Raw genomic sequence first — 46699 nt, forward strand, 5'->3', positions numbered from 1 at the left:
TCGAGCGTTTCGATCGCGCTCGTGAGGTCGGCCGACTGCGCGTCGAGGAAAGTCTTGCGCTCCTTCGCCGCCGCGAGTTCGTCCAGCGCGGCCATGTTGACCGGCCCGAGCGCCGCGATGGCGTTGTTGATGCGCGTGACTTCGCCTTGCAGATACGACGGCTTCATGTCGGGCGAAAGCTTTTCCTGCAACGCGGCTTCGTCCACGCCCGCGGCCTGCAACTGCTCGATGAACTGCTCGCCGTTCAGGCGCGCGGCCTGTTCCTTGAGTTGCAGTTCGGTGATGCGGTCGCGCAGCGGCTGAAGCGCGCGCTCGGCGGTGAGGCGCGTTTCGTCGGCGGCACGCAGCTTCGCGCTCAGGTCGTCGAGTTCGGCACGCGCGGCGCGCAGCGTTTCTTCCTTCTGCGCGCGAATTTCGAGTGCGTCCTGCAAACCGGTATGCGCGGTCTGCTCGTTGATCGTTTCGAGTTCGGCGCGAGCGTCTTCGAGCGATACGGCCACGCGCTCGCCCTGGTCGTGCGCGACCTGAATATTGCGGCGCAATTCGTCGATACGATTGGCCATGTTGCGCGCCGCGAAGCGCGCGTCGCCGGCCGCGCGCTCGAGATCGCGCGCGTTGTTGCGCGCCGCGCCCAGTTCCTCGTCGAGCGCTTCGAACGCGAGCTGGTTGTCTTCGAAACGCGCCTGCAATTCGGCGAGTTCCGAGTCGTGGCGCTCGAAGTTCGCTTCCGATTCGCCTCGCAGCGCCCGCTGCTCCTCGATCTGCGCACGAATCTCTTCGCGCTCCTCGCGAATCTGCGTGCTGCGCGCCGTGTAGCGCTCGTGCGCCTGCGTGAGCTTGAGCACGTCCATCTGCAACGCGTGTACGCGCTGCGTTGCGCGTTCGGCTTGCTGGCGCACGTCGGTGAGAACCTGCGCCGCCTGCGTATGCGCGGCTTCCGCGCGCACGACGGCCGAGCGGGCTTCGTCGGCGAGCAGCGCCTGCGCACGCACCTGGCGGCCGAGATTCTCGATTTCCTGCTGACGCGCAAGCATGCCCGCCTGCTCGCTGTCGGCGGCGTAAAGCTGTACGCCCACGCGCGTCACGCTGTGGCCGGCCTTCACGACGAAAGCCGCGCCGCCCGGCAACTGCGCGCGTTGCGCCAGCGCTTCGGAAAGATCGTTGGCGACGAAGACCGAGCCGAGCCATTCGTTGAGCACGGCGCGCAACCCGGCATCGTCGATGCGCACGAGCGAGAGCAGCGGCGTGAGACCGGCCGGCGCTTCGCTTGCCTGACCGGCGGCGGGCGGCGAATAGAATGCGAGCTTGGCAGGCGGCGCGTCGCTCGCGAACGCCTTCACCCAATCGAGATTCGAGACTTCGAGCGCAGCCAGGCGTTCGCGCAGCACGGCTTCGAGCGCCGTTTCCCAGCCCGCCTCGACATGCAGCTTCTTCCACAAACGCGGCAGCGCGCCCAGTTCGTGACGTTCGAGCCACGGCTGGATCTTGCCTTCGGTCTGCACGTTTTCCTGGAGCTGCTTGAGCGCCGCGAGCCGCGCTTCGAACTGATGGATTTGCGCGTTTTCCGCCTGCACGCGCTCGTGCGCGGCACGGCGCTCCGCGTCGAGGCGCGGCACCGTTTCCTGCGCGTCGGCGAGGCGCGCCTGAGCGTCGTGAAGGATCTCTTCCTGTTCGGCAAGCTGCATGCGCAACTCTTCGAGTTGCGCTTCGTCGGGCGCGTCGAGGCCGCCTTCCTCGGACTTCAGCCGCTCCTCGCGCTGCTGAAGCTGCTGGAGCATTTGATCGGCGTTGCGCTGATGCGCGGCTTCGAGCTTGAGCGCCTGCTCCGTGCGCGCGATGCCCGCGCGCTCGTCGTTCAGTTGCGCCTGGGCGTCGCGCCAGCGGTTTTCGAGCGCCGGCAGCGCTTCCTGCTTCGCGGCGGCGTCCTCTTCGGCGAGCGCCGCTTTTTCCTCGGCGATCGCAAGCTGCTCCTCGGCATCCTCGATATCGCCTTGCGCCTTTTGCGCCTGCGCCTGCCATTGCTCGCGCTGCGCCGCGAGCGCGGCGATTTGCGCCTGCACGCGGTTGCGCGATTCGACGATGAACTTGATTTCGGCTTCGAGGCGGCTCACTTCAGCGTTCGCTTCATAGAGCCCGCCTTGCGCGCCCTGCATCGCATCGCTCGCCGCATAGTGCGCGACGCGCAGCGTTTCGAGCTGCGCCTCCACTTCGCGCAATTGCGCCGTGTGGCGTTCGAGGTCGATCTGCGCCTGCTCGATCGCGCGCTGCTGGCGCTGCTGTTCGGCGGCCGCCTCGTTCTTGCGCAACAGCCACAGCAAGCGCTGCTTTTCCTCGCCTTCGCCTTGCAGCTCGCGAAATTTCGTTGCGACCACCGCCTGGCCTTCGAGCTTTTCCAGGTTGGCCGAGAGTTCGCGCACGATGTCTTCGACGCGCGTAAGGTTCTCGCGCGTGTCGTGCAGACGGTTCTCGGTCTCCCGGCGGCGCTCCTTGTACTTCGAAACCCCGGCGGCTTCTTCGAGGAACACGCGCAGTTCTTCGGGCTTCGCTTCGATGATGCGGGCGATCATGCCCTGCCCGATGATCGCGTACGCGCGCGGGCCGAGGCCCGTGCCGAGGAAGATGTCCTGAATGTCCCGGCGGCGCGCGGGCAGATTGTTGATGTAGTAGCTGGACGTGCCGTCGCGCGTCAGCACGCGCTTCACGGCGATTTCCGCATACTGGCCCCACTGGCCCGCGGCGCGCCCGTCGGCGTTGTCGAACACGAGTTCGACGCTTGCCCGGCTGCCCGGCTTGCGCGCGGTGGAACCGTTGAAGATGACGTCCTGCATCGACTCGCCGCGCAACTCGGACGCACGCGATTCGCCGAGCACCCAGCGCACCGCGTCGATGATGTTGGACTTCCCGCAGCCATTTGGCCCGACCACGCCGACGAGTTGGCCCGGTACCTGGAAATGCGTGGGATCGACGAAAGACTTGAAGCCAGCGAGTTTAATCGAGGTCAGACGCACGGCGATATCGCTGTTGGAATAGTGGTGAACGGGACCGCCCGTGCCGCACCTCGCCGCGCTGCGCCGCGCGAGCGCGGCATCCATCGCACGGCGGCGGGATGCGCACGATGCAGCCGCCACGGCTCGCCGCGCGAACACGCCCATGGCGCGTCCCGGCGGCGGGAATCAGGGGCAATCATACCATCGCGCGCGCACCGTCCCGCGCGGGGGAAGGCGGCGCGGCAAGGTTGGCGCGCGGATCGGCGCGATCGTCGGCGGCATCGGCATCGGCATCGGCATCGGCATCGGCATCGGCATCGGCATCGGCATCGGCATCGGCGCGGCGTGCCTGCCTTGCGGCCGCGCCGGCGCCGCTACCCTCGTTGTCGTCATGAGGATCGTCAGGACCGCCATCGCCGTCGCCGCGATCGCGGATATCGCGCGTTGCGCCGTCGTGGCGCGCGTCGGCGTTCGTCATTGCATCGGCTTCGGCGTTCACGGGCGCTATCGGCGCGCCGCCTCGCTGCGCACCTTGCGCGCGATGCAGCCAACTCGACAGCAACGAGGCAAGCACGATGCACGCGCCGCCCGCCCACTCGCGCGGCCCCGGCATTTCGCCCGCGAATAGCCACGAGGAGAGCGCCGTCACGACGAGTTCGAACAACATGATGATGGACGCGCGATTGGCCGGCACGCGCGCGAGCCCGTACTGCACCAGCATGTTGTTGCTGCCGAGCACGACGCCCAGCGCCAGCACGAGCAGCACGACGCGAGCGAGAGGCTCGCCGGCGGGCGCGGCGGACATCGGCTCGAAGCACGAAGCCAATGCGCCGAACAGCGCCGCGCCGCCGAAGATCACGGCCGTGCGCATTTCCGGCTTCATCGCGGGCAGCACGCGGCTCGTTTTCACGACCAGCACATTGCTCATGGCGAAACCCATGCCGCCCGCGAGTCCCGCCCATTCGGCCGGATTGGCGGGCAACGGCATGCCCAGATTCGGCGACCACAGCATCAGCACCGCGCCCAGCAGCGAAAGCGCCGCGAGCGCGCTGCCCGGCAAGGTGAGGCGTTCATGGAGGATGAAATGCGCGAACAGTGCGGTCCACGCCGGGGTCAGGTAGAAAAGCAGCAGCACGCGCATCACTTCGCCGTGGATCGCGCCCCAGACGAAACCCACGTTGGTCACGCCCGCCGCAAGCCCGAGCATCGGCAAAACGCGGTGCCAGCGCAAGGTCGCGATCGAGCGCCAGCGCAGCAGCAGCACGAACAGGCAGCCGACCGCGCTGGTCGCCGCGCTCGACGCCGTGCCCGTGAGCCCGAAAGCCGCCAGCATGCGCAACGGATACCAGACCACGCCCCAAACCGAGGCGCCGATCATGATGGCAAGCGTCGGGGCGGCAGCGTGCAGGCTTGGGTTCCGGCTCATCGCGCACTCCGCTTTGCCTGCGCCTCGCACACCGCCTGGATCGAAAACCGCATCTTTTTCCCTTGTTCGATGATCGCCGATGGCCCTCGCAGCGCGGCCGCGCGCCTATCACGCCAATGCCGCGCTCCCGCAGGCGCGCCCGGCGACGCGCGCTTCGCCACGTTATAATTCACGGCTTGCGCCTGAAAACGCCAGCAAGGCCCGCAATCCACGCCGTGCCCCGCCCGCCGCCGCGCCAGCGTTGCGCGCATCCGCGCGCCGGGCCGCCGGCATCGTGCCACGCCTCGTCTTCGCCCACGCCAGTCCGACGCCCAAGTGAATCCGCTACTCGACACCCTTCAGACCTATCCCTTCGAAAAGCTCCGCGCGCTGTTCCAGTACGTCACGCCGAAAGCCGGCCTGCGCCACATCAGCTTCGGGATCGGCGAGCCGAAACATCCGACGCCCGCGCTGATCCGCGACGCCGTGGTCGCTTCGCTCGACGGGCTGGCGGTCTATCCGGCCACGGCGGGCATGCCCGCGCTGCGCGAGTCGATCGCGAAATGGGTGAAGGCGCGCTACGCGCTGCCCGCCGTCGATGCGAATACGCAAGTCCTGCCCGTTTCGGGCTCGCGCGAGGCGCTGTTCGCGCTCGCGCAGGCCGTGGTCGACCCGACGCTCGGCGTGAAGGACCCGGCGAAACGCGCGATCGTACTCTGCCCGAACCCGTTCTACCAGATTTACGAAGGCGCGGCGCTGCTCGGCGGCGGCGAGCCGTACTTCGTGAACAGCGATCCGGCCCGCAACTTCGCCTGCGACTATTCGCAAGTGCCCGAGGAAATCTGGGCGCGCACGCAACTGCTTTTCGTCTGCTCGCCGGGCAATCCCACGGGCGCCGTCATCACGCTCGACGACTGGCGCGAACTCTTCGCGCTGTCCGACAAATACGGCTTCGTGATCGCCTCGGACGAGTGCTATTCGGAAATCTACTTCGACGAATCGAAGCCGCCGCTCGGCGGTCTCGAAGCGGCGCACCGGCTCGGCCGCGGCTTCGAGCGCCTCGTCATGCTGTCGAGCCTCTCGAAGCGCTCGAACGCACCCGGCATGCGCTCGGGCTTCGTGGCCGGCGACGCCGCGATCCTCAAGCAATTCCTGCTGTACCGTACCTATCACGGCTCGGCCCTCTCGCCGGTCTGGCAATCCGCCAGCATCGCCGCGTGGAGCGACGAAACGCACGTGCGCGAAAACCGCGCGAAGTACGTGCAAAAGTTCTCGACCGTCACGCCGATGCTCGCCGAACACCTCGACGTGAAACTGCCCGACGCCGCGTTCTATCTCTGGGCCAACGTCGCGCGCACCGGCCTTTCGGATACCGCGTTCGCCCAGCGTCTGTACGCCGACTATAATGTGACGGTTCTGCCCGGCTCGTTCCTCGCGCGCGAAGCGCACGGCGCGAATCCGGGCGAAGGCTTCGTGCGCCTCGCGCTCGTCGCCGATGTCGAGGAGTGCATCGAGGGCGCGAAGCGCATCGTCGACTTCTGCCGCTCGCTCGAACCGTAACGCCTTCCTCGTGCGCGCCGGGCCCATGCCGGGCCGACCTCGTCCCGGCCACGCCGCGCGCACCGCCGATTTCATCTTCAAACTCACGCGAAACCATCACCATGTCGCAACAACTTCAGCAGACCATCGACACCGCCTGGGAAAACCGCGCCGACTTCTCGGCGAAGTCCGCACCGAACGACGTGCGTGAGGCCGTCGCCCACGTCATCGCCGAGCTGGACAAAGGCGCGCTGCGCTGCGCCGAGAAGAAGGACGGCGACTGGGTCGTCAACCAGTGGGTGAAGAAGGCCGTGCTGCTGTCGTTCCGTCTGGAAGACAATGCGCCGATGCCCGCGGGCGGCTACAGCCAGTTCTACGACAAGGTGCCCTCGAAGTTCGCGAATTACACGGCCGAAGACTTCGCCGCGGGCGGCTTTCGCGTCGTGCCGCCGGCCATCGCGCGCCGCGGTTCGTTCATCGCGAAAAACGTCGTGCTGATGCCGTCGTACACCAACATCGGCGCGTACGTCGACGAAGGCACGATGGTCGACACCTGGGCGACCGTCGGTTCGTGCGCGCAGATCGGCAAGAACGTACACCTTTCGGGCGGCGTGGGCATCGGCGGCGTGCTGGAACCGCTCCAGGCGAACCCCGTCATCATCGAGGACAACTGCTTCATCGGCGCGCGCTCGGAAGTCGTGGAAGGCGTGATCGTCGAGGAAAACTCGGTCATCTCGATGGGCGTGTACCTCGGCCAGTCGACCAAGATTTACGACCGCGAAACCGGCGAAGTCTCCTATGGCCGCATTCCGGCGGGCTCGGTCGTGGTCGCGGGCAATCTGCCCTCGAAAGACGGCTCGCACAGCCTCTACTGCGCGGTGATCGTCAAGAAGGTGGACGCCAAAACGCGCGCCAAGGTCGGCCTCAACGAGCTGCTGCGAGGCGACTGATGGCCAAGGCCGCGAAAACCGTCGTCTACGGCATCCCGAACTGCGACACCGTGAAGAAAGCGCGCGTGTGGCTCGAGGAACACGGCGTCGAATTCGAATTTCACGACTTCAAGAAGGCCGGCGTGTCGAACGCGCTGGTGCAGGACTGGTTGAAGGACGTGCCGATGGATCAGCTCATCAACAAGCGCGGCACCACGTGGCGCGGCCTGTCCGACGTACACAAGGCCGAAGCCGACACGACCGCCGGCGCGATCGCGCTGATGATCCACAAGCCGTCGATCATCAAGCGCCCGGTGATCGTCGTGAACGGTCGCGTGAAGACGCTCGGTTTTTCCGCCGAGCAGTACGCGGAATTGTTCGCCTGATCTTTCCGCGGCGCGTCGCACTCGCCTCGCAAAGCGCTCGACGCCCGCATGACAAGCTGTTGCCGGCCCCTGTTCGATCAGCGGTGCCGGCATTTTTATTGAAAGTGGTTCTTTTATGTCCGCCACCCTCGCTCTTACCGAAGCCCTGATCCGGCGCGCGTCCGTGACGCCCGACGACCAGCATTGCCAGAGCATCATGACCGAGCGCCTCGCCGCGATCGGCTTCGCGTGCGAAACCATCGCGTCCAACGGCGTGACGAACCTCTGGGCCGTCAAGCGCGGCACGGCAGGCGCGGACGGCCCGCTGCTCGCCTTCGCGGGCCACACCGACGTGGTGCCGACCGGCCCGCTCGATCAGTGGAGTTCGCCGCCCTTCGAGCCTTCGCACCGCGACGGCGTGCTCTACGGCCGCGGCGCCGCCGACATGAAGACGTCGCTCGCGGCGTTCGTGGTGGCGAGCGAGGAGTTCGTGGCCGCGCATCCGCAGCATCGCGGCGCGATCGCGTTCCTCATCACCAGCGACGAGGAAGGACCGGCCACCGACGGCACCGTGAAGGTGGTCGAAGCGCTCAAGGCGCGCGGCGAGCGCATGGATTACTGCATCGTAGGGGAACCGACTTCGACGCATACGCTCGGCGACTGCGTGAAGAACGGCCGGCGCGGGTCGATGTCGGGCAAGCTCGTCGTGAAGGGCGTGCAAGGTCACATTGCGTATCCGCATCTCGCGAAGAATCCCGTGCATCTGCTCGCGCCGGCGCTCGCCGAACTCGTCGCCGAAAAGTGGGACGACGGCAACGACTATTTCCCGCCCACCACCTGGCAGGTGTCGAACCTGAACAGCGGCACGGGCGCGAGCAACGTGATTCCCGGCCACGCCGACGTGATGTTCAACTTCCGCTTCTCGACCGCGAGCACGGTGGAAGGCCTGCAACAACGCGTACACGCGATCCTCGACAGGCACGGCCTGAACTACGACCTCACATGGACCGTGAGCGGCCAGCCTTTTCTCACGCCGCGCGGCGCGCTCTCGAACGCGCTGGAAACGGCGATTCTCGACGAAACCGGCGTGACGACGGAACTGTCGACCACGGGCGGCACGTCGGACGGCCGTTTCATCGCGCGCCTCTGCCCGCAAGTCGTGGAATTCGGGCCGCCCAACGGCAGCATCCACAAGATCGACGAGCATATCGAAGTGAAATTCGTCGATCCGCTCAAGAACGTGTACCGCCGCGTGCTCGAACAACTGATCGCGTAAGGCGTTCGAACTGGAGTCCCCTCTATGACGCACCCGCTTGCCACTGCTTTTGCCACCGTGCGCGATTTGCTGCGCTACGGCGTCTCGCGCTTTTCCGGCGCGCAACTCGCGTTCGGTCACGGCACGAGCAACGCCTACGACGAAGCCGCGTATCTCGTGCTGCACACGCTGCATTTGCCGCTCGACCTGCTCGAACCGTTCCTCGACGCGCGGCTCACGACCGAGGAAATCGACAAGGTGCTGGGCGTGATCGAGCGCCGCGCGATCGAGCGCGTGCCCGCCGCCTACATCACGCAGGAAGCGTGGATGCACGGCGTGCGTTTTTACGTCGACGAACGCGTGATCGTCCCGCGCTCGTTCATCGGCGAGTTGCTGGCCGACGGCCTGCAACCGTACGTGGAAGATCCCGAGGAAGTGGGCGCGGTGCTGGAACTCTGCACGGGCTCGGCGAGCCTCGCGGTGCTCGCGGCGCACGCATTCCCGAACGCCGACATCGACGCCGTGGATCTCTCGGCGCCCGCGCTCGAAGTGGCGGCGCGCAACGTGCATGAACATGGTCTTGACGAACGCATCGCGCTGTTCGAAGGCGACCTGTTCGCGCCCCTGCCCGAGCGCCGCTACGACGTGATCCTCACGAATCCGCCCTATGTGAACGCCGCGTCGATGGAGGCGCTGCCGCCCGAATATCGCCACGAGCCGGAGATGGCGCTCGCGGGCGGCGAGGACGGCATGGACATCGTGCGCCGCATCGTGAAAGAGGCGCGCAACTGGCTCACCGACGAAGGCGTGCTGGTGGTCGAGATCGGCAACGAGCGCGAGAACGTGGAAGCGGCGTTCGGCGGCCTCGATCTTGTATGGCTCTCGACGAGCGCGGGCGACGATCAGGTGTTCCTGATCCAGGCGGGCGATCTGCCGGTTTGAAGCTGGCGTGAATCGGCCTGAATCCGGGTCGAGTTCCGCTCGAACCCGGCCGGAAAGTCGTTCGAGCCCACGCTGGCTAACTGGCTAACTGGCTAACTGGCTAATGGCCCACACGGACCTGCACGCACGGGCCGTCTGGCCGCCGGCCGCCTTCGTGAATCGCCTTCGTTAATCGCCTTCGATAGTCGCCTTCGATAGTCGCCCTCCATACGGCTTCGGTAAGATTGGCGTTTCCGGCTCCGCGCACCGGGGCGCGGGCCATGCCGTCAGGCCCTGGGAGCGTCCTTCGCCTCTATGCATCTCGACTGGTTACACCTCGGCACCCTGCTCGCGATCATCCATTTGTTCGGATTGATCGCGGCGTGCCACGCCATTCTCAACACGCGCACCTCGCAAGGCGCGATCGCATGGGCCGTCTCGCTCGCGACGATGCCCTACCTCACGCTCGTCCCCTACCTCTTTCTCGGCCGCAGCAAGTTCGCCGGTTACGCCGATGCGCGGCGCCTGCGCAACGAAACGCTGCGCGCTCGCACCGACGTACCCGACTGGGACAAGCTCGTTTCCGCCGGCGAATGGCCCGCCGACGCGCTCGGCGTGCGCGTGATCCGCACCTTCGCTCGGCTGGGCGGCATGCCGCTCGTTCCCGGCAACAGCGTGCGCACGCTGCCCAACGGCGAAGCAACCTTCTCCGCCATCTTCGACGCCATCGAGCGCGCCCAGCACTACGTGCTCGTGCAGTTCTTCATCGTGCGCGCCGACGCGCTCGGCGACATGCTCAAGGAACTGCTGATCGCCTGCGCGCAACGCGGCGTGCGCGCGTATTTCCTCTACGACAGCATCGGTTCCTTCGATCTGCCCGCGCGCTATGTGAACGAGTTGCGTGACGGCGGCGTGGACGTGCATCCGTTCTCCACCACCCATTTCGTCAACCGCTTCCAGCTCAACTTTCGCAATCACCGCAAGATCGTCGTGGTCGACGGGCAGTGCGCGTTCGTCGGCGGGCACAACGTCGGCATCGAATATCTCGGTGCGAATCCCCGGCTTTCGCCGTGGCGCGACACGCATATCGAAGTGCGCGGGCCGGTAGTGGCGAATCTGCAATTTGCCTTCACGGAAGACTGGTACTGGGCGACGCAGAAGCTGCCCGAGTGCCGGCCGCCCACGGTCGAGCCGCGCGACGGCGACGACATGTATTGCCTCGTCATGCCCACCGGCCCGGCCGACCGCCAGGAAACCTGCTCGCTCTTTTTCGTCGAGGCGATCAACGCGGCGAAGAAGCGCCTCTGGATCACGACGCCCTATCTCGTGCCCGACTCGGCCGTGTTCGCGGCGCTGCGCCTCGCCGTGCTGCGCGGCGTGGACGTGCGCATCATGATCCCGAGCCGCCGCGACCATTACGTGGTGTTCGAGGCGTCCATGCTCTACGCCTACGACGCGGTGCGTGCCGGCATTCGCATCTTCCGCTACACGCCGGGCTTTCTGCACCAGAAGATCGTGCTGATCGACGACGTGGCCGCCGCCGTCGGCAGCGCGAATCTCGACAACCGCTCGTTCCGGCTGAACTTCGAGGTCATGGTGGTGACCGTACACCACGGCTTCGCGGCCGAAGTCGAGGCAATGCTGCTGCGCGACTTCGACGAGACCGTCGAGATCGACCGCAGCGAATACCGCGACGCACCGGCATGGCGCAAGATCACGATGCATCTGGCGCGCCTGTTCGCGCCGATTCTCTAGCGCCGCCGGTCGTCAGCCCGCCTTTCGTACGCCCTTCACACGCGCCTTTCAAACGCGCCTTTCACTACGTTTTCCCGCACGCGATTCAGAGCAGCTTTTCGATGTCCGCCTCGATCGCCTCGGGCTTCGTGACCGGCGCGTAGCGCTTCACCACGTTGCCGTTGCGGTCGACGAGAAACTTCGTGAAATTCCACTTGATGGCTTCGAGCCCGAGCAGGCCAGGCGCCTCGCCCGTGAGCCAGCGATAAAGCGGATGCGCGTTCGCGCCGTTGACGTCGATCTTCGCGAACATCGGGAAGGTCACGCCGAAATTTTTCTCGCAGAAACCGCCGATCTGCGCGGCGTCGCCGGGCTCCTGCTTGCCGAACTGGTTGCACGGAAAACCGAGCACTTCCAGCCCGCGCGCGGCATGCGCGTCGTAAAGCTTTTGCAGACCCGCGTATTGCGGCGTGAACCCGCATTCGCTCGCGGTATTGACGATCAAGAGCACCTTGCCCGCATAGCGTTCGAGGCTGACCGGCTCGCCGCCGCCCAGCGGTTGCGCCGAAAACGAATAGATCGAGGTCATCTGGCTCTCCCGTGGAAAAGCGCCAGTCTACGTGAGAACCCGCTTCGCCCGCACCCTGGCCGAATGGCTAGCCGTTCGGATGATGCCGGCGCGGGCGCGCCACAGTTTAAAATGGCGATTCGTTTCCTTTTGCCGGCGCCGTCGTGATCCGCTTCAATCAATTCAGTCTTGCCCGCGGCACCAAGCCGCTTTTCGACCAGACCTCGTTCACGTTGAATCCGGGCGAAAAAGCCGGCCTCGTCGGCGCGAACGGCGCGGGCAAATCCACCTTGTTCGCCGTGCTGCGCGGCGAACTGCACGCCGACGGCGGCGACTTTTCGCTGCCGCCTTCGTGGCGCATCGCGCACGTCGCGCAGGAAACACCGGCCGTCGACCGCACCGCGCTCGACTACACGCTCGACGGCGACGCCGCCCTGCGCGAGATCGAGGCGCGCATCGCCGCCGCGTCGGCCGCGCACGACGGCGCGGCGGAGGCCGAGGCGCACGGCGCATTCGCCGACGCCGACGGCTACACGGCCGCCTCGCGCGCAGAAGCGCTGCTGCTGGGCCTGGGCTTCACGCTCGACCAGACGCGCCAGCCGGTCACCAGCTTCTCGGGCGGCTGGCGCATGCGCCTGAATCTCGCGCAGGCGCTCATGTGCCGCTCCGACCTGCTGCTGCTCGACGAACCCACGAACCACCTGGATCTCGACGCGATCGTCTGGCTCGAAGACTGGCTGCATCGCTATCCGGGCACGCTCATCGTGATCTCGCACGACCGCGAATTCCTCGATTCAGTCTGCAACGTCACGCTGCACCTCGAAAATCAGCAAATCAAGCGCTATGGGGGCAACTACTCGCAGTTCGAAATCCTGCGCGCGCAGCAACTCGCGCTCCAGCAAAGCGCCTACGAAAAGCAGCAACGCACCGTCGCGCATCTGCAAAGCTTCATCGACCGCTTCAAGGCCAAGGCCACCAAGGCCCGCCAGGCGCAAAGCCGCGTGAAGGCGCTGGAAAAGATGGAGCTGATCGCGCCGGCGCACGCAAGCTCGCCGTTCACGTTCGAGTTCCGCACGCCCGACTCCGCGCCCAATCCCATGCTCGTCATGGAAGACGTGCGCTGTGGCTATCGCGCCGAAGACGGCAGCGAAACGCCTATCGTCGAGCGCGTCGCGCTTTCCATCCAGAACGGTCAGCGTATCGGTTTGCTCGGCGCGAACGGCCAGGGCAAGTCGACGCTCATCAAAACGCTCGCGGGCACGCTCGCGCCGCTTTCCGGCGAAACGCGCACGGGCAAGGGCTTGCAGATCGGCTATTTCGCGCAGCATCAGCTCGAAACGCTGCGCCCGGCCGACACGCCGCTCCAGCATCTCGCGCGTCTCGCGCCCGACACGCGCGAACAGGAACTGCGCGACTTCCTCGGCGGCTTCAACTTCCCCGGCGAAATGGCCACCGCGCCCATCGCGCCGTTCTCGGGCGGCGAAAAAGCGCGCCTCGCGCTCGCGCTCATCATCTGGCAAAAGCCGAATCTGCTGCTGCTCGACGAACCGACCAACCACCTGGATCTCGAAACCCGCCACGCGCTCACCATGGCGCTCGCGCAATTCGAAGGCACGTTGATCCTCGTTTCGCACGACCGGCACTTGCTGCGCGCGACGACCGACCAGTTCATGCTCGTCGCGAAACATCGGCTGCAACCGTTCGACGGCGATCTCGACGACTATCGCGACTGGCTGCTTCAGCACGCGGCCGAACAGCGCGCGGCGCTCAAGGAAGCGGCCGGCACGGCGAATGCGACCGGCACGGCCAACGGGGGCAACGGCGCGAGCGCGGCGGACGGCGTCAATCGCAAGGAACAGCGCCGTCAGGAGGCCGAGCAGCGCCAGAAGGTTGCGCACCTGAAAAAGCCTTTGCAGGCGAAAATCGGCAAGATAGAGAAAGAGATGGATGCGCTCAATGCGGAAAAAGGCACGCTGGAGGCGTTCGTGGCCGACCCAGCGAGCTACGAGCCGCAGCAAAAGAGCCGTCTGACCGAAGCGATACGCCGCCAGGCCGAAGTCCAGACGCGGCTCGAAACGCTCGAAGCCGATTGGCTCGAAGCGCACGAAGCGCTCGAACAACTCGGGTGACGCGCTTCCGGCGACGCCTCGAACGCCACCCGCAACGCCGCCTCTAACCTACGCTTACCGGACCGCTGCTTGTCACCGTCTTTCGCCGAGGAGAAACGAGTGCCGTCATCCGCCGCCTTGCAGGGCCTGCGCGTTCTCGACCTGACCTTGCTGTTGCCCGGTCCCGTGGCCACCTTGCGGCTCGCGGAAATGGGCGCCGACGTGCTCAAGATCGAGCCGCCGGGCGCCGGAGACGCCGCGCGCGTCATGATGCAAAGCGCCACCGACGAGGTGGCGGCGCGGCCCGGCGCGTTCTATCGGCTCGTCAATCGCGGCAAGCGCGAAACGCGGCTCGACCTCAAGACCGAAAGCGGCCGCTCGGTGCTGCTGGCGCTGGCGCGCGACGCGGACGTGCTCGTCGAAAGCTTCCGGCCCGGCGTGATGAGCAAGCTCGGCGTCGGCTACGAAGTGCTGCGCGACGTCAACCCGAAACTGGTGTATTGCGCGATCACGGGGTACGGCACGCAGGGGCCGTTCGCCGGGCATCCCGGCCACGACATCAACTATGTCGCCTATGCGGGCGTGCTCGACCAGCTCGCCAGTCGCGACGGCGTGCCCGTGCTGCCCAACTTCCAGATCGCCGATCTGCTTGGCGGCGCGCTTTCGGCGGTCACGCAGATTCTCGCGGCGCTGTGGGCCGTGGCGCGCGGCGGCGAAGGCCGTTTCGTCGACGTTTCGATGGCGCACGAGAGCTACGCGAACAACGTGGTGGCCCAGGTCGCGCTCGCCAACGACGACGCGGCGGCGCTCCAGCCCGGCGGCGGTCTGCTCAACGGCGGCGTGCCCTGCTACAACCTCTATCGCACCCAGGAAGGCCGCTGGCTCGCCGTGGGCGCGCTCGAACTGAAGTTCTGGCAAACGCTTTGCCACGCGCTGGGCCGCGACGATTGGGCGCAACGCCACTGGAGCCTCGGCCAGGCCATCGGCGGCGCCGACGCGGTCACGCTCACGCGCGAACTCGCCGGCATCTTCGCTTCGGAAACGCTGCAAACGTGGATCGACCGCCTCGAAGCGATCGACTGCTGCGTTTCGCCGGTGCTCACGCCGGGCGAAGCGGCGCGGCATCCCCTGTTCAACGCCGACGTCTTGCAGGCAATGATGAACGACATGGAACAACGCCAGCGCGCGCAGGAAGGCGGGCCGAGCCGGCAAGCCGCGCAGACCGGCGCCTCGAATGCGGCGAGTTCCTATCAGCAAAACCAGCCGGGACAAGCCGGCGATACCACGGCTACCACGGCGCCCGGCAACAAGAAGCCGCCCAACTACAATCCGTGGCTCTGAACGCCTCGAACCCGCTGAGCGTATCGGGGGCATCAAAACAAGAATGGGCGCCTTCGAGCGCCCATTCCTGATCCCGCTTTCGGCTTAGCGCCGCGGCAGCGTTTGCCGGGGTGTGCGCTCGTCGTCGTAGAGCACGTGTTTGCGGCCTTCCACATGATGCGCGATGGTGCTGCGCACTTCCGCTGCCGTGACGTCTTCCGCGACCACGCGGCGCGAAATGCGGCCGTCGCCGTCGATCCATTCGACGATGCGGCAGCTACTGCCCCAAGGCTGCAAGAGCGGTTCCGAAACCCGGCAGCCGCGCACGACGATCGATCGAGCGCTCATGAACGTATCAGTCTGTTTCAAGTCGCTATCCTTTCCGCTGGATGCGGGTTACATATCGGGCACAGGATAGGGAAAACACGAACTGAAATGGTTACAGCGCCAACCAGGGTTGTTACTAATCATTACGTGACAGGTCAGGCGCCGCCGACGCCCGCGCCGCCCTCAGTCCAGCTCGCGAACGCGGTCGATGGCTTCTTCGATCCGCTCCACGGCAATCACGGTCAAACCGTCGATCGGCTGCTTTGGCGCATTGGCGCGGGGAATCAGCGCGCATGAAAAGCCCAGCTTGGCCGCTTCCTTCAAGCGCTCCTGCCCGCGCGGCGAGGGACGGATCTCGCCCGCGAGACCGACTTCGCCAAAAACGATCAGACCCTTGGGCAACGCCTTGTTACGCATCGACGAGTGAATCGAGAGCAGCACGGCAAGGTCGGCGGCGGGCTCGGTGATCTTCACGCCGCCCACTGCGTTCAGGAACACGTCCTGATCGAAGCACGCAATGCCGGCATGGCGATGCAGCACTGCCAGCAGCAGCGCGAGGCGATTCTGTTCGAGGCCAACGGCGAGGCGCTTCGGGTTGGGCACGTGCGCCGTATCCACGAGCGCCTGCACTTCCACCAGCAGCGGGCGCGTGCCTTCCTGCGTCACGAGCACGCACGAACCCGGCACGCTCTGCTCGTGCTGCGACAGAAATAGCGCCGACGGATTCGCCACGCCGCGCAAGCCCTTTTCCGTCATCGCGAACACGCCCAGTTCGTTGACGGCGCCGAAACGGTTCTTGAACGCGCGCACGAGACGGAACGACGAATGGGTGTCGCCTTCGAAATACAGCACGGTGTCGACGATATGTTCGAGCACGCGCGGGCCCGCGAGATTGCCCTCCTTCGTCACGTGGCCGACCATGATGATCGCGGTGCCCGACTGCTTCGCGATGCGCGTGAGCTGCGCCGCGCACTCGCGCACCTGCGCGACCGAGCCGGGCGCCGAGGTCAGTGCTTCGGAATAGATCGTCTGGATCGAGTCGATCACGGCCACGTCGGGCTTTTCCGCCTCGATCGTCGCCTGGATTTTTTCGAGCTGGATTTCAGCGAGCAGTTGCAGTTCGCTCGCCTTCGAGCCCGGATCGAGCAGCGCGAGCCGTTGCGCGCGCAACGCGATCTGCGCCGCCGATTCCTCGCCGCTCACGTAGAGCGCGCGACGTTCGGCCGCGATCTGCGCGAGCGACTGGAGCAACAGCGTGGACTTGCCGATGCCGGGATCGCCGCCGATCAGCACCACGCCGCCCGCCACGAGCCCGCCGCCCAGCACGCGGTCGAACTCGCCCACGCCCGTGGTGAAGCGCGGCACGTCGGACGCTTCGATGTCGGCCAGCCGGCGCACCGGCGCGCTCTTGGCGAGCGCCTGGAAACGGTGGTTGCCCGCGGGTTCCGCCACGCTCTCCACCAGCGTGTTCCATGCCTGGCACGCGGGACACTGCCCTTGCCACTTCGGCACCTGCCCGCCGCATTCGGTGCAGATGTACAGCGTCTTGACCTTCGCCATGCTTTTTGCCATGCGTTCCTGCTTGTTGCTGCTTCGTTCTTTTTAAGGGCGGCGCGCGCTTGCCCGTTATTCCGCGCGCACCGGCACGCGCGGGGCCACCGCGCACATGAGTTCATAGCCGATCGTGCCGCACGCCTGCGCGACTTCGTCGATCGGCAGATGCGCGCCCCATAGCTCGACGCGCGTGCCCACGCCCGCGTTCTGCACCGGCGTGAGATCGACCGTGAGCATATCCATCGAAACGCGCCCGACCACGCGCGTGCGCACGCCATCGACGATCACGGGCGTGCCTTCGGGCGCGACGCGCGGATAGCCGTCGGCGTAACCGCACGCCACCACGCCGATGCGCATGGGCTGGCGCGCCGTGAAGGTCGAGCCATAGCCGACCGTCTGTCCTTCGGCCACCTGCTGCGTGGCGATGATTTCCGAGGCCAGCGTCATCGCGGGCTGCAAGCCGACGCCTTCGAGCGCGGCCGCCACGCCCGAAGGCGACGCGCCATACAGGATGATGCCGGGCCGCACCCAGTCGAAGTGCGAGTCGGGATGCCAGAGCGTGGCCGCCGAGTTGGCGAAGCTGCGCGCGCCCGCGATGCCGTGCGCGCCGCGCTCGAACGCTTCCATTTGTTCGGCGATGCCGCGCGGCGTGTCGGCGTCGGCGAAATGCGTCATCAGCGTGATCTGACCGATGCCGGCCGCGGCGCGCGCCCGCTCCCACGCGGCGCGGTACTTCTCGGGCGTGTAGCCGAGGCGGTTCATGCCGCTATTCATCTTGAGCTGGATGTTGACCGGCTTCGACAGGCGCGCCATTTCGAGCATGCGCATCTGTTCGTCGCAATGCACGACGGTCGTGAGGCTGTAACGGTCGATCACGTCGATGTCGGTCGGCCGGAAAAAGCCTTCCAGCAGCAGGATCGGGCCGGCCCAGCCCAGCTCGCGCAATTTCACCGCTTCTTCGAGGTCGAGCAGGCCGAAACCGTCCGTCGCGCGCAAACCGGGAAACGCCCGCGCAAGCCCGTGCCCGTAAGCGTTGGCCTTCACGACGGCCCAGATTTTCGACCTGGGCGCGTACTTGCGGACAACGGCGAGATTATTGGCGAGAGCGGGGGTGTGAATCGTTGCTGAGAGGGGGCGCGGCATGGGAGATTTTTCGCAAAGACGCTTTCGAATCAGGAGCTTACAGGGTGTTTTCAGCGCCCGGCGGGCCCGCCTGATGGGCGGTCAAGGATTGTGCTAGTCCGAATACACCTATTTTCGTGATATAAAGCCCTGCGCACAACCCATTTCGAACGTAATAAGCCCGGATGCCTCCCACCCGTCCGGGGCGGACGGACCGCAGCGAGGACAGCATCGCATCAGATGAAAAAAGGCTTTTACACCATCATGGCCGCGCAGTTTTTTTCGTCGTTGGCCGACAATGCGCTCCTGATCGCCGCGATTGCACTGCTCAAAGATTTAAACGCCCCGAACTGGATGACGCCGCTGCTAAAGCTGTTTTTCGTCCTGTCCTACGTCGTTCTTGCCGCATTCGTCGGCGCCTTCGCTGATTCCCGCCCCAAGGGCCGCGTGATGTTCATCACGAACACGATCAAGGTCGTGGGTTGCGCCATCATGCTCGCCGGTCTGCATCCTTTGCTCGCTTACGGCATCGTCGGGTTCGGCGCGGCGGCCTATTCGCCCGCCAAATACGGCATTCTCACCGAACTGCTGCCGCCCGAGCGGCTCGTTGCCGCGAACGGCTGGATCGAAGGCACGACGGTCGGCTCGATCATTCTCGGCACCGTGCTGGGCGGCGCGCTCATCAGTCCCCACATTGCCGCGCACGTGATCCGGCACACGCCCGCCGCGATCAACACGCCCGCCGAAGCCGCCATGCTCGTGATCATGGGCATCTACGTGGTGGCCGCGCTGTTCAACCTGCGCATTCCCGACACCGGCGCGCGTTATCCGCGCCAGCAGCACGGTCCGATCCGTCTCATCACCGATTTCGCCGATTGTTTCAACACGCTCTGGCACGACAAGCTCGGCCAGATTTCGCTCGCGGTCACGACCTTGTTCTGGGGCGCGGGCGCCACGCTGCAATTCATCGTACTCAAGTGGGCCGAAGTGTCGCTCGGCATGTCGCTCTCCGAAGGCGCGGTGCTGCAAGCGGTGGTTGCCGTGGGCGTCGCGGCGGGCGCCGTGATCGCGGCCGCGCGCGTGCCGCTCAAGAAGTCGCTCTCGGTGCTGCCGGTCGGCATCGTCATGGGAATCGCCGTCATGCTGATGGCGTTCTACACGCGCAGTCTCTTTCCGCCGCATTGGGGCCTGCATATCGGCCATATGCGTATTTCGGGTTATCTCGTTTTTGCGTATCTGTTCCTCATGGTGGTGGGCGGCCTGTCCGGCTTCTTCGTCGTGCCGATGAACGCCCTGCTTCAGCATCGCGGTCACGTGCTGCTTTCGGCGGGCCATTCGATCGCCGTGCAGAACTTCAACGAGAATCTCTCGGTGCTCGTGATGCTGTGCCTCTACGCCGTGCTCGTCTGGCTCGACGTGCCGGTGACCATTGTGATCGTGCTGTTCGGCACGTTCGTCTGCCTGATGATGTGGCTCGTGATGCGCCGTCATCAGGCCAATCAGCGTTCGTTCGACTCCGTGGCGCTGATCGGCGAAAATCACCGGCATTGAGCCGCGGCGATCGAACGAGGCCGAACGGTCGCGCAGAACGCCGCACGTCGATCGGGTTACGCCGACCGGTTTTCGCCGGCCGATTTCCGCCGGCCAGATACGCCCGCCGATTGCGGCAGCCGATTGACGCTGAGCGACTTGCGCCGAACGACGTACGCCAAACGGATACGCCGACCGAATTGAGGCAACCGAATTGCAGCAATCGAATTGCGGCGACCCCAATTGAGGCAACCGAATTGATGCACCCGTTTGACGGCAGCCGAATCACACCGAACGCTTTGCCCCGATTGACTTGAATTACGCGGATCAACGCGCGGCGCGCCGCCGCCGCATCCCACAAAACTTTTGCGCGTGCCGAGTGATCGCTTCCGGCACGCAAACGCAGCGCAGCGAAGCCGCCATGAATTCACCGATTTGCAACGTCCTCACGATCGCCGGTTCCGACTCCGGCGGCGGCGCCGGCATCCAGGCCGACCTCAAGGCGTTCTCCGCGCTCGGCGCGTACGGCGCGAGCGCGATCGTCGCGCTGACCGCGCAAAACACGCGCGGCGTCACGGCGATCCACGCGCCCGACACGGGCTTCGTCACCGCGCAGCTCGACGCCGTGTTCGACGACATCCGCATCGACGCCGTGAAGATCGGCATGCTCGCCAACGCCTCGATCGTGCGCGCCGTCGCCGACGCATTGCGCCGTTACCAGCCGCCGCGCGTCGTGCTCGACACCGTGATGATCTCCAAAAGCAATCACGCGCTGCTCGCGCCGGAAGCCGTTGCCGCGCTGCGCGACGAACTGCTTCCGCTCGCGGGTATCGTCACGCCGAATCTGCCCGAAGCCGCCGCCTTGCTGGGCGTCGCGCCCGCCACCGACGAAGCGGCGATGGTCGCGCAAGGCGAGGCGCTGCGCGCGCTGGGCGCGCGTGCGGTGCTGATGAAAGGCGGCCATCTCGGCAGCGAGGACAGCCCCGACTGGCTCGTGGAAGCGGGATGCACGCTGCGTCTGGGCGGCCCGCGCGTGCCCGTGACGAATACCCACGGCACGGGTTGCACGCTTTCTTCGGCGATCGCGGCGCTGTGGCCGCAGCGCGACGATCTCGCGCCGGCCGTGAGCGAAGCGAAGCAGTATCTGACCGCCGCGCTCGAAGCCAGCTCGCGGCTCGACGTCGGACACGGCGTGGGGCCGGTGCATCATTTCTGGCGTTGGTGGTGAAGTTCGCGCAAGGGAACCGGAGCGCGCGTTCGCCTGGGGCCCGGTGTGCGCTCAGGTGTGCCCTTCAGGTATGCGCTCAGGTGCGCGCGAACGACGCGGCGCCCTCGGGCCAGTTGTCGGGAACGATGAAACCGCGCGACTGCTCGACATAGCCATTCGATGCGTCGAGGGCGAAAGCGGCGACCATCGACGGTTCTTTCCTATTCGATTGAGCAACCAGGGCGGCCAGCAGCGTTTCGGGATCGGCAGGCGCCGCGACCGCACTTCGCGCCGTCCATGACCGCGCCTTTTCGGCGGGATCGCTGTCTGGCGGCATCGTCATTTCGGGGCTGTTAGTTGCGTCGACAGGAATGGCGCCCATGTCGGCGGCGTCGACATTCGCCGTGATCCGGCACGGCGCCAGCCACGCGAGGCGCGGCAGCGCGCTCCAGCCCTCGGCGCGCTGCGCCCGCGCAAATGCCGGCCATTCCGATTGCGTCACCCACCAGCCCCGCGCGTGAGCGGCCGCAAGTTCGGGCGCCTCCGGCAGCGGCGGCAGCGGCGCCCCAGTGGCGCGATAAAACAGCCGGCCCTTGACCAGCATCTGCGCGCGCCACGGCCCGGCGTAACCGAGCGCCGCAAATTCGGCGCGCTCGCTCAGGCGCAGTTGCCGATCGCGCAAATGCGCCAGCTTCCAGTCGAAGCGATCACGCAGATTCGGCCCGACGAAATCCGCCAGCGCCGCGCCGCCCGCATGCAGGTAGCACTTCACCGCCAGCTCCCAATGCAGTCGCTCGCCCGCGCGAGTTTCCAGCAGGAAATCGCATTCGCCGAGCGTGCGCCCCTCGCCGCGCACCGCCACGTTCTGCGCCACCAGCCGCGCCGACGGACCGTGCGCGAAAAACCAGCCGAGCAGCGCCTCGGCGTAACGCCCGAGACGCGTGGCCGAAGCTCTCGCGAGCGCCGCGTGCAGCGGCGCGGGATCGCGGTCGAGCGCGGCGAGCCAGTTCAGCGCGGCGCGCTTTTCCTCGGCGTCGGAAAAAAGTTGGGCGAACAGCGCGTGCGGCAGTTGCGGCGGTTGCGCGCGCAACAGATCGGCGCTCAGGAGCAGCCACGCGAGATCGCGCACCGCGGCGTCGTTGAGCGCGGCGAAATCGTCGTCGAAACCGGGCATGCCGAGCGACGGATCGTATAGACGCGCGTTTGCCCGCGCGTCGCTCATCGGTCTACGCGTGCCGCGCCGCGCCAGGTGTCGCGCGCAAGGCAAAGATCGGCCCACGCCTTCGACTTGTCTTGGAGGCTGCGCAGCAGATACGCCGGGTGATACGTGACGATGACGGGCACGCCTTCGTACTGATGCACGCGCCCGCGCAACGATGCGATGCTGCCGTCGGTCTTGAGCAGGCTTTGCGCCGCGAAACGGCCGAGCGCGACGATGATCTTCGGCTTCACGAGCGCGACCTGACGCTGTAGATAGGGCTCGCAGCGCGCGACTTCGTCGGGTTCGGGATTGCGGTTGCCCGGCGGCCGGCACTTGATGACGTTGGCGATATAGACATTCTGGCTGCGCTCGAGCGAGAGCGCGCGCAGCATGTTGTCGAGCAGCTTGCCCGCCTGGCCGACGAACGGTTCGCCCTGGCGGTCCTCGTTCTCGCCGGGCGCTTCCCCGATCAGCATCCAGTCGGCCTCGCGATCGCCGACGCCGAACACGGTGTTCGTGCGCTTCTCGCACAGGCGGCAGCGCGTGCAACCGGCGACGCGCTCCGACAGCGCATCCCAGTCGAGCGCGGCAATGTCGTCACGCGGCGCGCGCGGCGGCGCGGGCGCATCGGCGGGCAACGCGGGTTCGGCCACGGCGTCGAACCACGCGAAATCGTCCTCCGTGAAGGGCGGCGGTTCGTCCGATGAAATCGCCGGCGTGGCCTTCGCTTCCTGTAGGGATTCGGGTTGCGGTTCGACCGTCGATGCCGGTCCGGCTTCGAACCGCGCCGCCTGCTGCGAACGCGCGGCCCGCGCCTCGCGCACCGCGTCTTCCTGTGCTGGCTCGACCGTACGCTGCGCCGCAGCCGCTTCGGCCACGCGCGCCGTCGGCTCGACGTCGGCCGCCACGTCCTGCGCGCCGGCGTGCGCGGCTATCGCCACGCCCTTGCGCACCCAGCGCGGCGCGAGCCCAAGCTCCTCGAGCGCGATGTCATCGAGCGCCATTGCCGCCCTCCCCTGCAAAAGAAAAACGCATCACGAGCGCGTCCTCGCGCGTGTGATGACGCGCCGGATAATAGTTCTTGCGACGGCCGATCGTTACGAAACCGAACTGCTCGTAAAGCCGGATGGCCCGATGATTCGACGGTCGCACTTCGAGCAGCAGCCCTTCTAGCCCATGTGTGCGCGACAGCCGTGCCGCTTCACGCAGCATCGCGAGACCCGCGCCCACGCCCTGAGCCTGCGGCGCGACGCACAGATTGAGCAGATGCATTTCGTCGACCACGGGCATCAGCACGCAATAGCCGATCAGCGTGCCGGTGACGTGGCGCATGCACAGGCCGAAGTAGCCGTTGCGCAGCGAATCCTCGAAGTTGCCGCGCGTCCACGGAAATTCGTAGGCGGAGCGCTCGATGACCGAGACTTCGTCGAGATCGCTCTCGGTCATCGGCGAAAGATAACGGTCGGTCATCAGCACGCCGCTCATCGGCCGCCTCCGCCGCCCTCGCCCTTGCCGCGCGCGCCATTTCCATCGTGACCAGGAACCGGCGCGGCGGCGTTCGCGGCGAGCCGTTCCGCCGTGGTTTGCGCGACCTTGTTGCGCACGTATTCGGGCGCGGCCTGGTCGGCGCGCTGCGTGCGACCGGCGCGAAAGGCGCGCAGCGCGGCGTGCGCGAGCGGCAGCGCATGGGGCAGCGCCTCGCCGTCGATCACGCGCGCGGCAGCGGCCGCCGTCAGCCGCGCGCCGAATGCCGCCGCCGCATTGCCCGCGAGCGTGAACGGCGCGTCCGGCACGACGATGCGCTCGGGCGCGTCCAGCGAGGCCGCCTGCAAGGTGCGCCAGTCGCCCGCTTCGGCGTCCCAGGCGTAGTCGGCCCAATAGGCTTCGTCCATGCGCGCGTCGAGCGCCGCGAGCACGCGCGTGGCGGCGGGGTCGCGCAGGCGCGCGGCTTCGGCGCACACCAGCAGCGTGCCGACCGGCACCACCGGAAGATCGAGGCCGAATGCCAGACCTTGCGCCACGCCCGTCGCGGTGCGCAGGCCCGTGAACGAACCGGGGCCGGCGCCGAACGCGACGGCGTCACAGTCGGCGAGCGCGAGGCCCGCTTCGTCGAACAGCTCGGCGATGGCGGGCAAGAGCCGCGTGCTCGACACGGCGCCCGTGGCTTCGTGCCGCACCCAGACGCTGACTTCGGAGCGCGGAACGGCCGACGAAGCGGACGACGAAGCGGACGACGCAGTGGACGAAGATGCGGCCGACGGGCCGGCAACGGAATCGGCAAAAGACGCGCCGGCGGCGACGCGAAGCAGCGCGACCGAGCAAAATTCGGTCGACGTATCGAGGGCAAGCAGCACGGTTTCGGTCATGGCCGCTATTGTAATGCCCCGCCCAGGCTGAAACCCACGCGTCGAGCGAGATCGGCGACGCCGGCCCTTGCGTCGGATGTTCCCTGCAAGTGTGGAGGAATCGCTCCAGCTTTTCGTAGGAATGCGCTGCTACCATCGGCGCTGCCAGTTTTGTCGCGGTTTTGTCGATACGGTTTCGTCGACACACCATCGAATTCGAACCATTAGCGGAGGAAACATGAGCGATGTGAACACGCAGTTCGCCCAAGCCCAGGAAGACGTGCAAAAGTTGCCCGAACGGCCCGGCAATCTCACGCTGCTGCGCCTCTACGCGCTGTTCAAGCAGGCGACCGAAGGCGATGTGCACGGCGAAAAGCCCGGCTTCACCGACATCGTCGGCAAGTACAAGTACGAAGCGTGGGCGTCGCTGCAAGGCACGGCGCAGGACACGGCGAAGTCGCAATACGTGGAGCTGGTCGAATCGCTCAAGAGCGGCGCGACGAGCTGAACCCGCGCCGGACCCGGCCACGCCCCGGCTGCGCGGCTGTTTTCGAGACACGACGCGGCAGCCGGGCGGCGCCTGCGATTCCCGCCAATCCGGTTCGCGGCGCGCCCGCCCGCAATGCCATCGCGCTGTGTCGCCCCTCTCGCGCGTCAAGCCGCGTAATGCCCGCTGGCGCGCCGCAACAAAACGAGATATAATTGCGGCTGCGTTGCGCTCCGGTCGCCCTTGCGATCAGTGCAACGACTCGTAGCGTTAAGCTCCAATCCAGTTTAGAACCTGTCTCCCCCTGCATTGGCCCTCAAATACGGGCCGTCAATATCAGGCTGGCGGCTGGCCAATCCCGGCCTGAGTCGCACCCAAAACAGCTTCTAACGAAAATCCGCCATTGCGTGTGGGCGGATTGCCCCCGTTTTTCGATTTGTTCGCAAAATCCGACGACTTGGGTAATGCCGATTGGCGCCGACGTTCTATTTCCTGTGTACCAAGGATTTTCATGACTTCGAGCAATACCCAAAGCCCCCTCGACGCAATCGCCGACCAAGCCCTCGGTCTGGACGCCGCCGCCGCTGTTGACGCACCCGCGCAAGCCGCCGACGCCCCCTCCGACGGTTCGGCCTTTGCGGCGCTCGGTCTGTCGCCGGAGATCGTCTCCGCGCTGATCGCGGCGGGCTACAAGGCGCCTACCCCCGTTCAGGAACGCGCGATTCCGGCTGGCATTGCCGGCCGCGATCTGCTGGTTTCCAGCCCGACCGGTTCGGGCAAGACCGCCGCGTTCATGCTGCCCGCGATCGAGCGTTTCGCGCAGATCCAGAAGGCGCAAGCCGCGCAACCGCGCGAGCCGCGTCCGCAAGGCGCCGCGTCCGGCCAGCAGGATCGCCGCCAGCGCCGCCCGCAACCCGTCGCGCGCCCCGGCCTCCTCGTTCTCACGCCCACGCGCGAACTCGCCATGCAAGTCACCACGGCGGCTTCGACGTACGGCAAGCATCTGCGCCGCCTGCGCACGGTCAGCATTCTCGGCGGCGTGGCCTACGGCCAGCAGTTGATGCTGCTCGCGAAGAATCCCGAGATTCTCGTCGCCACGCCGGGCCGTCTGCTCGACCACCTCGAGCGCGGCCGCATCGACCTGTCCGAACTCAAGATGCTCGTGCTCGACGAAGCCGACCGCATGCTGGACATGGGCTTCATCGACGACATCGACACGATCGTGGCCGCCACGCCCGAAACGCGTCAGACGATGCTGTTCTCGGCCACGCTCGACGGCAAGATCGCGTCGATCACGGGCCGTCTGCTGAAGGACCCGGAGCGTATCGAGATCGTGCGCAAGGTCGAGTCGAACTCGAACATCGCGCAAACCGTGCATTACGTGGACGACCGCGATCACAAGGATCGTCTGCTCGACCATCTGCTGCGCGCGGAAAGTCTCGACCAGGCCATCGTGTTCACGGCCACCAAGATGGACGCCGACCAGCTCGCGGGCAAGCTCGCCGACGCGGGTTTCGAAACCGCCGCGCTGCACGGCGACCTGCCGCAAGGCGCGCGTAACCGCACAATCCGCGCGCTGCGCGAGCGTCGCGTGCGCGTGCTCGTCGCGACCGACGTCGCGGCCCGCGGTATCGACATTCCGGGCATCACGCACGTGTTCAACTACGACCTGCCGAAGTTCGCGGAAGACTATGTCCACCGTATCGGCCGCACGGGTCGCGCGGGCCGTTCGGGCATCGCCGTGAGCCTCGTGCATCACGCCGAGCAAGGCGCGCTCAAGCGCATCGAGCGCTTCGTGCGTTCGCCGCTGCCGGTCAACGTCGTGGAAGGCTTCGAGCCGCGCAAGGCGCCGCCGGCAAATCGTGGCTTCGGCGGCCGTGGCCGTCCGGGCGGCGGTAACGGCGGCGGCCGCCGCTTCGGCAGCGGCAGCGGCAACGGCAACGGCAAGCCGGGTGGTTACGGCAGCCGTGGCGGCAACGGCGGCGGTTATGGCGGCGATCGCGGCGGCGACCGTGGCGGCAATAGCTGGGGCAACAAGCCGGAAGGCTCGCGCGGCGGTTACGGCGCGCGCGACGGCGGCAACGGCGGCGGCTATGGCTCGCGTGACGGCGGCAACGGCGGCGGCTATGGCGCCCCGCGCGGCGAAGGCAATCGCGGCGGCTACAGCCAGCAGCGCGAAGGCTACGGCCGTTCGCGCGAAGGCGGCTATGGCGCCCGTCGCAACGACGGCCCGCGTGGCGCGCGCCGCGACAGCTAAATCGCTGCGCTAATCGCGTAGCCATATCGCGGCGAGGCGTGCGGACGCCTCGCTGTTGCGATCGAAACGAAAAGACCGGTGCTCATCCCACCGGTCTTTTTTTATTTCCGCCCGCATTTCACGATACGAAAAAATTTTTTGCTTCGTAAAAAATCGTGCTGCGTGGCACAAAGAGCGGCATTGCGGAATGGAAAATATCGTTTCATATTGCAAAATTAACGATATAGTCGATTGATTTATAACGATAAAATAGCTCATAAAAATCACGCCATCGGCCTGTCGTGTCTTCGTCGATTTGCCTAGACTCTTATATAAGAGTTCGCGAAACGAAACGTCCTGAACGACTCAACCGAGACACCCAAGGCGCTCCGCTTCACGACATCACCGATTCGGTCTTTCCGATCCGCGATTCATCTATCAGGCAAACGAAGGAGCTAACCATGTCGAACCGTCACGAGCAGGCCCAGCAACTCCAGCAACAGTGGGACACCGATCCGCGCTGGAAAGGCATCAAGCGCAGCTACACGGCCGAGGACGTCGTGCGTCTGCGCGGCTCGATCCAGCCCGAGCACACGCTCGCGAAAAACGGCGCCGAAAAACTCTGGAAGAGCGTGAACACCGAGCCGTTCGTCAACTCGCTCGGCGCGCTCACCGGCAACCAGGCGATGCAGCAGGTCAAGGCCGGCCTCAAGGCCATCTATCTTTCGGGCTGGCAAGTCGCGGGCGATGCCAATCTCGCAGGCGAAATGTATCCCGACCAGTCGCTCTACCCCGCCAATTCGGTGCCGCAGGTCGTCAAGCGCATCAACAACACGCTCACGCGCGCCGACCAGATCCAGTGGTCCGAAGGCAAGAATCCCGGCGACGAAGGCTATGTCGACTACTTTCAGCCGATCGTTGCCGACGCCGAAGCGGGCTTCGGCGGCGTGCTCAACGCGTTCGAGCTGATGAAGGCGATGATCGAAGCGGGCGCGGCGGGCGTGCATTTCGAAGACCAGCTCGCTTCGGTCAAGAAGTGCGGCCACATGGGCGGCAAGGTGCTCGTGCCGACGCGCGAGAACATCGCCAAGCTCACGGCCGCGCGTCTGGCCGCGGACGTCTGCGGCGTGCCGACCGTGCTGCTCGCGCGCACCGACGCCGAAGCCGCCGACCTCGTCACGTCCGACATCGACGAGAACGACCGCCCGTTCCTCACCGGCGAGCGCACCGTGGAAGGCTTCTTCCGCACGCGCAACGGCCTCGAACAGGCGATCTCGCGCGGCCTCGCCTACGCGCCCTACGCCGACATGATCTGGTGCGAAACCGGCAAGCCCGATCTGGAATTCGCGAAACAGTTCGCGGAGGCGATCCACAAGCAGTTCCCGGACAAGCTGCTCTCGTACAACTGCTCGCCGTCGTTCAACTGGAAGAAGAATCTCGACGACGCCACGATCGCCAAATTCCAGCGCGAGCTGGGCGCGATGGGCTACAAGTTCCAGTTCATCACGCTCGCGGGCTTCCACTCGCTCAACTATTCGATGTTCAACCTCGCGCACGGCTATGCGCGCCAGAACATGAGCGCGTTCGTGGAGCTTCAACAGGCCGAGTTCGCGGCGGCCGAAAAGGGCTTCACCGCCGTCAAGCATCAGCGCGAAGTCGGCACGGGCTACTTCGACGCCGTGACGCAAACGGTCGAGCGCGAAGCGTCGACCACGGCGCTGCATGGTTCGACCGAAGACGAGCAGTTCTTCGACAAGAAGGTGGCATAAGACCGCCAGCCACACCGCCGCGCACGGCGGCGGCAAACGGCGTGGCGAGCGCGGGCGGCGGCCGGTACGTGTGTCCTTGGCGGGGCGCACCGGCCGCCTCCTCGTGCGCGCCCCATCGCCGCATGCCGCATGGCCGCGAACGTGGCAACGAGGGCCGCGTCGAAGCCGGCGCATCAGGCAGTTCAGGGAGTGCAGCAAGCCACGACAAATAAAAGGAGACACAGGCCGCGCGGGACCGGACACGATCCGGACCGCGGCGCGCGCGGCGACACGCCGAACGCGCCCGGCCTCGTGCTTCGCGCCCCGCGCGCATGAGCCAGGACGCCGCGAAAGAGCGTGGACACGCCGCGAGAACGACGTGCCGCCGGGTGTCGCGCCCTAGCCCCAGTAACCGGGTTGACCGTACGTATGCTTGAGAAAGTCGAGAAAGAGGCGCACGCGCAACGGCAAATGGCGACGCTGCGGAAACACGGCGTGAATGCCGATGGGCGGCGCGGCGAACGCTTCGAGCACCGCCACGAGCCGGCCCGCCGCGATGTCCTCGCCGACTTCCCACCACGAGCGCCACGCGAGCCCGTGGCCCGCCAGACACCATTCGTGCAGCACGGCGCCGTCCGAGCATTCCATCGTGCCGGCCACGCGAATCGACACCACCTTGTCGCCCTGCGCGAACGCCCAGCCGCGCTGCTGGTTCGCGCTCGCGCCGAACGAAAGGCAGTTGTGGCGCGCGAGATCGGCCAGGGTTTCGGGCGCGCCGCGCCGCGACAGATACGCGGGCGCGGCCACGCACACGCGCCGGTTCTCGCCGAGCTTGAGCGAAACCAGCGACGAATCGGGCAACTCGCCGAGCCGCACGGCGCAATCGAAGCCTTCGTTGACGAGATCGACGAGCCGGTCCGAGAGATCGAGCGCGATGCTCACGTCGGGATGCGCGACCGTGAAATCGGGCACGAGCGGCGCGACATGACGCCGCCCAAAGCCCGCCGGCGCGGACACGCGCAGATGCCCGCTCGCCTTCACGCCGCCCGCCGATACGCTGGCCTCGGCGTTCTGCATGTCGTGGATCACGCGCTGGCAATCCTCCAGAAACGCCGAACCTTCGAAAGTGAGCGTGATGCGCCGCGTGGTGCGCACGAGCAACTTCACGCCCAGCCGTTCCTCGAGCGCGTCGATGCGTCTGCCGATGATGGCCGGCGCCACGCCTTCGGCCTGCGCGGCGGCGGAAAGACTGCCCTTGGCAGCCACGTTCACGAAGGTTTCGATCTGTTTGAAGCGATCCATCGGCGTCTCATTGAGGACATATCAGCACCCGAAAAGGTCGAAGCGAGCGCGTTGAGCCGACAGATTAGGTATGTAAAAGTAAAAGATCAAGTGATCAATCGCGGCTTTTTCAGTGATGTAACTCATGAATACAATGGTCCTTGACCTCTGAATACGGAGCGCACGGCTATGTCGGCCAGAACGACACTCTCAGGATTCCCCGCAGCGATCGTCTTTGACGCGTACGGCACGCTGTTCGACGTGCATTCCGTCGTCGCGGCCGCCGAGCAGATGTTTCCCGGCCACGGCGACGCGCTCTCGCAACTCTGGCGCGCGAAGCAGATCGAATACACGCAGTTGCGCACCCTCTCGGATACCGCCGGCGCGCGCTACCGCCCGTTCTGGGACATCACGCTCGATGCGCTGCGCTACGCCGCGCGCCGCCTGAATCTCGCGCTCTCGGGCGCGGGCGAAAAGCGTCTGATGGACGAATACGCATGCCTTTCGGCGTTTCCCGACGTGCTGCCCGCGTTGCGCCGCCTGCGCGAGCCGCGCGGCGGCGACGCATCCGGCAACGCCTTCGCGGGCCGCGCGGGGCTTGCGATCCTCTCGAACGGCAATCCGCAGATGCTCGACATCGCCGTGAAAAGCGCGGGCATGAACGGCCTCTTCGACCATGTGCTCTCGGTGGACGCCGTGCGCGCCTACAAACCCGCGCCCGCCGCCTACGCGCTCGGCACGGGCGCTTTCGGCGCGGCGGCGCGCGATATCGTGTTCGTTTCGTCGAACGGCTGGGACGCGGCCGGCGCGGGCTGGTTCGGCTACACCACGTTCTGGATCAACCGCCAGCGCCTGCCCGCCGAGGAACTGGGCGTCGCGCCGCACGGCACGGGCGGCGGCATGGCGGAACTCGTCGCTTTCATCGAAACCGCCGCGGCCGACCCGCGCGGACGTCCCCGCCCCGGCCCGGGCGCATGATGGACCGCGTTCCGGCGCATCGGCTATCACTGACTCACGCATTCATCATCTGACCGACCAAGGAGCAAGCAAATGGCAACGTTGCAACTGCCGCAAGGCATGCAGATCACGGCTCAAAACGAGCCCGGCTTCGACACCATCCTCACGCCCGAAGCGCTCGAACTCGTCGCAAAGCTGCATCGCGCGTTCGAGCCGCGTCGCCAGCAACTGCTGAAGGCGCGCGCCGAGCGCACGAAGCGCCTCGACGCCGGCGAACGCCCCGACTTTCTCGCCGAAACCAAATCGATCCGCGACGGCGACTGGACCATCGCGCCGCTGCCGAAGGATCTCGAATGCCGCCGCGTGGAAATCACCGGGCCGGTCGAGCGCAAGATGATCATCAACGCGTTGAATTCGGGCGCGGATTCGTACATGACCGACTTCGAGGATTCGAACGCGCCGAACTGGTCGAACCAGATTCAAGGCCAGCTCAACCTCAAGGACGCCGTGCGCCGCGCGATCTCGCTCGAGCAGAACGGCAAGACCTATCGCCTCAACGACAAGACCGCCACGCTGATCGTGCGCCCGCGCGGCTGGCATCTCGACGAAAAGCATGTGACGGTGGACGGCCAGCGCGTGTCGGGCGGCATTTTCGACTTCGCGCTCTTTCTCTTCCACAACGCGAAGGAGCTGATCTCGCGCGGCAGCGGCCCGTACTTTTATCTGCCGAAGCTCGAAAGCCATCTCGAAGCGCGCCTGTGGAACGACGTCTTCGTGGCCGCGCAGGAAGCCGTGGGCGTGCCGCGCGGCACGATTCGCGCGACAGTGCTGGTGGAAACGATTCTCGCGGCGTTCGAGATGGACGAGATCCTCTATGAACTGCGCGAGCATAGCTCGGGCCTCAACGCAGGCCGCTGGGACTACATTTTCTCGGCGATCAAGAAGTTCAAGAACGACCAGGACTTCTGTCTCGCCGACCGCGCGCAGATCACGATGACGGTGCCGTTCATGCGCGCCTACGCGCTCGAACTGCTCAAGACTTGCCATCGCCGCAACGCGCCGGCCATCGGCGGCATGAGCGCGCTGATTCCGATCAAGAACGACGCGGCCGCGAACGACAAGGCCATGGGCGGCGTGCGCTCGGACAAGGCGCGCGACGCGACCGACGGCTACGACGGCGGCTGGGTCGCGCACCCGGGCCTCGTGCCCATCGCGATGGAAGAGTTCGTGAAGGTGCTGGGCGACAAGCCGAACCAGATCGGCAAACAGCGCGCCGACGTGAACGTGACGGCCACCGACCTGCTCGATTTCCGCCCCGAGGCGCCGATCACGGAAACGGGCCTGCGCAACAACATCAACGTGGGCATTCACTACCTCGGTTCGTGGCTCGCGGGCAATGGCTGCGTGCCGATCCACAACCTGATGGAAGACGCCGCGACCGCCGAAATCTCGCGCTCGCAGGTGTGGCAATGGATTCGCTCGCCGAAGGGCAAGCTCGACGACGGCCGCAAGGTCACGGCCGAACTCGTGCGCGAACTGATCCCGCAGGAACTCGACAAGGTGAAGGGCGTGGTCGGCGGCGACACGAAGCCCTACGAGCGCGCCGCGCAAATCTTCGAACAGATGTCGACGTCGGAAAATTTCGTCGAATTCCTGACCTTGCCGCTGTACGAAGAAATCTGAGCGCGTAGCACGTTGCCTCTCGCATGAAAAAAAACCGGCGGATCGCATCCGCCGGTTTTTTTATGCGCGACGCCGCATGCGTTTTTTATTGCGTGTTTATCATGTGCTTATCGCATGTTTATCGCGCGTTCAGCGCGAGCCGATGCGCGATCCAGTCGCCGCCGACGATCTCGGGCTTGTCCGCCGCGGCGGCGGGCGTGACCGGATAATAAAGGCACGCCACGCGCTCGCCTGCCACTTCGACATGCACTTCGCGCGAAACGAAAAGACCGTCCACGCCCGGATAAACCTGCTCGATTTCGTCGAGCACGGCCACGAGCGCGTCGTCGATTTCGTAGACGTCGCCGATCACGGCCGTTTTGGCCACCGTCTCGCCCGTCTGCGCGACCATGCCCGGATAAGTGCCGAAATCGAACAGGCGGCCCGCGAGCGTCGTCACGCCCAGATGGCGCGGCCGCGCGATCGCGTGACGATCGGCGGCGAGATTGATGTCGTTGATTTCGCCCGCGCGCAGCGTGCCGTAGACGAACACATATTTCATGGCGTGCCTTCTCCGAATGCCGAATCCTGGAAACTTCCCGTGCGTGGCATTATGCCCGGCCATTAAGCGCGCGTGAGTGCGCTGCGCGCCTCGCTGCGAGGCCGCCCGCCTGTGCGTCTACAATGAATGCGCATTTTCGCCCCAAGCCGCCGCTCATGCCCCAGGACCTGCTCACGCCTTCGCCCGAGTCCGAACTCATCGACATTCCACCCGAGTTCGAGCCCGCGCACGCGCATCCGATCCGCGTGCGCTCGCGGCCGATGACGGCCGGCGTGCGCATCGCGCAGCACACGCATGCGTGGGCGCAGCTCGCGTACGCGTCGCGCGGCGTGCTGCGCATGACCACGCCGGGCACAACGTGGATGGTGCCGCCCTCGCGCGCCATCTGGGTTCCGCCGCTCATCACGCACGAAGTCTCGATCGTCGAGGACGCATTCCTGCGTACGCTCTACGTCGACGAATCGGTGATACCGCCGGGTCTCGACGCATGCCGCGTCGTGGAAGTGTCGGGACTGCTGCGCGAAACCATCGCGGCGCTCGACGAAGCGGGCATTGCGCCCGCGCGCGAACGGCTGCTGGGCGCGCTCGCACTCGACGAGATCACGCGCTCCGCGCCCTTGCCGCTGGCCGTGCCGATGCCCGCCGAAAAGCGCCTGCGCGCGCTTTGCGAAGCGCTGATCGCCGACCCGGCCGGTCCCGGCTCGCTCGAATACTGGGCCGCGCATGTGGGCGCGAGCACGCGCACGATCGCGCGACTCTTTCGGCAGGAACTGGGCGTGAGTTTTTCGCAGTGGCGCCAACAGGCCATTCTCGCGCGCGCGATTCCGCTGCTCAATCAGGGGCGGCCGATGGCGGTCGTCGCGCGGGAGCTCGGCTATCAAAGCCAGAGCGCGTTTTCGGCGATGTTCCGGCGCGCGTTCGGCCAAAGCCCTCGCGCGTTCATCGCTCGCGGCGCCAGTGATCGCGACGAGGACGATCGCGAGGACGAAGCGTTCTGAAACGCGCGCGCAGGCGGCAGCGGCTTCAGTGCGCTCAAACGAGCCGCGTCATGTGCCGGATCGAGCCGAGCCGCGCGAGTCTCGGCCCCGCCACGCGATAGCCTTTGCGCAGATACAGACGCGCCGCCGGGTTATCGACGAACACGCGCAGTTGCAGTTCGCGCAGGCCGCGCTCGCGCGCCCAGCGATGCGAGATGTCGAGCAGGAACGTGCCCGCGCCGTTGCCGCGATGCCCTTCGGCGATCTGCACGTCGCGAATGTGCAGCGAATCGCCCTCCTCGGTCACACGCAATACGCCGATCGCCAGGCCGTCGAGTTCGAGGATGAAGTTTTCCGACTCGCGGTAGCTCGCGAGAAAAAGATCGCCGCGCCAGACCAGATGATGCCGCTGGTAATAGCCGCCCATGTTCCGGCGCGTGAGCGACTCCGCGAATTCGAAGTCGTCCATGGAAGCGGGCCGCAACTGGAAACGCGACGGGATGTCGTTCGGTGCGAACATGTCGGCAGCGGGGAGCGAAGTTTCGACAACCGCTACGATACCGCGCAGCCGGGATCCATGGCAGGTTTGTGCGTGCGGCGGCTCGAATCCGTAGACAAAAGCGCAAAAAGAAAAAGCCCGTTGGACGAATCCAACGGGCTTCATTCTGGCGGAGCGGACGGGACTCGAACCCGCGACCCCCGGCGTGACAGGCCGGTATTCTAACCGACTGAACTACCGCTCCAGTGCTGCTTGACTGCTACACCGGCGGGCGTCGGTTAGAAACCCGCTGGCGGCTTCGCCGTACTACCTTGGCGCCGCAATTTGTTTTGGCGTCCCCTAGGGGATTCGAACCCCTGTACTCACCGTGAAAGGGTGATGTCCTAGGCCTCTAGACGAAGGGGACAACACAGGCTTGCGCCTTGAACTACCTGCTGCCCGGTGTGACTGCCCAATCCCGGACAACGCGAATCTGGCGGAGCGGACGGGACTCGAACCCGCGACCCCCGGCGTGACAGGCCGGTATTCTAACCGACTGAACTACCGCTCCAGTGCTGCTTGACTGCTACACCGGCGGACGTCGGTTAGAAACCCGCCGGCGGCTTCGCCGTACTGCCTTGGCGCCGCAATTTGTTGTGGCGTCCCCTAGGGGATTCGAACCCCTGTACTCACCGTGAAAGGGTGATGTCCTAGGCCTCTAGACGAAGGGGACAACACAGGCTTACGCCTTTAACTAAAAAGCCCGCTCAATATTTCTGAACGGGCTTCCATCTGGCGGAGCGGACGGGACTCGAACCCGCGACCCCCGGCGTGACAGGCCGGTATTCTAACCGACTGAACTACCGCTCCAGTTCGACACATTCGGATGGACGTCGGTCGATTTCCACCCGCTGCCTCGCCGAAATCTTTACGATTCGATCGACGACGCTCATGTCTGGCGTCCCCTAGGGGATTCGAACCCCTGTACTCACCGTGAAAGGGTGATGTCCTAGGCCTCTAGACGAAGGGGACATTGATCTTTGCAGATAATGCCTTACTACACTTTACCGCTTTTGACGTTGTTCTGTTGGTGGAGGTAAGCGGGATCGAACCGCTGACCTCTTGCATGCCATGCAAGCGCTCTCCCAGCTGAGCTATACCCCCTTGCAGAACAGAAGCGAGATTTTAAACAGCAATTTCGCTTTCGTCAAGAGCTTTTCAATCGTTTTTTGCAGCGCTTCGAAATTTTCTTGAAACTTCGTTGCCCGATTTGCCGGCTCTTTGCGTGAGATTGGCGACTTCTCGCGCTCCGTATTCAACGGAGCCCGAATACTACAAGAACTCTCGCCCCAGCGCTAGGGCCGGAGCGAAAAATCCCTCAAAAATTTACTGCGCGCCCGAAATTCCGCTTTCGAGGCGGCTCACGACGGCCTCGCGGCCGAACAGCACGAGCACCGCGTCAACCGAAGGCGTGTGCGTCGTGCCGGCCACGAGCAGGCGCGCCGGCATCGCCAGTTGCGGCATCTTGAGCTTGTGCGCCGCGAGCGTGGCCTTGAGCGCCGCCGAAACGCCCTCCTTCGTCCATTCCGCGCTCTTGAGCGCGGCAGCGAGATCGGCAAGCGCCGGGCGCACCGCGTCCGTGATGTGCTGCGCGAGCGCCCCGGCTTCCGGCTGCGGCTCGCGATAGAACATCAGTGCGCTTTCGGCGATTTCCTTGACCGTGTTCGCGCGATCCTTGAACAGCGCCACGACGCCTTCGAGCGACGGCCCCTTGGCCAGCGCCGCTTCGTCGACGCCCAGTTCCGCGAAGAACGGCTTCGACAATTCAGCGAGACGCGCGTTGTCCGCTTCCTTCAGGTAGTGGTTGTTGAGCCAGTTGAGCTTGTTGTGATCGTATTGCGCGGGGGACTTGCCGAGGTGATCGAGGTCGAACCACGCGACGAACTGCTCGCGCGAGAACACTTCCGCGTCGCCGTGCGACCAGCCGAGACGCGCGAGATAGTTGAGCACGGCTTCCGGCAGATAACCGGCGTCGCGATATCCCATCACGCTCATGGCGCCGTGGCGCTTGCTCATCTTTTCGCCCTGCTCGTTGAGCACGGTCGGCAAATGCGCATAGACGGGCGGCTCGGCGCCCAGCGCGCGCAGGATGTTGATCTGGCGCGGCGTGTTGTTGACGTGATCGTCGCCGCGAATCACGTGCGTGATCTTCATGTCGAGGTCGTCCACGACCACGCAGAAGTTGTAGGTGGGCGTGCCGTCCGGGCGTGCGATCACGAGGTCGTCGAGTTCCTCGTTCGAGATTTCGACGCGGCCCTTCACGGCGTCGTCCCATGCCACCACGCCCGTCAACGGATTACGGAAGCGCAACACCGGCTTCACGCCCTCGGGCGGCGTGGGCAGCACCTTGCCCGGCTCCGGGCGCCACGTGCCGTCGTAGCGCGGCTTTTCGCCGGCCTCGCGCTGGCGCTCGCGCAGCGCGTCGAGTTCTTCCGTCGACATGTAGCACGGGTACACGAGACCGCTTTCCTGCATCTGCGCCAGCACTTCGCGGTAACGGTCCATGCGCTGCATCTGGTAGAACGGCCCCTCGTCGAAATCGAGGCCGAGCCATTGCATGCCTTCGAGAATCGCGTCGACCGACGCGCTGGTCGAACGCTCGACGTCGGTGTCTTCGATCCGCAGCACGAACACACCCTGATTGCGGCGCGCGAACGCCCAGGGATAAAGCGCGGAGCGGATATTGCCGAGGTGGATGAAGCCGGTCGGGCTCGGCGCGAAGCGGGTACGGACGGTTTGGGTCATGGGCGGTTACTCGAAAACGAAGCCGGCCGGCGCGCCGCCATCGACACGACAGCGGCCACGGCGGCGGCGGAGAACGGTGGTTCGCGGCGCACACGCTTGCGCGCCCTCAAGGGACGCCTGGCGCGCGAACCGAGCGCGAACTAAGCGCGAACCAGCTGCGAACATAAGCAAGGAAAATCGAGACCGGATTATACCCGCGGCGCACCGGTTCGGCCGGGCTTCGGGGCTTGGGCGGCGCGCTTGCATCGCCGCTCGGTTTCCACCTGGGTCTCCACTTGAGGCACCGCTTTCGGTCCTCGTTGACCGCTTGTATCGAGTCGATTCGATGCATACGCTCGCCTTTCCCCGACGCCCCGCCGCGCGCTGACACACCGCGTTACACGCCCGTCAGCAAACCGCGCAGCGCTTTGCCTTATGATGTCGGCGCACCGCCGACCCGCGCGCGGCGCCGCACGCCGCCTCGGGCCGATCCGGGCCATTTTGGGCCGGCCGCCGGGGACCGCGCGTGCCGCATGGAGAACTTTTTTGAAGCCGTCATCGCACTCGCCGGGCCGCCGCCATTTTTCGCTCGCGGCCGCCTCCACCGTCCTCGCCGCCTGCACGACCGCAGGCACCCAGACCGCCGGCAATCCGCCGCCCGCGACCGCTGCGCCGCCGCTTCAGAAACCGCAGCGACCGATCCGCGTCGGGCTCGCGCTCGGCGGCGGCGCCGCGCGCGGCTTTGCGCATATCGGCGTGATCAAGGCACTCGAAGCGCGCAACGTGCAGGTCGATCTGGTCGCCGGCACGAGCGCCGGTTCGGTGATCGCGGCGCTCTACGCCTCGGGCCTGAACGGTTTCGCGATCAACAAGCTCGCGCTGACGATGGACGAAGCCTCCATCAGCGACTGGGCCATGCCGTTCCGCACGCGCGGCATTCTCCAGGGCGTGGCGCTCCAGAACTTCCTGAACACCACCCTGCACGACCGGCCGATCGAGAAAATGGCAAAACCGCTCGGCGTCGTCGCGACCGATTTGCGCTCGGGCCAGCCGATCCTGTTCCAGCGCGGCAACACGGGCATTGCCGTGCGCGCGTCGTGCAGCGTGCCGTCGATTTTCGAGCCGGTGAAGATCGGCGGCCACGAATATGTGGACGGCGGCCTCGTGAGCCCGGTGCCCGCCGCGTTCGCGCGCAAGATGGGCGCGGACTTCGTGATCGCCGTGGACATTTCGGCGCGCCCGGAAACGGCGTCCACGCTGAGCCAGTTCGACGTGCTCATGCAGACCTTCACGATCATGGGCCAGACGATCAAGACCTACGAGCTCGACAAATACGCCGACGTGGTAATCCGTCCCAACCTCAACGCGATGTCAAGCAGCGACTTCACGCAGCGCAACGCCGCGATTCTGGCGGGCGAGGAAGCGGCCGCGCGCATCATGCCGGAACTCGAACGCAAGTTCGCCGCGGCCCGCGTCGCCGCCTGAGTGCCCGCCCGGATCCGGCGCTAAAAACAAAAAGCCTGCTTCGAAAGAAGCAGGCTTTTTTCTTGCGCTATGGCGGGCGGCGGTGCGACGGCAGCCGGCCAGCCCGGAACCGCGATCAGTTGCCGCCGTTCGGGTCGAACTGGGCGCTCACGCGTTGCTTGAGGCTTTGCTGCTGGTCCGGCGTGAACGACGTCTCGATTCGGCGCGCGCCCTGGAAACGCTTCTCCCAGTAGCCGCTGTCGAGGTCGTCGACGCGGATCGTGCTGCCGGTGGACGGCGAATGCACGAACTTGTTGTCGCCGATGTAAATGCCTACGTGCGAAAAGCTGCGGCGCATCGTATTGAAGAACACGAGGTCGCCCGGCTTGAGGTTGCTCATGCTCACCTTCTCGCCCACGCGGCTCATTTCCTCGGCGCGGCGCGGGAGCGACATGCCCAGCGTGTCCTGGAACACGTAGCGCACGAAGCCGCTGCAATCGAGGCCGGAGTCCGGCGTGTTGCCGCCCCAGCGATAACGCACGCCGATCATGTTCAGCGCGCCGACGACCACGTCGCCGGCTTTGCCGGCCATGCCGGAAAGGAACGAACGTGCGCCGCTTTCAGCCGGAGCCGGCGCCGCGGGAGCGGACGGGGTCGCGTTTTGAAGCGCGCTTTGAATAGCGGGGAGCGACTGGGGATTCGCCGCATTGGACGGCGAAAACGAGGCATTCTGGTTAAAGCTGCTTACATCGTCGGCGAACGCGCCTTGACTTGCTGCCATCAGTACGCCGATGAACATCCCGGTGACGGCGTGCGCGCAAACCTGGGTTAGGTATCGGTGCTGCATGGGTCGGTAGAAATTGCCCGTAAATCAGGGAGTTAGTAGAAAAGTTTGGACGATACTAGCCAGTAAGTATTTGTGTGTCAAAACAAATAGAAAAATTCAATCGCGATACGCACCTCATTGGTGAATTTCACTGAAGTGCGCCCTCAAGATCGCTCAAGGGTCAACGCTCGAATGCGGCTTGTAGTAATTTTCGAGTGTAAGGATGCGCCGGGCTATCGAATATTTTCGAGACTTCTCCACTTTCCACGATGATGCCGTTCTGCATGACCGCGACACGGTGCGCCATCGCACCGATCACCGCAAGATCGTGGCTGATGAATACGTAGCCCAGGTTGTACTTGTGTTGCAGATCCGTCAACAATCGCAGCACCTGTTGCTGGATCGAAACGTCGAGGGCGCTCGTCGGTTCGTCGAGCACGATCACACGCGGCTCCAGCACCAGCGTGCGCGCAATGGCGATACGCTGCCGCTGCCCGCCCGAAAATTCGTGCGGGTAGCGTTGCAGCGCCGTGCGGTCGAGTCCCACCTCGCGCAATACGCCGACGACGCGCTTGCGCCGTTCGTCGACGGATAGATCGGGCCGATGCAGCGCGAGCCCTTCGCCCACGATGCGCTCGATGGTCTGCCGCGGCGAAAGCGAACTGAACGGGTCCTGAAAGACCACCTGGAGGTGCGAGCGCAGCGTGAGCTTCTCGCGCCCCCGATAGCTGCCGATCGGCCGCCCCTCGAACTCGATGTTGCCGGCCGCCGCGCGCTGCAAGCCGAGCATCGCCATCGCGAGCGTCGTTTTTCCCGATCCCGACTCCCCGACGATGCCGAGCGTCTCGCCCTGGCGCACCGCGAGGCTCGCGTCGTTCACCGCGCGAAAGCGCCCCTTTCGCCACCAGCCGCGAAAGCCGGGCAGCTTCGTCGCGAAATCCACGGCCACGTCTTGCGCCTCGAGCAGCACCGGCGCGATTGGCAGCACAGGCAGCACGTGCCGCTCGGGCCGGCTTGCGATGAGCCGCTGCGTGTAGGCGTGCTGCGGCGATTCGAAAATCCGCTCGACGCTGCCCGACTCCACGAGCCGGCCCTTTTCCATCACCGCCACGCGCTGCGCGAAGCGGCGCACGAGGTTCAGGTCGTGCGTGATGAGCAGCACCGACATGCCGCGCCGCTCGGCCTCCTCGCGCTGCAATTCGAGCAGCAGATCGACGATCTGGCCGCGAATGGTCACGTCGAGCGCCGTGGTGGGCTCGTCGGCGAGCAGCAGGCGCGGGCGGCATGCGAGGGCCATCGCGATCATCACGCGCTGGCGCTGGCCGCCCGAGAGCTGATGCGGATAGCTCGACACGCGCCGCCGCGCCTCGGCGATGCCCGTGCGCTCCAGCAGCGCCACCGCGCGCCCGTAGGCCGCCTTCTTCGTCACGCCGTCGTGCAGCACGATGGTTTCCGCGATCTGCTCGCCGATCGTGTAGAGCGGATTGAGCGCCGTCATCGGCTCCTGGAAGATCATCGCGATGTCGCTGCCGCGCAGGCCGCGCATCGCGCGCTCGCTTTTGGCCAGCAGATCGTCGCCGTCGAGCCGGATCGCGCCCGTGGTTTGCGCGTCCTGCACGAGACGCAGGATCGAGAGCGCCGTGACGGTCTTGCCCGACCCCGATTCGCCCACGAGCGCCACGCGCTCGCCGCGGCCAATGGCGAGCGTCACGTCGTCGACGGCAAGCGTTTCGCCAAAGCGCACGCTCAGGCGTTCGATCGACAGCAACGGCGCGGCCGCCGGCGCGGCGATATCCCGGGGTACGGCGCTCACTGGTTGCCTCCGGCCTTCATCGCATCCGAGATACGCGTGTCGAGCGCATTGCGCAGCGCGTCGCCGATGAACGTGAGCAGCAGCAACGTGGCGACCAGCACGCCGAAAGTGGACAGCGCGATCCACCATGCGTCGAGATTGCGCTTGCCTTGCGCGAGCAATTCGCCAAGGCTCGGCGTGGGCGCGGGAACGCCGAGGCCCAGAAAATCGAGGCTCGTGAGCGCGAGAATCGCGCCGCTCATGCGAAACGGCAAAAACGTGATGACGGGCGTCAGGCTATTGGGCAGCACGTGGCGCCAGATGATCTGCCAGTTCGAGAGGCCCATCGCGCGCGCGGCCAGCACGTAGTCCTGATTGCGGTTGCGCAGGAATTCGGCGCGCACGTAGTCGGACAAACCGATCCAGCCGAACAGCGAGAGCAGCACGATCAGCAGCACGAACCCCGGCTCGAAGATCGCCGCGAAAATGATGAGCAGATACAACTCGGGCAGCGAACTCCAGATTTCGATCAGCCGCTGCCCGACGATATCGACCTTGCCGCCGAAGTAGCCCTGCACCGCGCCCGCCAGCACGCCGAGCACCGTGCCGATCAGCGTGAGCACGAGCGCGAATTCCACCGACACGCGAAAGCCGTAAAGCAGGCGCGCGAACAGGTCGCGCCCGCTTTCGTCGGTGCCGAGCCAGTTCTGGCGCGACGGCGGCGCGGGGTTCGGCACCTTGGCGAAGTAGTTGAGCGTGTCGTAGTAGTACGGGTTCGGCGGATAAAGCGCGAAATTGCCCGGAGCGCTGAAGCGCTTGCGTATGAACGGATCGAGATAATCGGCGGGCGTCGGAAAATCGCCGCCGAAGGTGGTCTCGGGATACGCCTTGAAAAGCGGAAAGTACAGATGCCCTTCGTAGCGCACGACGATCGGCTTGTCGTTGCTCCAGAGCGGACCCGCAAGACTCGCCGCGAACGCGACGAGAAACACGATCAGACTCCAGTAGCCAAGGCGCTGCTGCTTGAAGCGCATCCACACGCGCTTCGCGGGCGTGGGCGATTTGAAGGCGCGCACGCTTTCGGTACGCAATTCGGGCTCGGCGCCGGCGCGGACTCGGTTCAAATCAGCGCTCCAGTTGTTCGAATTGAATGCGGGGATCGACCCACACGTAGCACAGATCGGAAATCAATTTGGTCAGGAGTCCGATCAACGTGAAAAGATAGAGCGTGCCGAGCACCACGGGATAATCGCGCCGCACGACCGATTCGTACGAAAGCAGCCCGAGGCCGTCGAGCGAAAACAGCGTTTCGATCAGCAGGCTGCCCGTGAAGAACGCGCCGATGAACGCCGCCGGAAAACCCACCACGAGCGGCAGCAGCGCGTTGCGAAAGACGTGTTTCCACAGCACGGTGCGCTCGGACAGCCCTTTCGCGCGCGCGGTCAGCACGTACTGGCGGCGAATCTCCTCGAGAAACGCGTTCTTCGTGAGCATCGTCGTGACGGCAAAACTGCCGACGACCGAAGCCGTTACCGGCAGCGCGATGTGCCACAGATAGTCGAGAATCTTGCCGCCGAGCGAGAGCGTGTCCCAGTCGTCGGAAGTGAGATTGCGCAGCGGAAACAACTGCAAAAACGTGCCGCCGCCGAACAGCACGAGCAACAGCACGCCCAGCACGAAGCCGGGGATCGCGTAGCCCACCAGCACGACAAGACTCGTCACGAGGTCGAAACGCGAGCCGTTGCGCACCGCTTTCGCAATGCCCAACGGCACCGATATCAGGTAAGTGAGAAAGAAGGTCCACAACCCGATGCTGATCGACACCGGCAGCTTCGAGACGATGAGCGACCACACGCTCTGATGGTGGAAATAGCTTTGCCCAAGATCGAAGCGCGCGAAGCGGCTCAGCATGAGGAAGTAGCGTTGCAGCGGCGGCTTGTCGAAACCGTAGAGCTGCTTGAGTTGCGCGATCTGCTGCGCGTCCACGCCCGAATGCGCGCGCATGCCGAACGGCATGCCCTGCTCCGCGCCGCGCCGCAATTCGCGCACCGCCTGCTCGACCGGACCGCCCGGCACGAACTGGATCACGGCGAACGTCAGCGTGAGTACGCCGAGCAGCGTCGGGATCATCAGCAGCAGGCGTTTGACGATGTAGCTCCACATGATTCGATGCTTTCCGCCGAGGTTGTGTTACTGACGCGCCGCTTGCGGCTTGAACCACCATGTCGAGATGATCCAGTCGACCGCGCCATAGTACAGCGGCAAGGTCGACGGATACGCGAGCGCGCTGCGATACGCCACGCGGTGCGTCGCGCTGTACCACTGCGGCACCACATAGTAGCCGTGCATCAATACGCGGTCGAGCGCGTGCGTGGCGTCGAGCAATTGATCGAGCGTTTGCGCCTGCGTGAGCGCCTTGAGGATCGCGTCCACCGCCGGCGACTTCACGCCGATCAGATTGCCCGAGCCCGGTTCGTCGGCGGCCTTGCTGCCGAAGCGGTCGATCTGCTCGGCGCCCGGCACCTGCACATCGGGGAACTTGATGGTCGTCATGTCGAAGTCGAACGCATCGAGCCGCTTCTGATACAGCGCGAAATCCACCGAGCGATAGTTCACGCGAATGCCGAGCCGCGCGAGCGCCTGCGAATACTGCGCCATGATCGGCGCCCATTGCGACGACGCGGCGGTGTCGTCGAGCACTTCGAATTCGAACGGCTCGCCCTTTGCGTTGCGCAGCGCGCCGTCGCGATAGGTCCAGCCCGCTTGCGCGAGCAGTTGACGCGCCTCGAGCAGATTCGCACGCAGCGAAGCGGGCGGCGTGGTGACGGGCTGCGTGGGCGGCGGCCCGAACACGGCCGGATCGAGCGACTTGCGCCACGGCTCCAGCAGCGCCAGTTCGCCCGGCGAAGGCAAGCCCTTCGGCTGCAACGGCGTATTCGCGAACCAGCTATCGAGGCGGCGATACTGGCTATAGAACAGCATGCGGTTGAGCCACTGGAAATCGAGCGCGAGATCGAGCGCCCGGCGCACGCGCACGTCCTGAAACACGGGCTTGCGCAGACTCATGACGAAGCCCTGCATGCCGGTGCCGTTGTGCTGCGGAAATTCGCGCTTGAGCAGCTCGCCGCTATCGAACTTCTTGCCGACGTCGCGCCGCACCCAGTTGCGCGAGACGTTCTCGACGAGCACATCGTATTCGCCGGCCTTGAAGGCTTCGAGACGCGCGACATCGTCGGAATACAGCTTGTAGGTGATGCGCTCGAAGTTATTCGTGCCCGCGCGCACCGGCAAATCCTTGCCCCAGTAATTCGCATCGAGCTTGTACGTGATGGTGCGGCCGTTCGAATAGCGGTCGATCACATATGGGCCGCTGCCGATCGGCTGCTCGAACGCGAGCTGGTCGAACGCGATGCGCGTGCCGTCCGGGCGCAGGCCCCACTTGTGCGAGAACACCGGCATGCCGCCCACGATCAACGGCAGCTCGCGGTTATTCGAGCGAAACTCGAAGCGGACCGTGGCGGGATCGACCACCACCGCGCGCGTGATCTCGCCGAAGTACGCTTGCATCGACGGCGCGGCCTGGCGGCTTTTGAGCATGTCGAGCGAGAATTTCACGTCGGCGGCGGTCACGGGGTCGCCGTTGGAAAAGCGCGCGCGCGGATTGATATGAAACGTGACCGAAAGCGCGTCGGGCGCGATGCGAATGTCGTCGGCCAGCAGCCCATATGCCGAAGCCACTTCGTCCATGCTGCCCGTCGTCAGACTTTCGAACAGCATGCCGAGACCGGGCGCGGCGTTGCCACGCAGCGTGAACGGATTGAACTTGTCGAAACTCGTGAGCCGGTCGGGATTGGCCAGCACGAGCGTGCCGCCCTTCGGCGCGGCCGGGTTCACATAGTCGAAATGCGTGAAACCCTGGCGATATTTCGGTTCGCCGTATTGCGCGATGGCATACACCGCCTGCGCCGAAGGCATCGTCATGAACCCGAACGCGAGCGCCACCCCCACGGCCATCAGCACCTTGGCCAGCGCGCCATGCGCCGTTCTGCCTCGCGTTCGAGTCGTCATAGAAAGGGATTTGTCCGAGGTGCCTTGTCAGTTGTGAGAGAATTCTACCCAAACCACGCGGCGCCGCCCCTACAGGCGCCCGACGCATTGACCTGATTTAGGAGAATTCATGGGCTTTCTCGCTGGCAAACGCATTCTGTTGACCGGCCTGCTGTCGAACCGTTCGATCGCCTACGGCATCGCGCAGGCGTGCAAGCGCGAAGGCGCGGAACTGGCGTTCACCTACGTCGGCGACCGCTTCAAGGATCGTGTCACCGAATTCGCGCAAGAGTTCGGCAGCGACCTCGTGTTCCCATGCGACGTTGCGGAAGATACGCAAATCGACGCTCTTTTCGTTGATCTTAAAAAGCACTGGGACACGCTCGACGGACTGGTGCATTCGATCGGCTTCGCACCGCGCGAAGCGATTGCGGGCGACTTCCTCGACGGCATGACGCGCGAGAACTTCCGTATTGCGCACGACATCTCCGCTTACAGCTTTCCGGCGCTCGCCAAGGCAGCCAAGCCGATGCTCGCGGAAAACGCGTCGCTGCTCACGCTCACCTATCTCGGCGCCGAGCGCGCCATTCCGAACTACAACACGATGGGCGTCGCCAAGGCCGCGCTCGAAGCGAGCGTGCGTTATCTCGCGGTGGCGCTCGGTTCGCAAGGCGTGCGCGTGAACGGCATTTCGGCCGGCCCGATCAAGACGCTCGCGGCCAGCGGCATCAAGGGCTTCGGCAAGATTCTCGACTTCGTCGAACAAAACGCCCCGCTCCATCGCAACGTGACCATCGAACAGGTCGGCAATTCGGCGGCCTTCCTGCTTTCCGATCTCGCCTCCGGCGTGACGGCCGAAATCATGCATGTGGATTCGGGTTTCAACGCCGTGGTCGGCGGCATGGCCGGCCTCGAATGAAGCGCTGACCGCTTCGTTGCGCATGCAACGACAGCAACGAAAAAGCCGCCCTGTGGGCGGCT

At 65.6% G+C, this 46699-nt stretch carries 36 protein-coding genes, 7 tRNA genes and 1 pseudogene (1 of these 44 running past the window's edge); 18 read left to right on the forward strand and 26 right to left on the reverse strand.

Annotated features, from left to right (window positions below):
* Window positions 1-3008, reverse strand: partial view of a chromosome segregation protein SMC gene (smc, locus tag U5805_RS14220; RefSeq protein WP_322104152.1) — the 5' portion only. The gene continues 511 nt to the left of window position 1, outside the view; 3008 of the gene's 3519 nt are visible here — the first part of the coding sequence; its start codon is at window positions 3006-3008; its stop codon lies off the left edge, out of view.
* 516 nt (window positions 3009-3524) lie between these two features.
* Window positions 3525-4413, reverse strand: a pseudogene (locus tag U5805_RS14225) (DMT family transporter); the annotation flags it as partial.
* A gap of 315 nt (window positions 4414-4728) precedes the next feature.
* Between U5805_RS14225 and dapC the strand changes: the two are divergent.
* The 6 genes from dapC (at window position 4729) to cls (ending at window position 11156) form a co-directional block, all read left to right on the forward strand.
* The gene (gene dapC, locus U5805_RS14230; RefSeq protein ID WP_322104116.1) at window positions 4729-5952 is read left to right on the forward strand and encodes a succinyldiaminopimelate transaminase; all 1224 of its coding nucleotides are present in this window, start codon (window positions 4729-4731) and stop codon (window positions 5950-5952) included.
* A 101-nt stretch (window positions 5953-6053) separates the two neighbouring features.
* Window positions 6054-6881 carry a 2,3,4,5-tetrahydropyridine-2,6-dicarboxylate N-succinyltransferase gene (gene dapD / locus U5805_RS14235; RefSeq protein ID WP_322104117.1) on the forward strand — a complete coding sequence of 276 codons (828 nt, stop codon included), beginning with the start codon at window positions 6054-6056 and terminating at the stop codon, window positions 6879-6881.
* A complete protein-coding gene (locus U5805_RS14240; RefSeq protein ID WP_322104118.1) occupies window positions 6881-7246 on the forward strand; it encodes an ArsC family reductase in 366 nt (121 codons plus the stop codon). Before dapD ends, U5805_RS14240 begins: the two co-directional genes overlap by 1 nt.
* A gap of 115 nt (window positions 7247-7361) precedes the next feature.
* The gene (gene dapE, locus U5805_RS14245; RefSeq protein WP_322104119.1) at window positions 7362-8501 is read left to right on the forward strand and encodes a succinyl-diaminopimelate desuccinylase; all 1140 of its coding nucleotides are present in this window, start codon (window positions 7362-7364) and stop codon (window positions 8499-8501) included.
* Between the two features lie 24 nt (window positions 8502-8525).
* On the forward strand, window positions 8526-9422 hold the full coding sequence (prmB, locus tag U5805_RS14250) for a 50S ribosomal protein L3 N(5)-glutamine methyltransferase (RefSeq protein WP_322104120.1): 897 nt from the start codon (window positions 8526-8528) through the stop codon (window positions 9420-9422).
* A 294-nt stretch (window positions 9423-9716) separates the two neighbouring features.
* Entirely contained in the window at window positions 9717-11156 is a 1440-nt protein-coding gene (cls, locus tag U5805_RS14255; RefSeq protein WP_322104121.1) for a cardiolipin synthase, read from the forward strand.
* A gap of 85 nt (window positions 11157-11241) precedes the next feature.
* Here cls and U5805_RS14260 read toward each other — a convergent pair whose 3' ends face one another.
* Window positions 11242-11724 carry a glutathione peroxidase gene (locus U5805_RS14260; RefSeq protein ID WP_322104122.1) on the reverse strand — a complete coding sequence of 161 codons (483 nt, stop codon included), beginning with the start codon at window positions 11722-11724 and terminating at the stop codon, window positions 11242-11244.
* A 143-nt stretch (window positions 11725-11867) separates the two neighbouring features.
* Here U5805_RS14260 and U5805_RS14265 point away from each other — a divergent pair, with 143 nt between their 5' ends.
* Both U5805_RS14265 and U5805_RS14270 read left to right on the forward strand, forming a co-directional pair.
* On the forward strand, window positions 11868-13832 hold the full coding sequence (locus tag U5805_RS14265; protein WP_322104123.1) for an ATP-binding cassette domain-containing protein: 1965 nt from the start codon (window positions 11868-11870) through the stop codon (window positions 13830-13832).
* Window positions 13833-13931: 99 nt separating this feature from the next.
* On the forward strand, window positions 13932-15152 hold the full coding sequence (locus U5805_RS14270) for a CaiB/BaiF CoA-transferase family protein (RefSeq protein WP_322104124.1): 1221 nt from the start codon (window positions 13932-13934) through the stop codon (window positions 15150-15152).
* A gap of 84 nt (window positions 15153-15236) precedes the next feature.
* Here U5805_RS14270 and U5805_RS14275 read toward each other — a convergent pair whose 3' ends face one another.
* The 3 genes from U5805_RS14275 to alr all read right to left on the reverse strand — a co-directional run bounded on the left by U5805_RS14275 (window position 15237) and on the right by alr (window position 18155).
* On the reverse strand, window positions 15237-15479 hold the full coding sequence (locus tag U5805_RS14275) for a DUF2866 domain-containing protein (RefSeq protein WP_322104153.1): 243 nt from the start codon (window positions 15477-15479) through the stop codon (window positions 15237-15239).
* A gap of 162 nt (window positions 15480-15641) precedes the next feature.
* Entirely contained in the window at window positions 15642-17018 is a 1377-nt protein-coding gene (radA, locus tag U5805_RS14280; protein ID WP_322104154.1) for a DNA repair protein RadA, read from the reverse strand.
* A 66-nt stretch (window positions 17019-17084) separates the two neighbouring features.
* Entirely contained in the window at window positions 17085-18155 is a 1071-nt protein-coding gene (gene alr / locus U5805_RS14285) for an alanine racemase (protein ID WP_322104125.1), read from the reverse strand.
* Window positions 18156-18374: 219 nt separating this feature from the next.
* On the opposite strand from alr, the gene lplT reads away from it, so the two are divergent.
* Entirely contained in the window at window positions 18375-19685 is a 1311-nt protein-coding gene (gene lplT / locus U5805_RS14290) for a lysophospholipid transporter LplT (protein WP_322104126.1), read from the forward strand.
* Window positions 19686-20085: 400 nt separating this feature from the next.
* The gene (gene thiD / locus U5805_RS14295) at window positions 20086-20892 is read left to right on the forward strand and encodes a bifunctional hydroxymethylpyrimidine kinase/phosphomethylpyrimidine kinase (RefSeq protein ID WP_322104127.1); all 807 of its coding nucleotides are present in this window, start codon (window positions 20086-20088) and stop codon (window positions 20890-20892) included.
* 76 nt (window positions 20893-20968) lie between these two features.
* On the opposite strand, the gene U5805_RS14300 is transcribed toward thiD, so the two are convergent.
* The 4 genes from U5805_RS14300 to tsaB are packed head-to-tail and all read right to left on the reverse strand — an operon-like array spanning window position 20969 to window position 24438.
* The gene (locus U5805_RS14300; RefSeq protein WP_415914596.1) at window positions 20969-22093 is read right to left on the reverse strand and encodes a DUF1853 family protein; all 1125 of its coding nucleotides are present in this window, start codon (window positions 22091-22093) and stop codon (window positions 20969-20971) included.
* Window positions 22090-23076 carry a uracil-DNA glycosylase gene (locus U5805_RS14305; RefSeq protein ID WP_322104128.1) on the reverse strand — a complete coding sequence of 329 codons (987 nt, stop codon included), beginning with the start codon at window positions 23074-23076 and terminating at the stop codon, window positions 22090-22092. The genes U5805_RS14300 and U5805_RS14305 overlap by 4 nt, the downstream gene beginning before the upstream one ends.
* Entirely contained in the window at window positions 23063-23557 is a 495-nt protein-coding gene (rimI, locus tag U5805_RS14310; protein WP_322104129.1) for a ribosomal protein S18-alanine N-acetyltransferase, read from the reverse strand. The genes U5805_RS14305 and rimI overlap by 14 nt, the downstream gene beginning before the upstream one ends.
* The gene (gene tsaB, locus U5805_RS14315) at window positions 23554-24438 is read right to left on the reverse strand and encodes a tRNA (adenosine(37)-N6)-threonylcarbamoyltransferase complex dimerization subunit type 1 TsaB (protein WP_322104130.1); all 885 of its coding nucleotides are present in this window, start codon (window positions 24436-24438) and stop codon (window positions 23554-23556) included. Before tsaB ends, rimI begins: the two co-directional genes overlap by 4 nt.
* Before the next feature lie 217 nt (window positions 24439-24655).
* Here tsaB and U5805_RS14320 point away from each other — a divergent pair, with 217 nt between their 5' ends.
* The 3 genes from U5805_RS14320 (at window position 24656) to aceA (ending at window position 28909) form a co-directional block, all read left to right on the forward strand.
* Window positions 24656-24925: an acyl-CoA-binding protein gene (locus U5805_RS14320; RefSeq protein ID WP_322104131.1), complete on the forward strand. Its 270-nt coding sequence runs from the start codon at window positions 24656-24658 to the stop codon at window positions 24923-24925.
* 490 nt (window positions 24926-25415) lie between these two features.
* Window positions 25416-27161, forward strand: coding sequence for a DEAD/DEAH box helicase (locus U5805_RS14325; protein ID WP_322104132.1), 1746 nt, complete (start codon window positions 25416-25418; stop codon window positions 27159-27161).
* A 440-nt stretch (window positions 27162-27601) separates the two neighbouring features.
* Complete coding sequence (gene aceA / locus U5805_RS14330) at window positions 27602-28909, forward strand: isocitrate lyase (RefSeq protein WP_322104133.1); 1308 nt, start codon at window positions 27602-27604, stop codon at window positions 28907-28909.
* 378 nt (window positions 28910-29287) lie between these two features.
* Here the strand turns inward: aceA and U5805_RS14335 are convergent, their stop codons facing one another.
* A complete protein-coding gene (locus U5805_RS14335; RefSeq protein WP_322104134.1) occupies window positions 29288-30190 on the reverse strand; it encodes a LysR family transcriptional regulator in 903 nt (300 codons plus the stop codon).
* Between the two features lie 168 nt (window positions 30191-30358).
* Here U5805_RS14335 and U5805_RS14340 point away from each other — a divergent pair, with 168 nt between their 5' ends.
* Both U5805_RS14340 and aceB read left to right on the forward strand, forming a co-directional pair.
* Window positions 30359-31147, forward strand: a complete 789-nt coding sequence (locus tag U5805_RS14340; protein WP_322104135.1) for a haloacid dehalogenase type II — start codon at window positions 30359-30361, stop codon at window positions 31145-31147.
* A gap of 72 nt (window positions 31148-31219) precedes the next feature.
* Complete coding sequence (gene aceB, locus U5805_RS14345; RefSeq protein WP_322104136.1) at window positions 31220-32809, forward strand: malate synthase A; 1590 nt, start codon at window positions 31220-31222, stop codon at window positions 32807-32809.
* Between the two features lie 118 nt (window positions 32810-32927).
* On the opposite strand, the gene U5805_RS14350 is transcribed toward aceB, so the two are convergent.
* Complete coding sequence (locus tag U5805_RS14350; protein WP_322104137.1) at window positions 32928-33350, reverse strand: gamma-glutamylcyclotransferase family protein; 423 nt, start codon at window positions 33348-33350, stop codon at window positions 32928-32930.
* Between the two features lie 155 nt (window positions 33351-33505).
* On the opposite strand from U5805_RS14350, the gene U5805_RS14355 reads away from it, so the two are divergent.
* Complete coding sequence (locus U5805_RS14355) at window positions 33506-34348, forward strand: helix-turn-helix transcriptional regulator (RefSeq protein WP_322104138.1); 843 nt, start codon at window positions 33506-33508, stop codon at window positions 34346-34348.
* Window positions 34349-34382: 34 nt separating this feature from the next.
* On the opposite strand, the gene U5805_RS14360 is transcribed toward U5805_RS14355, so the two are convergent.
* The 9 genes from U5805_RS14360 to gltX form a co-directional block, all read right to left on the reverse strand.
* Window positions 34383-34847 carry a GNAT family N-acetyltransferase gene (locus U5805_RS14360; protein WP_322104139.1) on the reverse strand — a complete coding sequence of 155 codons (465 nt, stop codon included), beginning with the start codon at window positions 34845-34847 and terminating at the stop codon, window positions 34383-34385.
* A gap of 146 nt (window positions 34848-34993) precedes the next feature.
* A tRNA-Asp gene (locus U5805_RS14365) sits at window positions 34994-35070 on the reverse strand.
* 86 nt (window positions 35071-35156) lie between these two features.
* A tRNA-Glu gene (locus U5805_RS14370) sits at window positions 35157-35232 on the reverse strand.
* 67 nt (window positions 35233-35299) lie between these two features.
* Window positions 35300-35376 (reverse strand) — tRNA-Asp (locus U5805_RS14375).
* An 86-nt stretch (window positions 35377-35462) separates the two neighbouring features.
* Window positions 35463-35538, reverse strand: a tRNA-Glu gene (locus tag U5805_RS14380).
* 60 nt (window positions 35539-35598) lie between these two features.
* A tRNA-Asp gene (locus U5805_RS14385) sits at window positions 35599-35675 on the reverse strand.
* A gap of 86 nt (window positions 35676-35761) precedes the next feature.
* A tRNA-Glu gene (locus U5805_RS14390) sits at window positions 35762-35837 on the reverse strand.
* 56 nt (window positions 35838-35893) lie between these two features.
* A tRNA-Ala gene (locus tag U5805_RS14395) sits at window positions 35894-35969 on the reverse strand.
* A gap of 222 nt (window positions 35970-36191) precedes the next feature.
* Window positions 36192-37610 (reverse strand): glutamate--tRNA ligase, encoded by a 1419-nt coding sequence (gene gltX, locus U5805_RS14400; protein ID WP_322104140.1) that lies wholly within the window; start codon window positions 37608-37610, stop codon window positions 36192-36194.
* Between the two features lie 414 nt (window positions 37611-38024).
* Between gltX and U5805_RS14405 the strand changes: the two genes are divergently transcribed.
* The gene (locus U5805_RS14405) at window positions 38025-39074 is read left to right on the forward strand and encodes a patatin-like phospholipase family protein (protein ID WP_415914597.1); all 1050 of its coding nucleotides are present in this window, start codon (window positions 38025-38027) and stop codon (window positions 39072-39074) included.
* 115 nt (window positions 39075-39189) lie between these two features.
* Here the strand turns inward: U5805_RS14405 and U5805_RS14410 are convergent, their stop codons facing one another.
* From U5805_RS14410 to U5805_RS14430, 5 genes are all read right to left on the reverse strand, one after another.
* On the reverse strand, window positions 39190-39900 hold the full coding sequence (locus tag U5805_RS14410; protein ID WP_322104142.1) for a C40 family peptidase: 711 nt from the start codon (window positions 39898-39900) through the stop codon (window positions 39190-39192).
* Window positions 39901-40060: 160 nt separating this feature from the next.
* Entirely contained in the window at window positions 40061-41692 is a 1632-nt protein-coding gene (locus U5805_RS14415) for a dipeptide ABC transporter ATP-binding protein (RefSeq protein WP_322104143.1), read from the reverse strand.
* Entirely contained in the window at window positions 41689-42795 is a 1107-nt protein-coding gene (locus U5805_RS14420) for an ABC transporter permease (protein ID WP_415914598.1), read from the reverse strand. The genes U5805_RS14415 and U5805_RS14420 overlap by 4 nt, the downstream gene beginning before the upstream one ends.
* A gap of 1 nt (window position 42796) precedes the next feature.
* Entirely contained in the window at window positions 42797-43834 is a 1038-nt protein-coding gene (locus U5805_RS14425; RefSeq protein WP_322104144.1) for a microcin C ABC transporter permease YejB, read from the reverse strand.
* Between the two features lie 27 nt (window positions 43835-43861).
* Window positions 43862-45739: an extracellular solute-binding protein gene (locus U5805_RS14430; protein ID WP_415914599.1), complete on the reverse strand. Its 1878-nt coding sequence runs from the start codon at window positions 45737-45739 to the stop codon at window positions 43862-43864.
* Window positions 45740-45848: 109 nt separating this feature from the next.
* Between U5805_RS14430 and fabI the strand changes: the two genes are divergently transcribed.
* The gene (gene fabI / locus U5805_RS14435) at window positions 45849-46637 is read left to right on the forward strand and encodes an enoyl-ACP reductase FabI (protein ID WP_322104145.1); all 789 of its coding nucleotides are present in this window, start codon (window positions 45849-45851) and stop codon (window positions 46635-46637) included.
* Window positions 46638-46699: the final 62 nt, after the last annotated feature.

Source organism: Paraburkholderia sp. J41 (assembly GCF_905220235.1).
In the GTDB taxonomy this organism is placed as follows: domain Bacteria; phylum Pseudomonadota; class Gammaproteobacteria; order Burkholderiales; family Burkholderiaceae; genus Paraburkholderia.

Coding starts and splice junctions, on each gene's coding strand:
- U5805_RS14360 (WP_322104139.1), bottom strand. CDS start 34,847: ATGTTCGCACCGAACGACATCCCGTCGCGTTTCCAGTTGCGGCCCGCT.
- lplT (WP_322104126.1), top strand. CDS start 18,375: ATGAAAAAAGGCTTTTACACCATCATGGCCGCGCAGTTTTTTTCGTCG.
- radA (WP_322104154.1), bottom strand. CDS start 17,018: ATGGCGAAGGTCAAGACGCTGTACATCTGCACCGAATGCGGCGGGCAG.
- fabI (WP_322104145.1), top strand. CDS start 45,849: ATGGGCTTTCTCGCTGGCAAACGCATTCTGTTGACCGGCCTGCTGTCG.
- gltX (WP_322104140.1), bottom strand. CDS start 37,610: ATGACCCAAACCGTCCGTACCCGCTTCGCGCCGAGCCCGACCGGCTTC.
- U5805_RS14355 (WP_322104138.1), top strand. CDS start 33,506: ATGCCCCAGGACCTGCTCACGCCTTCGCCCGAGTCCGAACTCATCGAC.
- thiD (WP_322104127.1), top strand. CDS start 20,086: ATGAATTCACCGATTTGCAACGTCCTCACGATCGCCGGTTCCGACTCC.
- U5805_RS14240 (WP_322104118.1), top strand. CDS start 6,881: ATGGCCAAGGCCGCGAAAACCGTCGTCTACGGCATCCCGAACTGCGAC.
- U5805_RS14405 (WP_415914597.1), top strand. CDS start 38,025: ATGATGTCGGCGCACCGCCGACCCGCGCGCGGCGCCGCACGCCGCCTC.
- U5805_RS14335 (WP_322104134.1), bottom strand. CDS start 30,190: ATGGATCGCTTCAAACAGATCGAAACCTTCGTGAACGTGGCTGCCAAG.
- aceA (WP_322104133.1), top strand. CDS start 27,602: ATGTCGAACCGTCACGAGCAGGCCCAGCAACTCCAGCAACAGTGGGAC.
- U5805_RS14430 (WP_415914599.1), bottom strand. CDS start 45,739: ATGACGACTCGAACGCGAGGCAGAACGGCGCATGGCGCGCTGGCCAAG.
- cls (WP_322104121.1), top strand. CDS start 9,717: ATGCATCTCGACTGGTTACACCTCGGCACCCTGCTCGCGATCATCCAT.
- U5805_RS14425 (WP_322104144.1), bottom strand. CDS start 43,834: ATGTGGAGCTACATCGTCAAACGCCTGCTGCTGATGATCCCGACGCTG.
- U5805_RS14305 (WP_322104128.1), bottom strand. CDS start 23,076: ATGGCGCTCGATGACATCGCGCTCGAGGAGCTTGGGCTCGCGCCGCGC.
- dapE (WP_322104119.1), top strand. CDS start 7,362: ATGTCCGCCACCCTCGCTCTTACCGAAGCCCTGATCCGGCGCGCGTCC.
- aceB (WP_322104136.1), top strand. CDS start 31,220: ATGGCAACGTTGCAACTGCCGCAAGGCATGCAGATCACGGCTCAAAAC.
- U5805_RS14300 (WP_415914596.1), bottom strand. CDS start 22,093: ATGAGCGACGCGCGGGCAAACGCGCGTCTATACGATCCGTCGCTCGGC.
- tsaB (WP_322104130.1), bottom strand. CDS start 24,438: ATGACCGAAACCGTGCTGCTTGCCCTCGATACGTCGACCGAATTTTGC.
- U5805_RS14350 (WP_322104137.1), bottom strand. CDS start 33,350: ATGAAATATGTGTTCGTCTACGGCACGCTGCGCGCGGGCGAAATCAAC.
- alr (WP_322104125.1), bottom strand. CDS start 18,155: ATGCCGCGCCCCCTCTCAGCAACGATTCACACCCCCGCTCTCGCCAAT.
- dapD (WP_322104117.1), top strand. CDS start 6,054: ATGTCGCAACAACTTCAGCAGACCATCGACACCGCCTGGGAAAACCGC.
- U5805_RS14260 (WP_322104122.1), bottom strand. CDS start 11,724: ATGACCTCGATCTATTCGTTTTCGGCGCAACCGCTGGGCGGCGGCGAG.
- rimI (WP_322104129.1), bottom strand. CDS start 23,557: ATGAGCGGCGTGCTGATGACCGACCGTTATCTTTCGCCGATGACCGAG.
- U5805_RS14325 (WP_322104132.1), top strand. CDS start 25,416: ATGACTTCGAGCAATACCCAAAGCCCCCTCGACGCAATCGCCGACCAA.
- U5805_RS14275 (WP_322104153.1), bottom strand. CDS start 15,479: ATGAGCGCTCGATCGATCGTCGTGCGCGGCTGCCGGGTTTCGGAACCG.
- prmB (WP_322104120.1), top strand. CDS start 8,526: ATGACGCACCCGCTTGCCACTGCTTTTGCCACCGTGCGCGATTTGCTG.
- U5805_RS14410 (WP_322104142.1), bottom strand. CDS start 39,900: ATGCAGCACCGATACCTAACCCAGGTTTGCGCGCACGCCGTCACCGGG.
- U5805_RS14340 (WP_322104135.1), top strand. CDS start 30,359: ATGTCGGCCAGAACGACACTCTCAGGATTCCCCGCAGCGATCGTCTTT.
- U5805_RS14320 (WP_322104131.1), top strand. CDS start 24,656: ATGAGCGATGTGAACACGCAGTTCGCCCAAGCCCAGGAAGACGTGCAA.